The 43,163-nt window shown below is 71.8% G+C and carries 38 protein-coding genes, 1 tRNA gene, 1 other RNA gene and 1 pseudogene; 7 read left to right on the top strand and 34 right to left on the bottom strand.

Going from position 1 to position 43,163, the window contains the following annotated elements; all coding sequences use genetic code 11:
* Positions 1-136: 136 nt before the first annotated feature.
* Positions 137-1,282, bottom strand: a complete 1,146-nt coding sequence (gene hppD, locus ACWD5Q_RS29740; protein ID WP_451430154.1) for a 4-hydroxyphenylpyruvate dioxygenase — start codon at positions 1,280-1,282, stop codon at positions 137-139.
* Between the two features lie 122 nt (positions 1,283-1,404).
* On the opposite strand from hppD, the gene ACWD5Q_RS29735 reads away from it, so the two are divergent.
* On the top strand, positions 1,405-1,884 hold the full coding sequence (locus ACWD5Q_RS29735) for an Lrp/AsnC family transcriptional regulator (RefSeq protein ID WP_451430153.1): 480 nt from the start codon (positions 1,405-1,407) through the stop codon (positions 1,882-1,884).
* 55 nt (positions 1,885-1,939) lie between these two features.
* Here the strand turns inward: ACWD5Q_RS29735 and ACWD5Q_RS29730 are convergent, their stop codons facing one another.
* The 6 genes from ACWD5Q_RS29730 to ACWD5Q_RS29705 form a co-directional block, all read right to left on the bottom strand.
* Positions 1,940-3,220: an MFS transporter gene (locus ACWD5Q_RS29730; protein WP_451430152.1), complete on the bottom strand. Its 1,281-nt coding sequence runs from the start codon at positions 3,218-3,220 to the stop codon at positions 1,940-1,942.
* A 249-nt stretch (positions 3,221-3,469) separates the two neighbouring features.
* A complete protein-coding gene (locus tag ACWD5Q_RS29725; protein WP_451430151.1) occupies positions 3,470-4,258 on the bottom strand; it encodes a S16 family serine protease in 789 nt (262 codons plus the stop codon).
* 90 nt (positions 4,259-4,348) lie between these two features.
* Positions 4,349-4,606, bottom strand: a complete 258-nt coding sequence (locus ACWD5Q_RS29720) for a hypothetical protein (RefSeq protein WP_451430150.1) — start codon at positions 4,604-4,606, stop codon at positions 4,349-4,351.
* A 93-nt stretch (positions 4,607-4,699) separates the two neighbouring features.
* Positions 4,700-5,341 (bottom strand): IclR family transcriptional regulator, encoded by a 642-nt coding sequence (locus ACWD5Q_RS29715; RefSeq protein ID WP_451430149.1) that lies wholly within the window; start codon positions 5,339-5,341, stop codon positions 4,700-4,702.
* Positions 5,342-5,830: 489 nt separating this feature from the next.
* The gene (locus ACWD5Q_RS29710) at positions 5,831-7,678 is read right to left on the bottom strand and encodes a DEAD/DEAH box helicase (RefSeq protein ID WP_451430148.1); all 1,848 of its coding nucleotides are present in this window, start codon (positions 7,676-7,678) and stop codon (positions 5,831-5,833) included.
* A 152-nt stretch (positions 7,679-7,830) separates the two neighbouring features.
* Positions 7,831-9,267 (bottom strand): MFS transporter, encoded by a 1,437-nt coding sequence (locus tag ACWD5Q_RS29705; protein ID WP_451430147.1) that lies wholly within the window; start codon positions 9,265-9,267, stop codon positions 7,831-7,833.
* Between the two features lie 220 nt (positions 9,268-9,487).
* Here ACWD5Q_RS29705 and ACWD5Q_RS29700 point away from each other — a divergent pair.
* Positions 9,488-9,559, top strand: a tRNA-Cys gene (locus tag ACWD5Q_RS29700).
* Between the two features lie 145 nt (positions 9,560-9,704).
* Here ACWD5Q_RS29700 and ACWD5Q_RS29695 read toward each other — a convergent pair.
* The 7 genes from ACWD5Q_RS29695 to ACWD5Q_RS29665 all read right to left on the bottom strand — a co-directional run bounded on the left by ACWD5Q_RS29695 (position 9,705) and on the right by ACWD5Q_RS29665 (position 18,779).
* Positions 9,705-10,871 carry an SUKH-4 family immunity protein gene (locus ACWD5Q_RS29695; protein ID WP_451430146.1) on the bottom strand — a complete coding sequence of 389 codons (1,167 nt, stop codon included), beginning with the start codon at positions 10,869-10,871 and terminating at the stop codon, positions 9,705-9,707.
* A gap of 196 nt (positions 10,872-11,067) precedes the next feature.
* A complete protein-coding gene (locus ACWD5Q_RS29690; RefSeq protein WP_451430145.1) occupies positions 11,068-13,377 on the bottom strand; it encodes a xanthine dehydrogenase family protein molybdopterin-binding subunit in 2,310 nt (769 codons plus the stop codon).
* Positions 13,374-14,837, bottom strand: a complete 1,464-nt coding sequence (locus tag ACWD5Q_RS29685; RefSeq protein ID WP_451430144.1) for a 2Fe-2S iron-sulfur cluster-binding protein — start codon at positions 14,835-14,837, stop codon at positions 13,374-13,376. The genes ACWD5Q_RS29690 and ACWD5Q_RS29685 overlap by 4 nt, the downstream gene beginning before the upstream one ends.
* Positions 14,834-15,727: an FAD binding domain-containing protein gene (locus ACWD5Q_RS29680; protein ID WP_451430143.1), complete on the bottom strand. Its 894-nt coding sequence runs from the start codon at positions 15,725-15,727 to the stop codon at positions 14,834-14,836. Before ACWD5Q_RS29680 ends, ACWD5Q_RS29685 begins: the two co-directional genes overlap by 4 nt.
* Before the next feature lie 278 nt (positions 15,728-16,005).
* Positions 16,006-17,631, bottom strand: coding sequence for a beta-N-acetylhexosaminidase (locus ACWD5Q_RS29675; protein WP_451430157.1), 1,626 nt, complete (start codon positions 17,629-17,631; stop codon positions 16,006-16,008).
* Positions 17,632-17,896: 265 nt separating this feature from the next.
* Positions 17,897-18,178 (bottom strand): DUF3039 domain-containing protein, encoded by a 282-nt coding sequence (locus ACWD5Q_RS29670; protein ID WP_451430142.1) that lies wholly within the window; start codon positions 18,176-18,178, stop codon positions 17,897-17,899.
* Between the two features lie 28 nt (positions 18,179-18,206).
* Positions 18,207-18,779, bottom strand: a complete 573-nt coding sequence (locus ACWD5Q_RS29665) for a YqgE/AlgH family protein (RefSeq protein ID WP_451430156.1) — start codon at positions 18,777-18,779, stop codon at positions 18,207-18,209.
* Positions 18,780-19,031: 252 nt separating this feature from the next.
* Here ACWD5Q_RS29665 and murA point away from each other — a divergent pair, with 252 nt between their 5' ends.
* Positions 19,032-20,372, top strand: coding sequence for a UDP-N-acetylglucosamine 1-carboxyvinyltransferase (murA, locus tag ACWD5Q_RS29660; protein WP_451430141.1), 1,341 nt, complete (start codon positions 19,032-19,034; stop codon positions 20,370-20,372).
* Positions 20,373-20,664: 292 nt separating this feature from the next.
* Here the strand turns inward: murA and ACWD5Q_RS29655 are convergent, their stop codons facing one another.
* From ACWD5Q_RS29655 to ACWD5Q_RS29610, 10 genes and pseudogenes are all read right to left on the bottom strand, one after another.
* Positions 20,665-20,946, bottom strand: coding sequence for an HU family DNA-binding protein (locus tag ACWD5Q_RS29655; RefSeq protein WP_007498188.1), 282 nt, complete (start codon positions 20,944-20,946; stop codon positions 20,665-20,667).
* A gap of 309 nt (positions 20,947-21,255) precedes the next feature.
* Positions 21,256-21,429: a hypothetical protein gene (locus tag ACWD5Q_RS29650; RefSeq protein WP_451430140.1), complete on the bottom strand. Its 174-nt coding sequence runs from the start codon at positions 21,427-21,429 to the stop codon at positions 21,256-21,258.
* Entirely contained in the window at positions 21,426-22,850 is a 1,425-nt protein-coding gene (locus ACWD5Q_RS29645; RefSeq protein WP_451430139.1) for a malic enzyme-like NAD(P)-binding protein, read from the bottom strand. The genes ACWD5Q_RS29650 and ACWD5Q_RS29645 overlap by 4 nt, the downstream gene beginning before the upstream one ends.
* Positions 22,851-23,234: 384 nt before the next feature.
* Entirely contained in the window at positions 23,235-25,544 is a 2,310-nt protein-coding gene (locus tag ACWD5Q_RS29640) for a HelD family protein (RefSeq protein ID WP_451430138.1), read from the bottom strand.
* 152 nt (positions 25,545-25,696) lie between these two features.
* Positions 25,697-26,518 (bottom strand): zf-HC2 domain-containing protein, encoded by an 822-nt coding sequence (locus ACWD5Q_RS29635; RefSeq protein WP_451430137.1) that lies wholly within the window; start codon positions 26,516-26,518, stop codon positions 25,697-25,699.
* On the bottom strand, positions 26,515-27,051 hold the full coding sequence (locus ACWD5Q_RS29630; protein ID WP_451430136.1) for a sigma-70 family RNA polymerase sigma factor: 537 nt from the start codon (positions 27,049-27,051) through the stop codon (positions 26,515-26,517). The genes ACWD5Q_RS29635 and ACWD5Q_RS29630 overlap by 4 nt, the downstream gene beginning before the upstream one ends.
* Before the next feature lie 443 nt (positions 27,052-27,494).
* The gene (locus ACWD5Q_RS29625; RefSeq protein WP_451430135.1) at positions 27,495-28,088 is read right to left on the bottom strand and encodes a CGNR zinc finger domain-containing protein; all 594 of its coding nucleotides are present in this window, start codon (positions 28,086-28,088) and stop codon (positions 27,495-27,497) included.
* A 226-nt stretch (positions 28,089-28,314) separates the two neighbouring features.
* Positions 28,315-29,466 carry a uroporphyrinogen-III synthase gene (locus ACWD5Q_RS29620; RefSeq protein WP_451430155.1) on the bottom strand — a complete coding sequence of 384 codons (1,152 nt, stop codon included), beginning with the start codon at positions 29,464-29,466 and terminating at the stop codon, positions 28,315-28,317.
* Positions 29,467-29,586: 120 nt separating this feature from the next.
* Positions 29,587-29,878: pseudogene (locus ACWD5Q_RS29615) on the bottom strand (MFS transporter); the annotation flags it as partial.
* Positions 29,869-30,861 (bottom strand): LysR family transcriptional regulator, encoded by a 993-nt coding sequence (locus ACWD5Q_RS29610; protein ID WP_451430134.1) that lies wholly within the window; start codon positions 30,859-30,861, stop codon positions 29,869-29,871. The pseudogene ACWD5Q_RS29615 and the gene ACWD5Q_RS29610, both read right to left, overlap by 10 nt.
* 83 nt (positions 30,862-30,944) lie before the next feature.
* Between ACWD5Q_RS29610 and ACWD5Q_RS29605 the strand changes: the two genes are divergently transcribed.
* Positions 30,945-32,222 (top strand): MFS transporter, encoded by a 1,278-nt coding sequence (locus tag ACWD5Q_RS29605; RefSeq protein WP_451430133.1) that lies wholly within the window; start codon positions 30,945-30,947, stop codon positions 32,220-32,222.
* Positions 32,223-32,361: 139 nt separating this feature from the next.
* Entirely contained in the window at positions 32,362-32,610 is a 249-nt protein-coding gene (locus ACWD5Q_RS29600; RefSeq protein ID WP_451430132.1) for a hypothetical protein, read from the top strand.
* A gap of 121 nt (positions 32,611-32,731) precedes the next feature.
* Here the strand turns inward: ACWD5Q_RS29600 and ACWD5Q_RS29595 are convergent, their stop codons facing one another.
* A complete protein-coding gene (locus ACWD5Q_RS29595; protein ID WP_451430131.1) occupies positions 32,732-32,944 on the bottom strand; it encodes a DUF397 domain-containing protein in 213 nt (70 codons plus the stop codon).
* Positions 32,941-33,759, bottom strand: coding sequence for a helix-turn-helix domain-containing protein (locus tag ACWD5Q_RS29590; protein ID WP_451430130.1), 819 nt, complete (start codon positions 33,757-33,759; stop codon positions 32,941-32,943). The genes ACWD5Q_RS29595 and ACWD5Q_RS29590 overlap by 4 nt, the downstream gene beginning before the upstream one ends.
* 131 nt (positions 33,760-33,890) lie before the next feature.
* Between ACWD5Q_RS29590 and ACWD5Q_RS29585 the strand changes: the two genes are divergently transcribed.
* The gene (locus tag ACWD5Q_RS29585) at positions 33,891-34,328 is read left to right on the top strand and encodes an ATP-binding protein (RefSeq protein WP_451430129.1); all 438 of its coding nucleotides are present in this window, start codon (positions 33,891-33,893) and stop codon (positions 34,326-34,328) included.
* Between the two features lie 179 nt (positions 34,329-34,507).
* On the opposite strand, the gene ssrA is transcribed toward ACWD5Q_RS29585, so the two are convergent.
* The 5 genes from ssrA to ftsE all read right to left on the bottom strand — a co-directional run bounded on the left by ssrA (position 34,508) and on the right by ftsE (position 38,503).
* Positions 34,508-34,876, bottom strand: a transfer-messenger RNA (tmRNA) gene (gene ssrA, locus ACWD5Q_RS29580).
* A 152-nt stretch (positions 34,877-35,028) separates the two neighbouring features.
* On the bottom strand, positions 35,029-35,508 hold the full coding sequence (smpB, locus tag ACWD5Q_RS29575; RefSeq protein ID WP_451430128.1) for an SsrA-binding protein SmpB: 480 nt from the start codon (positions 35,506-35,508) through the stop codon (positions 35,029-35,031).
* A gap of 116 nt (positions 35,509-35,624) precedes the next feature.
* Positions 35,625-36,797 carry a S41 family peptidase gene (locus ACWD5Q_RS29570; RefSeq protein WP_451430127.1) on the bottom strand — a complete coding sequence of 391 codons (1,173 nt, stop codon included), beginning with the start codon at positions 36,795-36,797 and terminating at the stop codon, positions 35,625-35,627.
* 67 nt (positions 36,798-36,864) lie between these two features.
* Positions 36,865-37,785 carry a permease-like cell division protein FtsX gene (gene ftsX / locus ACWD5Q_RS29565; protein ID WP_451430126.1) on the bottom strand — a complete coding sequence of 307 codons (921 nt, stop codon included), beginning with the start codon at positions 37,783-37,785 and terminating at the stop codon, positions 36,865-36,867.
* Positions 37,786-37,813: 28 nt separating this feature from the next.
* Positions 37,814-38,503: a cell division ATP-binding protein FtsE gene (gene ftsE, locus ACWD5Q_RS29560; protein WP_365164448.1), complete on the bottom strand. Its 690-nt coding sequence runs from the start codon at positions 38,501-38,503 to the stop codon at positions 37,814-37,816.
* Between the two features lie 275 nt (positions 38,504-38,778).
* Here ftsE and ACWD5Q_RS29555 point away from each other — a divergent pair, with 275 nt between their 5' ends.
* Positions 38,779-38,970: a hypothetical protein gene (locus ACWD5Q_RS29555; RefSeq protein ID WP_402420152.1), complete on the top strand. Its 192-nt coding sequence runs from the start codon at positions 38,779-38,781 to the stop codon at positions 38,968-38,970.
* A gap of 345 nt (positions 38,971-39,315) precedes the next feature.
* Here ACWD5Q_RS29555 and ACWD5Q_RS29550 read toward each other — a convergent pair whose 3' ends face one another.
* The 3 genes from ACWD5Q_RS29550 to ACWD5Q_RS29540 all read right to left on the bottom strand — a co-directional run bounded on the left by ACWD5Q_RS29550 (position 39,316) and on the right by ACWD5Q_RS29540 (position 42,840).
* Positions 39,316-39,981 carry a hypothetical protein gene (locus ACWD5Q_RS29550; protein WP_451430125.1) on the bottom strand — a complete coding sequence of 222 codons (666 nt, stop codon included), beginning with the start codon at positions 39,979-39,981 and terminating at the stop codon, positions 39,316-39,318.
* Between the two features lie 325 nt (positions 39,982-40,306).
* Positions 40,307-41,413 carry a peptide chain release factor 2 gene (gene prfB / locus ACWD5Q_RS29545; protein WP_451430124.1) on the bottom strand — a complete coding sequence of 369 codons (1,107 nt, stop codon included), beginning with the start codon at positions 41,411-41,413 and terminating at the stop codon, positions 40,307-40,309.
* Between the two features lie 191 nt (positions 41,414-41,604).
* Positions 41,605-42,840, bottom strand: coding sequence for a serine/threonine-protein kinase (locus tag ACWD5Q_RS29540; protein WP_451430123.1), 1,236 nt, complete (start codon positions 42,838-42,840; stop codon positions 41,605-41,607).
* Positions 42,841-43,163: the final 323 nt, after the last annotated feature.

The following is a 43,163-nucleotide window of genomic DNA, read 5'->3' as shown; positions in this document are numbered from 1 at the left end:
GACGGACCTCATCCATCTCCTCGGGTGTCATACCCGATACAAGATCACACGCTACCGATCAGACGGCAGTTGGGCTACCTAACGAAGCCCTACTAAGGCCCTGTCGCGGTGCGCCGCCGCGCGCCGCGGGGGCGGGTCACAGGTTTCCGCGCTTGGCCTGCTCGCGCTCGATCGCCTCGAACAGCGCCTTGAAGTTGCCCTTGCCGAAGCCCATGGAGCCGTGCCGCTCGATGATCTCGAAGAAGACCGTCGGACGGTCCTGGACCGGCTTGGTGAAGATCTGCAGCAGATAGCCGTCCTCGTCGCGGTCGGCGAGGATCTTCAGCTCGCGCAGGGTCTCGACGGGGACGCGGGTGTCGCCGACCCACTCGCCGAGGGTGTCGTAGTACGAGTCCGGGGCGTCGAGGAACTGCACGCCCGCCGCGCGCATCGTGCGGATCGTGCGCACGATGTCGTTCGTGTTGAGCGCGATGTGCTGGACGCCGGGGCCGCCGTAGAACTCCAGGTACTCGTCGATCTGGGACTTCTTCTTGCCGATCGCGGGCTCGTTGATCGGGAACTTGACCTTGAGCGTCCCGTCGGCCACGACCTTCGACATCAGCGCGCTGTACTCGGTCGCGATGTCGTCGCCCACGAACTCCTTCATGTTCGTGAAGCCCATGACCTTGTTGTAGAACTCGACCCATTCGTTCATGCGGCCGAGTTCGACGTTGCCGACGCAGTGGTCGATCGCCTGGAAGGTGCGCTGCGCGGGCGGCTCGACGATCGGGTCGGCGGCGGCGTAACCGGGGAGGTAGGGGCCGTCGTAGCCGGTGCGCTCGACCAGGGTGTGGCGGGTCTCGCCGTAGGTGGCGATCGCGGCCAGGACGACGGTGCCGTGCTCGTCCTTCACCTCGTGCGGCTCGGCGAGGGAGCGGGCGCCGTGCTCGATCGCGTACGCGTACGCCGCGCGGGCGTCCGGGACCTCGATGGCGAGGTCGATCACACCGTCGCCGTGCTCGGCGACGTGCCGGGTGAGGAAGCGGCCCCAGTCGGTGACGGTCTTGACGACCGAGGTGAAGACGAAACGGGCGGAGCCGTTCTCCAGGACGTACGAGGCGGTCTCGCGGCTGCCGGTCTCCGGGCCGGCGTAGGCCACGAGCCGCATCCCGAAGGCGGTGGAGTAGTAGTGCGCGGCCTGCTTGGCGTTGCCCACGGCGAAGACGACCGCGTCCATTCCCTTGACCGGGAAGGGGTCTGCCTCGCGCGCGGTGTCCGGGGTGTGGTGTGTGGTCTGCGTCATGTCGGCAGCCTCACCCGTCTCCGCAAGGTGCGCAATAGTTTGCGTATCGGCTGGGCATTCTGCCCAGCAAGACGCCCGAATCACCGGGCGTTCTGTACAGGATGACTATCGGAAGGAGCGGTGTGGTGATCGATCATCTGGACGCCGGGCTCATCGTGCTGCTGGCGCGCGAGCCGCGCGTCGGGGTGCTGGAGATGTCCCGGCGGCTCGGGGTAGCCCGGGGCACGGTCCAGGCGCGCCTGGACCGCCTCCAGTCCCATGGGGTGATCCGCGGCTTCGGGCCGCAGGTGGATCCGGCCGCGCTCGGCTACCCCGTCACGGCGTTCGCGACGCTCCAGATCCGCCAGGGCCAGGGCCCGGACGTACGGGCCCATCTGGCGACCGTGCCCGAGGTCCTGGAACTGCATACGACCACCGGCAGCGGTGACATGCTGTGCCGGCTGGTGGCCCGCTCGAACGCCGACCTCCAGCGGGTGATCGACCGGGTGGTCGGCTTCGAGGGCATCGACCGCGCCTCGACGGCGATCGTCATGGAGAACCCGGTTCCGCTGCGGATCATCCCGCTGGTGGAACAGGCGGCACAGGACCGGGAGAGGGCCTGACCCGGCCGCCGACGGCTCCCGCCGGGCGGCCGGGTCGGGCTCGCGGCCTCCCAGGTCAGGCCTCGCGTCCTCCCGGGCCCGCCGTGGCGCGCATCACGGGGTCGTGCCGTAGCCGTAAGAAGGTGACGAACAGGATCAGGGCCTGCACCACGGCGCACACGCCGATCACGTCGGTCAGATACGACGGCGGGGTGAGGGCGAGCACGACGCCCGCCACGGGGAAGGGCAGCAGCAGGAGCAGGATGGTCAGGGAGAGGGTCGTCCCGAAGGCGGCGGGCGGGATGATCTGCGAGCGCAGGGTGCGCAGGACGATGGTGAGCCCTCCGTCGGCGGCCATGAAGAGGGCCACGAGCGCCGTGTAGCCGGCGTAGGAGGGAGCCCAGGGCACGGCGAGGCAGGCGGTGGCCGCGACCGTCGCGCTGACGACGCCGACCCCCCACAGGCCCGTCCGGTTGAGCGCGAACCGGCAGCAGGTGACCACGACCAGGGTGGCGGCGGCGGCCACCGACCAGAGCGTGCCGACGGCGGCCGGGGACCGGCCGAAGCGGCCCTCCACGAGGACGGGGCTCGCCGACTGCAGCAGACCGAGCACCAGATTGGAGCAGGCCAGCCCGGCCACGAGCCGGCGCAGGGTCGGCAGTGAGCGCAGGGTCTCCCATCCTTCCCGCATGCCTCCGCCCTTCCCCTGCCCGCTGCCGCGCCCGGCGCGCAGGGGCGTGGGCGGGGTCTGCAGGGCGAGCCCGGCCGACAGGAAGGACAGCACGCTCAGGCAGGCGAGCATGCGGGTCGGTCCGGTCAGCAGCAGGACACCGCCCAGGACCGGGCCGATGAGGGTGGCCATCTGGTCGATGCCGATCAGCACCGACTGCACCTTGTGGGACTCCTTTTCGGTCCGGCGGCTGACGATGGCGCCGATGGCCTCGTTGGCGATGAAGCTGAACTGGGTGAGGGCACCGGTCACGGCGGCCAGCGCCATGACGGCGACGGTCTCGGCCGTGCCCTGGGGCAGCAGGACCAGGAGGACACCGGCGCCCGCCACCAGCAGGGCCCGCGCGAGCGAGGCGAGGAAGCACACGATGGCCGCGCCGCTCCGGTCCACCAGGTCACCGGCGAAGCTGAACGCGGCCACCCGGGGGATCCACTCCAGCGCGAACGCCAGGCCCGTCAGGGATGCGGAGCCGGTGGTCGCCAGCACCACGAGCGGCATGGCGTAGGTCGCCATGGAGTAGGCGAGCGCGTCACAGGCACGGGGCGCGTAGACCCGCCGGAACAGACTGCCCGTGGGCGCTGCCGCATGGCGACCGGCCGGTTGGACCTCGTACAAGGAGACGGTCACGGAGTGAGGGGCTTTCGGTGAGCGAGAGTGCGAAAGGGACGCGAAGCGGCTTCCCGGGCCAATTCGGGCATGCGCATGCCACAAGTAGGGCCGTACACCTGGTTGAGGCGTGAACTACGGAGTGGTAACAACATAGCGGAACGATGAACCGTCTGAAGAGCCCCCGGGAGGCGCCACTCGACCTGCCGTCCGGGTTGCCGTCCGGTGTGCCGGGCGTCGCGACGGGACGAACCGCCGCCTATGGGGGCGCTAACAGCTCGGTACCGAGCCCTTGCCCTTCTCCAGGGCCACCAGCGCCTCGACCGCCCCGTTCAGGGTGGTCACCGGGACCAGACGCAGGCCCTTCGGCAGTTCCGCCCGCGCGTCGAGGCACTCCTCCTTCGGGACCAGGAAGACCGTCGCGCCGTCACGGCGGGCGGCCTGCACCTTGAGGGCGACCCCGCCGACCGCGCCCACGTCGCCGGCCGTGTCGATCGTGCCCGTACCGGCGATGGTCCGGCCGCCCGTGAGGTCGCCACCGCTGCCGTCGCCCTCCAGCTTGTCGATGATCCCGAGGGTGAACAGCAGGCCCGCGCTGGGGCCGCCGACGTCCGCGAGCTTCAGCGTGACCTTGACGTCCTTGTCGCTGACGTGCAGATACCTCAGTGCCGCCCGGCTGGCCGCGTCCTGGGACTGCTGCATCTGCTCGGCGTTGTGCCGCTCGATCTCCTTGATGCTGCCGTTCGGGTAGACCGCGTCGCGCGGCAACACCGCGCGGTCCGTGCGGAACCAGCCGTCGATCACGTCGCCGAGCGAGACGTCCGCGTCGGGGCCGGTCGCCTCGATCGTCGTCATCCGGAGCTGGCCCGCCGTCGTGCGCAGGGGCGCCCCGCTGATCGTGATCACGGGGGCGCCCTTGTTCTCGCCGAGGACGTTCGCCGTCATGCCGGGCTGCGCCACGGAGAACGGCAGCGGCGCGAACACCGCCGTGGCGAGCAGGGCCACGACGGGCAGGGCACAGAGGGCGACGGCCTTGGGGCGGGGGAGGCGAGAGAGCACGGGATCAATCTAACGCGAGGAAGCGTTCCGGCCGCGTGCCGGTCGGACCGGGCGCGGGTCATGCCTGACGGGGGGCGGTACGGGTGCGGGTCATCCCTGACGGGGGCCGGTACGGGCGCGGGTCATGCCGCTCATGGTCGTGCGGGCCGAGTGCCCGGCCCGCGGCAGACGCAGGGCGCGGACGCCGCGCCCCAGCGGCCAGGCGCGCTGCGTCTGCTTCACGACGTGGCCGAGGCCCGGGCCGGCCGCCGCCGGCAGGGCGTACGAGGCCGCCTCGGCGGGCGGCCCGGGGACCGCGGCGCAGGTCCCGGCGAGCCGGGCCCCGTCGGCGGTGTACGCGGCGTGCACGATCCGGACGAACGGCTGGTGCTGTGGCTCCGGACGAACGGCTGGTGCTGTGGCTCCGGTCGAGGGTGCTGGGCGGCTGATCCGGGGCCGCCGTCAGCGCAGTGCCTCCGCCACCTCCCGCGCCGCGTCCACGACCCGCGGTCCCACTCGCTCCGGCACCGCGTCCGACAGCATGACGACCCCCACGCTGCCCTCGACCCCGTTCACCCCGAGCAGCGGTGCGGCCGCCCCGCACGCGCCCGTCTCCAACTCCCCGTGGGTGAGCGTGTAGCCGGGCTCGGAGACCGGCTGCCGGCGGGCGTCGAGTATGGCCCGGCCGGCGGCTCCCCGGTCGAGCGGATGCCGGAACCCGGCCCGGTAGGCCACGTGGTAGTCGGTCCACGACGGCTCGACCACGGCCACGGCGAGTGCCTCCGCGCCGTCGACCAGGGTGAGGTGCGCGGTCGCGCCGATGTCCTCGGCCAGCGCGCGCAGCGCGGGCAGCGCGGCCTCCCGCACGAGCGGGTGCACCTGGCGGCCGAGGCGCAGCACCCCGAGCCCGACCCGGGCGCGGCCCCCCAGATCGCGGCGGACCAGGGAGTGCTGTTCCAGCGTGGCCAGCAACCGGTACACCACGGTCCGGTTGACGCCCAGCTTGGTGGACAGCTCGGTGACCGTCAGCCCGTGGTCCGTGTCGGCGAGCAGTTTGAGGACCTTGAGGCCCCGGTCCAGCGTCTGAGAGGTCTCCGCGGTCACGACGCCCACTCCTTCGTGGTGAGGACGGCGGCCCCTTCGCGGCGGATGCGTCGCCGAGTCCCGTCGGCGACGCGTTTCAGAGGCCGCCGATCGGCCTGCGGCCCGGGCGGCCCCCGGGCTCGGTCGCTTCACGGCTGCGCTCCGCGGCGGCGCTGCCACGGGGCGTGTGCGTAGCGGGACAGTAGCGACACGGTTCGCTGAGCGGAAGGCTCCGTCCAGAATCCGGTCCGCAACCGGTAGGCATCGGTTCCTTTTACGGTGATATATGCGCGGCGTACGGCGGAATGCGCACCTCATGGCGGGATGCGCGCGCCTCACGACGGAATGCGCACCGCTTACGGCGGAATGCGCACGGCTTACGGCGGAATGCGCACGGCTGACAGCGGGATACGCGCGAAGGACAGCACGAGCCCCGCACTCGGCACCCCGCACCCCCCACACCCGGCCACCCGGCCACCCGGCCACCCGGCCACCCGGCGCAGTGTCAGCTCAGTGCATCCGTGTAGCCCACTCCTGGACCTTGGCGATCCGCTGCCGTAGCTGGCCTGCGGTGCACTCGGCGCTCGGCGGGCCGCCGCACACCCGGCGCAGCTCGGTGTGGATCACGCCGTGCGGCTTGCCGCTCTGGTGGACGTACGCCCCGACCATCGTGTTGAGCTGCTTGCGCAGTTCCAGCAGCTCCTTGTGGGTGACCACCGGACGCCGTTCGGCGGGCAGTTCGAGCAGATCGGCGTCCGCGTCCGGCTTCTTGCGGCTGTGCGCGATCTGCCGGGCCTGCCGCTTCTGCAGCAGCAACTGCACCTGCTCCGGCTCCAGGAGACCCGGGATGCCGAGGTAGTCCTGCTCCTCCTCGCTGCCCGGGTGGGCCTGCATGCCGAACTCGGCGCCGTTGTACATGACCCGGTCGAAGACAGCGTCGGACTCCAGCGCCTCGAAGGGCAGCATGTCCTGCTCGCCGGTGTCCTCGTCCTGCTCCCGGTTGGCCTCCTCCATCTCCTTCTCGGATTCGGCGTACGGGTCCTCCTCGCCGTCCTTCTTCGGCTTGTCCAGGACGTGGTCGCGCTCCCGCTCCATCTCATTGGCGAAGGTGAGGAGGTCGGGGACCGTCGGGAGGAAGACGGAGGCGGTCTCGCCGCGGCGCCGGGACCGTACGAAACGGCCGACGGCCTGGGCGAAGAACAGGGGGGTGGAGATGGTGGTCGCGTACACCCCGACGGCGAGCCGCGGCACGTCGACACCCTCGGACACCATACGGACCGCGACCATCCAGCGGTCGTCGTTGCCGCTGAACTCGTCGATGCGGTCGGAGGCGCCGGCGTCATCGGACAGGACGAGGGTCGCCTTGTGCCCGGTGATGTCCCGGATGAGCTTGGCGTAGGCGCGGGCCGACTCCTGGTCGGTGGCGATGACGAGGGCTCCCGCGTCCGGGATGGCCTTGCGGACCTCGGTGAGCCGCTGGTCGGCGGCGCGCAGCACGCTCTGCATCCAGTCGCCGCGCGGATCGAGGGCGGTGCGCCAGGCCTGGCTGACGGCGTCCTTGGTCATGGGCTCGCCGAGCCGGGCGGCGATCTCGTCGCCCGCCTTGGTGCGCCAGCGCATCTGGCCGCTGTAGGAGAGGAAGATGACCGGCCGCACGACCCCGTCGCCGAGCGCGGACCCGTATCCGTAGGTGTAGTCGGCGGCGGACCGCCGGATCCCGTCGTTCCCCTCCTCGTACGTCACGAACGGGATGGGGTTGGTGTCGGACCGGAACGGCGTACCGGTGAGGGCGAGCCGGCGGGTCGCGGGCTCGAACGCCTCCAGGCACGCCTCGCCCCAGGACTTGGAATCGCCCGCGTGGTGGATCTCGTCGAGGATGACGAGCGTCTTGCGCTGCTCGACACGGTTGCGGTGCAGCATGGGCCGTACGCCGACGCCCGCGTAGGTGACGGCGACGCCGTGGTACTCCCGGCCGAGCGGTCCCGCGCTGTACTCGGGGTCGAGCTTGATCCCGATGCGCGCGGCCGCCTCCGCCCACTGCTTCTTCAGGTGCTCGGTCGGCGCGACCACGGTCACCTGCTGCACGACGTGGTGGTGCAGCAGCCAGGACGCGAGCGTCAGCGCGAAGGTCGTCTTGCCGGCGCCGGGCGTGGCGACGGCGAGGAAGTCACGCGGCTGCTCCTGGACATACTTCTCCATCGCCCCCTGCTGCCAGGCACGCAGCTTGCCGGCGGTGCCCCAGGGGGCGCGGCCGGGGAAGGCGGGAGAGAGGTGGTGCGAGGAGCTGCCGGCGGGGGCCGTGGCGGGCCTTTGGGACTCGCCGTTGAGGGTGGCGGCTGGCGGGCGGGAGGTAGTCACGGTCTCCGGTTCGGTGGGGGTCTGGGGCGGCTCGGCTACGTATGACAACCGGGCCACCCTACCGGTGTGCTGACCCGCCTCCCGGGCTGACGGTGCCGCATCCGGCCCCGGTGCGACCGGGGTCACAGATCACGGAGTACGGCGCTCGCGGGTCACCGCTCGTGCAACCGGGTCGTCACCCACGCCCCCACCAGGGCGACCGCCGCCATCGGCAGGAACACCGCGGCGAAGGCGGCCGGATGGGAGCCGCCGACAGCCGTCCCGGCCGCGGGGGCGACCGTGCCGCCGCCGAGCGCGGCGAACGCGGCACCGCCCGCGGCCAGCAGGACGGCGTTGGACAGACCGTCGGAGATCTGCAGGGCGGCCGAGTTGGCGCCCGCCTCCTCGGGGGGCGACAGCTTCAGCAGCAGCACGCTGGTCGAGGCGATCACGAGGCCCATGCCGAAACAGCCGAAGCCCCAGGCGACGGCGACGATCCACACCGGCACGGTGTGCACCAGCACACTCGGCGCCGTCGCGATCGCCGCCGCGACCACGATCATGCCGAGGGTCATCAGCCGGTCCCGATACGGTTCCAGGCGCGGCCTGGACTGGAGGTACGACCCGAGCGCCCAGCTTCCGCCGCCCGCCGCGAGGGAGAGTCCGGCCAGCGTCGGCGACAGCCCCCGCTGGGTGACGAGCATGAGCGGGACGAAGCTCTCCGCCGAGACGAAGGAACCCGCCGCCGCTCCCCGCAGCAGCACCACGGACGGCAGTCCGCGCGCCGCCCGGTAGGTGCCGCGCGGGAGCAGCCGGAGAACCGCCGGGACGAGCAGCGCGGCACCCACGACGCCGGGGACGAGCGAGACCCAGCGCACGTCCTGGGCGGCGTACTGCAGAAGCCCGACGCCGAGCGAGATGCCGAGTGCGAGACGGATACGACGGACGTCGAAGGGGGCGGCGACGGCCTCCTCGGCGGGGCCGCCCGCCCGGCGCCGTATCTGCGGCAGCGCGAGGGCCAGCGGGAACACCACCAGCACCGGGATACCGATGAACACCCAGCGCCAGCCGAGCTGTTCGGTGACCGTGCCCGCGGCCAGCGGGCCGACCACCGACGGGACCACCCAGCCCGCCGCGAACGCGGCCATGATCGCCGGTCGCAGGCGCTCCGGGTAGGCGCGGCCGACGACGACGTACAGGGCGACGATGACCAGGCCGCCACCGAGCCCCTGAACCGCCCGCCCCACGATGAACAGCCACATCGCCCCGGCCGTGCCGGACAGCAGCAACCCGGTGGCGAACGCGGCGATGCCGCAGGTCAGCGAGGCGAGGGGGCCGCTGCGGTCCGACCACTGGCCCGCGAGCACCATGCCGAACAGGCTGGTGGTGAAGTACCCGGAGAACGCGAAGGCGTACAGGGACAGCCCGTCCAGCTCCCGTGCCGCGACCGGCATCGCGGTACCGACGGCCGTCGCCTCGAAGGCGATGAGCACGATGACCGAGACGATGCCGATGCTGAGCGCCCGGTACGGCCGGCTCAGCACGCCGCCGCGGTCGACCGGCGGGAGGGAGGGGACGACGTCCGTGTCGCGGGGTTCCAGGGCTGCCATGCGGTCAGAGTAAGGGGCTCAGAGCGGATTGGCTCCTGTCTGAAGCCGGTGATCGCCTGGGACCTTGGACCTAGGGCCCGAGCCCGTTTCATGAACGGCGCATGACGGCGTATGGCAGTACCGTTGCAGCACCCGCGCTCCCCTTGAACCCGCCGGCCCCGAAACCCTACGGTCCCTGTGTCGGTCCGGAACACGCGCAAGCCGCTCCGCGCCCGACCCCGGCCGTGTGCCCGAGTGGTTCAGGGACTCGCCTGCAAAGCGAGTTACGCGGGTTCGATTCCCGCCACGGCCTCTTGCGCTGGTCTGGCCTGCTCGGCGCGGGCAGGTCTTCCTTGACGTTGCTGCGAACCGGTCAAGGAGCCAGTGCGACAGAAACGCCGGCCAGGCGATACGGCCCGGCACTTCACCCGCCCCGATGGCCATGCCACCGGAGCCGGCTACGCGTGCAGGCCGCCACCCGCCTGGTCCTCGAAGGCCTTCGGCCAGTGGCGCCAGCCGTCGTTCTGGGGAGTGCGCGGGGGCGGGGTGCAGGCGGCCGGGGCGACGGCGGCGAGCGTTTGGGTCATCGTGGCGGCCAGTTGCTCGTAGGCGTCGGGCAGGTCGTGCTCCTCGTCGAGCGACTTCTCGCGGTGCACCAGCCAGACCGTGAACGCCAGCGTAGAGACGTCCGCGTTCAGCGGGCGCAGGGTCGCGTCGGGCTCACCCCAGCTCAGCACCTCCCCGGTGGCGCCGTCGACGACCAGGCTCGTGTCCTCCACGAGACAGCCGAGGCGGATCAGGCGGTCCGCGCCGTCGGGGAGTCGGTCCGCGGGGATGCCGCCCTCCTCCGCGGCGTACTCGGCCAGGGTCGGCAGGGGCACGTCCGTGTCCAGCTCGTACCAGTAGCCGTGTTCCGGCAGGCCCACCTCGCTCAGGAAGCGGCGGGTCGGCTCGTGCGTGAGCACGCCGGGGAAGTCGACGTCCTCGAAGCGCACGAGCGCGGCGGTGCCGAACTCCTCGTCGAGAAGACGCGGCGGAAGGTCCAGCCGCAGCCCCGCGCCGCGGCGCGCGATCCGGGCCAGGGGACGGATCAGCGCGGCCATCCGCCGGTAGGGGACGGGCTCCTCCCCGGCGCCCTCGGCGAACGTCGACGTCAGCCGCCCGGCCGCGTCCGCGACCGCGTTCGGGCCGTGTCCCCGCGGTGCGAACCGGCCGCGGGACGCGACGAGTTCGTCCGTCGCCGCCGCGAACCGCAGCAGCGCCTTCAGGGAGGGGGCGAGCGGCGCGAGGTCCACCAGGCCGAGGTGGCGCGGGAAGACACGCGTCGTGGAGGACCTGCCCGTGGTGCCGTCCAGCAGCAGGCACTCCAGGTCGCGGTCGAAGGTGCGCAGCGCCCCTATGACGAGCTGGTCGTGCAGCTCCGCGGCCAGCTTGCCCGCGTCGTCGACCAGTTCGGCGACCCGGCGCAGCACGGGCTGCCCGCGCAGTGCCCCGAACGCGAGCCGGGCGCTGTCGCACGGCAGTCCGGCTTCCGCCGGTAGGTGCCGCGTCCCCGTGTGCGTCACATACGGATCCAGGTCCGTCTCGGTCAGCGTGATCACGCCACCGGTGTCGGTCGTGCCCATTGCTTTCCCCCGCGTGCGTCGTCCCCAGGGCGTCCGCGGGCAGGGCACATGCTCCTGCCGGGCGGCTCTCCCCCAACGCCAAGAACCATACGCCGCCCCACTGACAACGCCCGAAACGCTGGAGGACGTCACGTGAAGGAGCCGGGGCCCACCCGGCGGCACCGTCGCGGGCGGTCGCCCGCGACGGTGCCGCCGTTCACTGGGTCGTCGTCACCACGGCCGCCTGCGGCCGGATCGGCAGGCGGTTGACCGGACGGCCCGTCGCCGCGCGCACCGCGGCGGCGATCGCCGCCGGGGACGTCACCACGGGCACCGCGCTGACCGCCTTGGCGCCGAACGGCGCGACCACGTCGCGTTCCTCGACCAGCTTGACGATCCGGATGTCCGGGGCGTCCAGGGCCGTGGGGAGGGAGTAGCCCGTCAGGTCGGGGTGGCGGATCAGGCCGCGGGCCGTACGCAGGTTCTCGGTGAGCGCGATGCCCACGCCCTGGGTGACGCCGGCCTCCACGCGCGCGGCGAGCTGAGCCGGGTTCAGGACCCGGCCCACGTCCTGGGCGACCGCCAGTTCCACCACCCGTACCGAACCGATCTCGATGTCCACGTCCACCACGGCGCGGATCGCGCAGAACGCCATCCCCACGAAGGCGTCGCCCTGGCCCGTCTCGTCCAGCGGCTCCGTCGGGTGCGGCCGGCACTGCGCCGTGGCCCACAGTTCCTTGCCGTCCATCGCCTCGGTGACCGTGGTCGACAGCACGCCGTCGTACGAGGTGATCTTGCCGTCGGTGATCTGGAGCAGCTCGGTGGACATGCCGAACTGGTGCGCGAGGGGTTGCAGCAGCTGGGTGCGGACCATCTTGGCGGCACGTTCCACCGCGCCGCCCGACACCCAGGTGTGGCGGCCGCGGCAGCCCGCGCCGGCCGGCGGCTGGTCCGTGTCGACGGGGGCCACGTGGACCTCGTCGATGCCCAGGGTGTCCTGGACGATCTGCCGGGCCAGCGTGGTGAAGCCCTGACCGGTCTCGACGGCCGAGCACAGCACCGTCGCGACGCCGTCGTGGACCTTCACCGTGGCCGTGGACACCTCGTCGGCGCCCTCCGCGCGGAGCATGTGCACCATGCCGAGGCCGTAGCCGACACCGCGGCGCACCGCGCCGGGTTCGCCCGCGCCCTCGGGGCCGCCCGGCAGCAGCCACTCCTCCTCGGGGGTGTCCTTGGGGAGCGAGGGCAGCGGGTGGTCCCGTACCGCCTGAAGGAGTTCGGCCACCGGCGCCGGACAGGTCACGGTCTGGCCCGTCGGCAGGAGGTCGCCCGTCGCCATGACGTTGCGCAGCCGCAGCTCCGCCGGGTCGACGCCGAGCTTCTTGGCGAGCTTGTCCATCTGCGCCTCGTAGGCCGCGCACACCTGCATCGCGCCCTCGCCGCGCACATGGCCCGACGGCGGGTTGTTGGTGCGTACGGCCCAGCCCTCGATGAAGGCGTTCGGGACGACGTACGGGCCGCACGCGAAGGACACGGCGGCGGCCAGCGCGTCCGAGGAGGTGTCCGCGTAGGCGCCCGCGTCCAGCAGGATCTGCGCCTCGACCTTCACCAGCTTGCCTTCGGCGTCCGCGTGGTGGCGGTAGCGCAGAAGGGTGGGATGGCGGTGGGCGTGGCCCAGGAACGACTCCTCGCGGGTCGCGGTCAGCTTCACCGGGCAGCCGGTTCTCAGGGCGAGCAGGCCGAGCGGAAGCTGGAAGCTCTGGTCCTCGCGGTCGGCGGTGGCGCCGGGCACCCCGGTGACGACGATCTTCACCCGCTCGGGTTCCAGGCCGTAGACCGCCGCGGCCCGGTCGCGGTCGGCGTGCGGGTCGGTGGAGGCGAGGTACAGCTCGACCCCGCCGTCGGGCCGGGGCACCGCGAGGCCGGCCTCCGCCCCGATCGGGGCGGGGTCCTGGCGGCCGATGCGGTACAGGCCCTCGACGACGACCTCGCCCACCGTGTCCGGGTCGCCGTGGCTCAGCGGGATGTGCCGGATCAGGTTGCCGTCGGGGTGCAGCGGCTCGGCCTCGAAGGCCTGCTCCGGGTCGGTCACCGGGTCGAGCACCTCGTACTCGACGATGACCGCGGCGGCGGCCATGCGCGCGGTGTCGGGGTGGTCGGCGGCGACGGCCGCGATGGGCTCCCCGTGGTGGCGTACGACCTCGGAGGCGAACACGGGGCGGTCGGCCGTGCCCCGGCCGTGGGCGCCGGCGGGCACGTCCTCGTGGGTGACGACGGCCCGCACACCGGGCATCTCGCGCGCGTGGCTGGTGTCGATCGACACGATGCGCGCGTGCGGGTGCGGCGAGCGCAGCACGGCGGCCCACAGCAGGCCCTCGGCCCACAGGTCGGCCGCGTAGGGGAAGGTGCCCTCGGTCTTGGCGCGGGCGTCGGCCGACGGCAGGGAGGCGCCCAGGCCGTGCGGCGGCTCGGGAGCGGTTGCGGGTGCGGCCGCCGCGGTGGTCGCGGTGGCGGCTTCGTTGCTCACGCCTGGCCTCCGTCCTGGCCGTACGGGTGCTCGTGCGGGCCCGCGCCGTCGAGCGCGGAGGGGTGGACGCCGCCCGCCCCGGGGCCTGCCTGGTGCGGGATGCGCAGCTCGTCCGTGTCCGGTGCCGGCTCGGCCTCGGTGTGCGCCTGGCGTTCGGCGACGACCTCCTGGACGGCCTCCAGGACGCCCCGGTAACCGGAGCAGCGGCACAGGTTGCCGCACAGAGCCTGGCGGGCCTCCAGTTCGGTCGGCGCGGGGTTGCCCTCCAGCAGGTCGTGCACCGTCATCGCCATGCCGGGGATGCAGAAGCCGCACTGCACGGCCCCGCACCGGGCGAGCGCCCGCTGCACGTCCGAGGCCTGTCCGTCGGCGGCGAGGCCCTCGACCGTACGGACCTCGCTGCCCGCGGCGGTGACGGCGGGCACGAGGCAGGAGGCCACGAGCCGTCCGTCGACCTGGACGTTGCAGGCGCCGCACTCGCCCTGCGAGCAGCCGTCCTTGGCGCCGGCGAGGCCGAGCCGCTCGCGCAGCACGTACAGCAGCGACTCGCCGATCCACGCGTCGGTGACGGGCCGGTCGGAGCCGTTCACCCGCAGGACGTACGAGGCGAGGGGGTGTTCGTCGTGCGGGGGCGGCGGGGGTTCCTGGTCCTGTTCCGCGGCGTCGGCCGAGGGGGCCGGTGCGGGACCGGCCGCGACGGGGTCTGCCGCCGGTACGGCGTCCGAGGGGCGGGCCTCCTCGACGGCGGGCACGGCGGCGGGCTCTGACGGCTCCTGGGCGGCCTCGGGCACCTCCGGGACACCCTCGGCCCCCGTGTCCTCGTACGGCCCGCCGGACGGCTCTCCAGGGGCCTCGCCGGGCGTCTGCGCGGCCGGGCCGGCCGGCTCGTCGGCGCCCTGGCGCGTCCCGTCGGTCCCGTCGGTCCAGGCGTGCCCGGCCGAGTCCGTCGCCCAGGGCGCGGGCGCGCCGCCCGGCAGCGTCGCGGGCGGGGTGCCGCCCCACTGCTCGACGAGGGTCGACGTGCTGAACTCGCCCGATTCGTCCGGCAGATCACCGCCCGCCACCGGGATCGACCACTCACCGGTGACGTCGTGCCCGGGCGCGGGGTGCTCCTGCGCGGCCGCGGTCTCGTCGTAGGTCCACTGCCCGGTGGCTCCCGGGTGGTGCGTGAACCGGTCTCCCGCGCCTTCCGCGGGGGCCTGGTCCGGGCCGGGCCAGTGGGCGCCCTCCGCGGGCGCGGCCCAGGCGCCCTCGCCGGCGGTGGGGTCGAACGTCGGCGGCACATAGCCGTGGCCCGGCGCGGCCAGCGGGCTGTGAGCGGCGAGAAGGGCGTCGATTCCTCCCTCGGGGAGCTGGACGAAGGCGGTGGCGCCGTCGTCGTAGTCCCCCTGTGGCAGTCGCTCCCAGGAACCGTGGGTGGCCCCCTGCGGGGTCTCCTCAGGGTGCCGGTCGTCGGTCACGACAGTGCCCTCCCCAGTGCTCGTCGGGCCAACGCGGCGACGGTGCGCCGCAGATGCAGTACGGCAGGCGGAAGCTGCTCCATGGTGCCGTCCCCGGCCGGTGCGGGGTCGGGGATGCAGGCCGCGGCGACGTACTCCCCGAAGGCGGCGAGCGCCTCCGGGACGATCGCGCGGTTGTTGTCCCAGTCGATGAGCTGAGCGACCCAGTGCTCGGCCTCCAGGGGGCGCAGCGGCACGGGCGCTATGGCGCCGACGGCGCAGCGCACACCGCGCCGGGCCGGGTCGAGGACGAGCGCCACGGACGCGACGGACCGCCCGGGACCGGTGCGCCCGGTCGCCTTCAGGAAGACCTGGGGGGCGTGCAGCAGCGGTACGCGCACGTAGCCGATGAGTTCGCCGGCGCGCAGCGGCTCCATGCCGGCGAGCAGGTGCGAGACCGGGATCTCGCGGCGGGCCCCGCCCGGGCCCGCGATGATCAGGGTGGCCTCCAGGGCTGCCAGCACCGGGAGCGCGTCCCCCGTGGGGGCGGCCGAGGCGATGTTGCCGCCCAGGGTGCCCGCGTTGCGGACGTGCGGCGGTCCGGCGGCGCGCGAGGCCGCCGCGAGGGCGGGGATGAGGGCCGCGAAGTCGGGGCGGCCCATGCGCGCGTGGGTGAGGCCGGCGCCGAGCAGCGCGTGGCCGTCCTGGTACTGCCAGCCGCGGATCTCGCTGATACGGCCGAGACCGACCAGCGCGGCGGGCCGCAACTGGCCGGAGTTCACCGCGGTCATCAGATCGGTGCCGCCCGCCACGGGGACTGCGGCCGGCAGGGCGGCAAGGGCCGCCACGGCCTCGTCCAGCGAGGCGGGCAGCGTCACGGCCTGCGCCGCCTGCGGTGCGTGCGTGGTCAAACCGGCTGCCCCTTCCCGCTGCCCCACCTGGTCCCACCTGTGTTGCCGTACGGTACGTGCTGACAGGCCGGACGTGGCAACTCTGGCACATCTTTCCCGGCCCCCGACGCGGGGGTCCGCTAGGAGGCATTCGCCCCCTCACCAGGGAGATGTTCCGTTTTGCCATGACATCCCCCATGAGTGCCGAACGCCGGTCCCCGGCGGCCCTGGTGCGACTTTTCCCACGCGGGGTCACGTTTCCAGGCGCCCGGCTCGTCGGCTGCCCCTCCGCTACGGCCTCACACGTTCGGGGGCGCACCCTCGATCGGACGTCCGAGTACCCCGGGCCGCCGCTGCCACGGCCGGGGCCCCGTGGGCGGCCGGTAGGCGACCCCCAGGGCGTCAAGCCGGCGGTAGTGGACGGCCATCCGCCGCTCGAAGTCCCCGAAGTCGCGCTCCACGGGCGCGGGCAGATCGCTCCAGGCGACCTCGGCGAAGGCCGCGAGCCGCGGGAACGTCTGGTAGTCCACCCGTGCCTGATCCTCCGTCACCTCGGTCCAGACGTTGGCCTGGGTGCCCAGCACATGGCGCGCCTGCTCCCCGGTGAGCTGCGGCGGAACCGGCTCGAAGCGGTAGACGTCCTCCAGGGTGCGCACGTACCCGATGGGCACCGGCTCGTCCGCGCCGCCATCCTGACGGTGGTCCAGGTACACCTGCTGCTCCGGGCACATCACGACGTCGTGGCCGGCCCGCGCGGCGGTGACGCCGCCGGCGTATCCGCGCCAGGAGGACACGGCGGCGCCTTCCGCCAAGCCGCCCTCCAGGATCTCGTCCCAGCCGATGAGCCGCCGGCCCCGGGCGGTCAGCCAGGTGTCGAAGTGCCGGATGAACCACGCCTGCAGTCCGTCCTCGTCGGCGAGCCCGAGTTCCTTGATGCGCGCCTGGGCGGCCGGGGAGGAACGCCACTGCTCCTTGGGGCACTCGTCGCCGCCGATGTGAACGAACGTCGAAGGGAACATCTCCAGAACCTCCTCGAACACCCCTTCGTAGAAGCGCAGGGTGGAGTCGGTGGGGGCGAGTACGTTGGCCGAGATACCCCAGTCGTCCCAGACCGAGAGGGAGGCCGTGTCGACGACGTCCGTGTTGCCGAGCCCGGGATACGCGGCGATGGCCGCCTGGCTGTGCCCGGGGACATCGATCTCGGGGACGACGGTGATATGCCGCGCGGCGGCGTACGCGACGATCTCGCGGATGTCGTCCTGCGTGTAGAAACCGCCGTGCGGCTTCTCCTCCCACAGCGGCGAGGCACGGTGACCGAACCGGCTGCGGGACCGCCAGGAGCCCACCTCCGTGAGCAGCGGGTGGCGCTTGATCTCCAGCCGCCAGCCCTGGTCGTCGGTGAGATGCAGATGCAGGACGTTCAGCTTGTGAGCGGCCATCAGGTCCAGACAGCGCAGGACGCCGTCCTTGGGTGTGAAGTGCCGGGCCACGTCGAGCAGGAGACCGCGCCAGGGGAAGCGGGGCGCGTCCTCGACGACCACGCCGGGCACGTCCCACTCACGGCGGGCCGGGTCGACCGGCGCCCGCCGGAAGACCTGCGGCCCCAGCAACTGGCGGAAAGTCTGCGCTCCCCAGAAGACGCCGGCCGCGCTGCCGCCGTCGAGACGGACGGCGTGCCCGTCGACGACGAGGCGGTACGCCTCGGGCGCCATCCCCGGGTCGATGCGCAGCGCGATGCCGTTGTCCGCGCTCCCCTCCCGGAACGGCAGCCCGGTGGCCGCGCCCAGGACGTCGCGCATCCAGTGTGCGACGCGCTCGGTGCCGGGCTCCGCGCGCAGCACCGTCTCCTCGTCGAGCACGAACAGCCCCCGCGGGGGCACCCACCAGCCCTTGCGGGGTGCCGGGATCAGATCCTCGAAGCCCATCGCGTCCAGCCCCTCCCGTCCTTCGGCCTTCACGAAATCCCCGGGCATCCACACCGTCCGGGTGAGGGAAGCCTGATCGACGAGGCGCCGTGAACGGAAACGGGACAACAGAAGCGGCATCGCGGGAACGGAGTGGCGGAGACGGGGTGGCGGAAACGGGGTGATGAAAGCGGAGCGGCGAAGGACACGGACACGAAGATCCCCGGGACGCGCCGTCACGCGCCCCGGGGGCCCTGCGGTCGTCGTCGGACGGGGAGCCGGCCGGCTACTTGTCGCCGCCCTTGCCCTCGTCGCCGCCGCTGCTCATGGACTCGTAGATCTCCTTGCACATGGGGCAGACCGGGTACTTCTTGGGGTCGCGGCCAGGTACCCACACCTTGCCGCACAGCGCCACGACGGGCGTGCCGTCGAGGGCGCTCGCCATGATCTTGTCCTTCTGGACGTAGTGGGCGAAGCGCTCGTGGTCACCGTCGCCGTGCGACACCTGCGGCGTCGGCTCTACGAGGGTCCCCGTACCGGTGCCGCGCTCGGGCTCGAGAGTGCTCATACGGCAAGGGTACTGAAGCCCGCGCGCATCAGTTGAGCGTAGGGTCGTCCGGATAGGTGGCCACCATCGCCAGCTCGCTGCGCTGCCGCCGCAGCACCTCCCGCCACAGTCTCTCCGGCGCCGGGGACGACACATCGCCGGGCTCCGACTCGACGACGTACCACGCCCCTTCGACCAGTTCGTCCTCGAGCTGACCCGGCCCCCAGCCCGCGTACCCGGCGAAGATCCGCAGCGAGCCGAGTGCCTGGGCGAGCAGTTCGGGCGGGGCCTCCAGGTCGACCAGGCCGATCGCGCCGTGCACCCGCCGCCAGCCGAGCGGGCCCCGCTCCCCGGAGGCGTCCCCGGGGATCACCGCGACACCGAGCGCCGAGTCCAGCGACACCGGTCCGCCCTGGAAGACGACACCGGGCTCCCCCGCCAGCTCCGCCCAGCCCTCCAGGATGTCACCCACGTCCACGGGCGTGGGACGGTTCAGGACCACACCGAGCGAGCCCTCCTCGTCGTGGTCGAGGAGCAGCACCACAGCGCGGTCGAAGTTCGGGTCCGCCAGGGCGGGCGTGGCCACGAGCAGCCGCCCTGTGAGCGAGGACACCTCGGTCATGGCAGACATGATCCCGCATCTTGCCCCGGGATGGGGAGGCAATCCGGGTACGCGGGTGAATGCGGTGCGGGGCTCACGGATGCGACACCGGCGCACGCCCGGCGGTCACCGGGTGCGTCCGCTCACGCACGGCTCGTGTTCGTGGCGAAGCCATGACGTCGCCCGGAGGCCCTCGGGCTTACTGAAGGGGGGTGAACGGCGATTACGCTTACGTCTTCGGCCCCTGCCCCACTCGACGGAAACGCGAGACCCATGACCGTCAACGACGATGTCCTCCTGGTCCACGGCGGAACCCCGCTGGAGGGCGAAATCCGTGTCCGCGGTGCGAAGAACCTCGTACCGAAGGCCATGGTCGCCGCTCTGCTGGGCAGTGCGCCGAGCAGGCTGCGCAATGTCCCCGACATCCGCGACGTGCGCGTGGTGCGGGGGCTGCTGCAACTGCACGGCGTGACGGTCCGTCCGGGCGAGGAACCCGGTGAGCTGGTGCTCGACCCGACCCGCGTCGAGAGCGCGAACGTCGCCGACATCGATGCCCACGCGGGCTCGTCGCGCATCCCGATCCTCTTCTGCGGCCCGCTGCTGCACCGCCTGGGGCACGCGTTCATCCCGGGCCTCGGCGGCTGCGACATCGGCGGCCGTCCCATCGACTTCCACTTCGACGTGCTGCGGCAGTTCGGCGCGGTCATCGAGAAGCGCGCGGACGGCCAGTACCTGGAGGCCCCCAAGGGGCTGCGCGGCACCAAGATCCGGCTGCCGTACCCGTCCGTCGGCGCGACCGAGCAGGTGCTGCTGACGGCGGTGCTCGCCGAGGGCGTCACCGAGCTGTCCAACGCGGCCGTCGAGCCGGAGATCGAGGACCTCATCTGCGTGCTGCAGAAGATGGGCGCGATCATCGCGATGGACACCGACCGCACGATCCGCATCACCGGTGTGGAGAAGCTCGGCGGCTACACCCACCGCGCGCTCTCGGACCGCCTGGAGGCCGCGTCCTGGGCGTCGGCGGCGCTGGCGACCGAGGGCGACATCTACGTCCGCGGTGCGCAGCAGCGGTCCATGATGACGTTCCTGAACACCTACCGGAAGGTGGGCGGCGCCTTCGAGATCGACGACGACGGCATCCGCTTCTGGCACCCCGGCGGCCAGCTGAAGTCGATCGCGCTGGAGACGGATGTGCACCCGGGCTTCCAGACGGACTGGCAGCAGCCGCTGGTGGTCGCGCTGACGCAGGCCACCGGCCTGTCGATCATCCACGAGACGGTCTACGAGTCCCGCCTCGGCTTCACGTCCGCGCTCAACCAGATGGGCGCGCACATCCAGCTCTACCGCGAGTGCCTCGGCGGCTCCAACTGCCGCTTCGGACAGCGCAACTTCCTGCACTCCGCGGTGGTTTCGGGCCCGACGAAGCTCCAGGGCGCCGACCTGGTCATCCCCGACCTGCGCGGCGGCTTCTCGTATCTGATCGCGGCCCTGGCGGCCCAGGGCACGTCCCGGGTCCACGGCATCGACCTGATCAACCGCGGCTACGAGAACTTCATGGAGAAGCTGACCGAGCTGGGCGCGAAGGTCGAGCTCCCGGGCAAGGCCCTCGTCTGAGGGCCTTCCGTGCGGGCTTCCGGGAGACCGGAAGGCCCGCGCGGAAGGCGGCCACCCGGCCGCGGGTACGCGGCCCGCACGGCCGCACCCGTACGCGTGTGACCCGCGTGTGACCCGCACACGTCGCATCTGCGCATCCGCAGACGCGCGAGGGGCGGTCACCCCCATCGGGTGACCGCCCCTTAGGCCTTTCCGGGCCCGTACGCCGTCCCAAGCGGCGTCACCGGGCCCCGTGATGCCGTCCCGTCCGGGTACGGCCTCGTACGCCGTCCCGTGGCGTACGACGGCAAGATCACTTGCCCTTCGCGGCTTCCTTGAGCTTGGAGCCCGCCGAGACCTTCACGCTGTAGCCGGCCGGGATCTGGATGGGGTCGCCGGTCTGCGGGTTGCGCGCGGTGCGAGCGGCACGGTGGGTGCGCTCGAAGGTCAGGAAGCCAGGGATGGTGACCTTCTCGTCGCCCTTGGCAACGACCTCGCCGACGGTCTCGGCGAACGCGGCCAGCACGGCGTCGGCGTCCTTGCGGGTCACCTCGGCGCGGTCGGCCAGCGCGGCCACCAGCTCACTGCGGTTCATGTTGTTACTCCCGTGTTCTTCTTGCCGTTGAGGCGTGCCACGCGGCGGAGCCGCATGATGGGCACGTCGAAGCCGATGCTGCCAGGGTCCTCGGTGAGTCCCCGGACCCGGGTCCGTCGTCAGACCCTCGCGCCCGAAGACGCATCCTGCCCCCACCTGCGGCGGGAAAGCCAATCCGGCACCCGTAGGAGTCGTGAGAACACCCTTGGGAGTCACACGAAAAGCGCCACCGGCTCGGCGACGGTGACGTTCGGTCCACTCCCGGCAACGCTTCGCAGAGCCTTGGGGGGCCTGAGCCTGGCCGCCACCCTAGAGGGCGGCCACGACCAGCACCTTCAACGACGCGCCGTACGCGGGCACCGTGGCAAGGGTCACAGCGGCCGCACACTCGAACACGGTCGGACAGCCGGACGTCACCACGGCCGACCGGTCCGTCGGGCCTGACGGACCGACCGGCCGGTCGTCGACGTCCGCACCGCTCACGCGCCCGTCGCGGACTCCCCCGCCGCCTTGACGGCCTCCCGCACCGCTCCGGCGACGGCACGCGTGACCTTTTCGTTGAACACGCTCGGCATGATGTAGCTCGGGTTCAGCTCGTCCTCCGTGACCACGTCCGCGAGCGCGGTCGCGGCGGCCAGCATCATGTCCGTGTTGATGGTGTGGGAGTGTGCGTCCAGCAGGCCGCGGAAGACGCCGGGGAACACCAGGACGTTGTTGATCTGGTTCGGGAAGTCGGAGCGGCCCGTGGCCACAACTGCCGCCGTCTGCTGGGCGATTGCGGGGTCGACCTCGGGGTCGGGGTTCGCGAGCGCGAACACGATCGCCCGCTCGGCCATGGCCGCCACGTCCTCGCCGTCGAGGACGTTCGGCGCGGAGACGCCGATGAAGACGTCGGCGCCGCGGACGGCTTCCTTGAGGGTGCCGGTCAGGCCCTCCTGGTTGGTGTTGTCGGCGATCCAGCGCAGCGGCGAGTCCGCGGCGGCGTCCACCAGGTCCTCGCGGGCGGCGTGCACGACACCGTGGATGTCGGCGACGACGGCGTTCTTCACACCCGCGGCGAGCAGCAGCTTGAGGATGGCCGTGCCGGCCGCTCCGGCGCCCGACATCACGACGCGCACCTCCTCGATCGCCTTGCCCACCACGCGAAGCGCGTTGGTCAGCGCGGCGAGCACGACGATCGCGGTGCCGTGCTGGTCGTCGTGGAAGACGGGGATGTCGAGGGCCTCGCGCAGCCGGGCCTCGATCTCGAAGCAGCGGGGCGCGGAGATGTCCTCCAGGTTGATGCCGGCGAAGCCGGGGGCGATCGCCTTGACGATCTCCACGATCGCGTCGGTGTCCTGGGTGTCGAGGCAGAGCGGCCAGGCGTCGATGCCGGCGAACCGCTTGAAGAGGGCCGCCTTGCCCTCCATGACGGGCAGCGCGGCCATGGGGCCGATGTTGCCGAGGCCCAGCACGGCCGATCCGTCCGTCACGACCGCGACGGAGTTGCGCTTGATGGTGAGACGGCGGGCGTCCTCGGGGTTCTCCGCGATCGCCATGGACACGCGGGCCACGCCCGGCGTGTAGATCATGGAGAGGTCGTCACGGTTGCGGATGGGGTGCTTCGACGACATCTCGATCTTGCCGCCGAGGTGCATGAGGAACGTACGGTCGGAGACCTTGCCCAGGGTCACGCCCTCGATGTCGCGCAGCTTCTCGACGATCTCCTCGGCATGGGAGGTCGAGGTGGCGGCGATGGTCACGTCGATGCGGAGCTTCTCGTGGCCGGACGCGGTGACGTCGAGGCCGGTGACCGAGCCTCCGGAGGACTCCACGGCGGTGGTGAGCTGCGAGACGGCGTTTCCGCTCGCGGGCACCTCCAGCCGGATCGTCATCGAGTAGGAGACGCTGGGCGCCGTTGCCATGGCCGACTTCCTCTGCTTTCACCGTGTCGCGGAGTTGTGCCGTCCGATCGTCGCACCTACCCCTGGGTACGCGGTAGTCGCCATGGGTTGCGAACCTTTTGTTCCCACAGACGACGCAAATTCGGAAGGCTACTTCCACGATACGAGAAGTTGGAGGGCAAGGAAAGAGGCCCACGCCACGATGTGACGAGGGCCTCCCCTGCGTTCAGTGACACCGACCCGCCATGCTCGCCTCGCGGCAAGTGGTCGCTCGAAGCGACTAAGGTTGGGCCCGGGGGCTTGGATCGGGCCGGTGTCACACCCAGGCTAACAAACAGATCCCGTAAGGCCATTCCCGCACCGAGAGTTCATCTTCCCTACGGGCGGAACGCGATCCCGGACGGGTCAGTCGCGGAGCAGATCCGGCACCCCGGCCGCGTCCGGCTCGTCCCGTTCGCCCGAGACCACCGTCAGCTGCTGGGTCGCCCGGGTCAGCGCCACGTACAGCACCCGCAGGCCCGCGGGGCTCTCGTCGGCGATCTCCGCGGGCGAGACGACGACCGTCGCGTCGTACTCCAGTCCCTTGGCCTCCAGGCTGCCGAGCGCCACCACCCGGTCGCCGAGCCCGTCCAGCCAGCGGGCCGCCTCCTCGCGCCGGTTCATGGCGACGACCACGCCGACCGTGCCGTCGACGAGGCCGAGCAGGCGGGCCGCCTCCGCGCGGACGGTCCGCGCCAGGGAGTCGCGGACGACCGCGAAGCGCGGTTCGACGCCCGTGGAGCGGACCGCCGACGGCGCCGTCGAGCCCGGCATCGCCAGCGCGAGCACCTTGGACGCCAGCTCGGCGATCTCCGCCGGGTTGCGGTAGTTGACCGTGAGCGTGAACCGGCGGCGGGGCCGGGTGCCCAGGGCCTCGTCCCGGGCCTCGGCCGCCTCGTCCGGGTCGGACCAGGACGACTGGGCCGGGTCGCCGACCACGGTCCAGGTGGCGTGCCGGCCGCGCCGCCCGACCATCCGCCACTGCATCGGCGTGAGGTCCTGCGCCTCGTCGACGATCACATGCGCGTACTCGGTCCGCTCCTGGGCGAGCCGCTCGGCGCGCTCACGCTGCGACTCCTCGCGTACGGGCATCAGCTCCTCGAGCCCGGTGAGCTGGTCGAGCGGGTCCAGCTCGCGCTTCTTCCTCGGGCGGGCCGGCAGACCGAGGACGGCCTGCAGTTCGTCCAGCATCGCCACATCGTGCACGGACAGCCCGTCCCGCTTCAGGGAGCGCGCGACCCTGCGCACCTCGCCGGGGTTGAGGATGCGCCGGGCCCAGCGCCCCAGCCACTTCTCGTCGGCCATCGCGTCCAGCACGGCCTTGGGGGTCAGCTCGGGCCACCAGGCGTCCAGGAACAGGAGGAAGGAGTCCTCGCAGGAGACGTCCTCGTCGAAGGAGGAGCGCAGTTCGGCGGCCAGCTCGGGGTCGGCGTGCCGGGTCGCGGCGCCGGACCGCGCCCACAGGGCGTCCAGCAGCAGCTTGCGGGCGCGCGGCCGGAGCAGGTTCACCGGGGCGGTGCCGCCGAGGGCGGTACGCCGGATCCGCTCCAGTTCCTCGGCCTCCAGTTCGAGGCGGCGCCCGAAGGCGACGACCCGCAGCCGGGTCGGCGCGCCGCTCAGGTCCAGGGCCCCGCGGGCCGCCTTCCTCAGCACCTTGAGCATGCGGTACGAGCCCTTGGCGCGGGCCACGGACGGGGAGTCGTAGAGCGTGGCCTGCGCGCCCTCGACGAGGGAGCCGATGGCGCGGATGGCGACCTGGCCCTCCTCGCCGAGCGAGGGCAGCACGCCCTCGGTGTACGCGACCAGCAGCGGGGTGGGCGAGACGATCAGAATGCCGCCCGCGTACCGGCGCCGGTCCTGGTAGAGCAGGTACGCGGCCCGGTGCAGGGCGACGGCCGTCTTGCCGGTGCCGGGGCCGCCCTCGACGTAGGCCACGGAGGCGGCGGGGGCCCGGATGACCAGGTCCTGCTCGGCCTGGATGGACGCCACGATGTCCCGCATGGTGTGGGTGCGGGCCTGGCCGAGGGCCGCCATCAGGGCACCGTCGCCGATCACCGGCAGCTCGCAGCCGTCGAGGGCCGCCTTCAGCTCGGGGCGCATCAGGTCGTCCTCGACGCCGAGCACACGGCGGCCCTTGGAGCGGATGACCCGCCGGCGGACGACCCGCCCGGGGTCGGCCGGGGTGGACCGGTAGAACGGGGCGGCGGCCGGGGCGCGCCAGTCGATGACCAGGGGCGCGTACTCCTCGTCGAGGACGCCGAGGCGGCCGATGTGCAGGGTCTCGGCGATGTCGGCGGTGTTGTCGGGGCGCACCGCGCCCTCGGCGGGCTCGACGGCCGTGTACGCGCCGTCCGGTCCCTTCTTGCCGTCCTTGCCGAGCAGCAGGTCGATCCGGCCGAAGAGGAAGTCCTCGAACTCGTTGTTGAGCCGGTTGAGGTGGATGCCCGCCCGGAAGACCTGCGCGTCCCGCTCGGCCAGCGCCCCGGGCGTGCCGACCTGGCCGCGCTGGGCGGCGTCGTTCATCAGGAACTCCGCCTCGTGGATCTTCTCCTCGAGGCGCCGGTACACCCGGTCCAGGTGTTCCTGTTCGGCGTGGATCTCTCGGTCGCGGAGCGAGTCGTGCGCGGACTTGCCGACCGGACCGAGCGCCGTTTCCTGTTGAACCTGAGCGGCCACCGGGCCCCCTTCTGACGTGCTGGGCAGCCGTCTACCGTACGCGAAAAGGGCCCGAAGAGGCTACGGACCTGCTACGGACCCCTTGGCGCACGTCGGCCCGCGGCGCGCTCGTCCATGCGCCACGGGAGATGCTCAGGCCGGAGCTCGGACGCCTACGCGTTCACCTCCACCAGCCGTTTGCCGTCGAACGTCATGACCTCGAAGTGGTCGATCTGGTTCGGCGTGAAGGCGGCGCCACCGTGCACGTACAGCGGTTTCATCGCGTTCTCGCTCTTGGCGTTCGCGATGCCGTAGCCCCACGCGGGGACGGACCAGGAGGTGACCGTCTCGCGCTCTCCGTTCTTGCCGACGGCGATCAGGGAGCACTTGAGCGGACCCTTGACGTTCTTGAGCTGGAGCACGGCGTGAGTGCCCCAGTCCCTGGGCTCCATCGCGACCACGGCGTTGACCTTGGTGGTCGGGTCGGTCGCGCCGTGCTTGTCCTTCATGACCTCGAAGGCCTGCTGGGCGGGGCCCATGGCCATCGGGTCCTGGGCGGTGCCGCTGTCGCCGCCGTTCACCGCCAGCACGGTGAGCGGGCCGCCGATGATCAGCGCGGCGGCGGCCGCCACCAGGTAGAAGCCGCGGCGGCGCTTCCGGGCGCGCCGCTCGGTCACCTCGTCGACCAGCCGTTCCACCAGCCGTGGACCGGGCTTCGCGGACAGGGACTCGGCGATGGCCGGGCTGCCCTGGCTGCCGGGCAGGTCCGCGAGTGCGGCCAGCATCGGTTCCATACCCGCGAGGTCGTCCAGTTGCCGGGCGCACCAGTCGCAGGTGGCGAGATGGGCCTCGAAGGCCGTCGCCTCGGCGTCGTCCAGGACGCCGAGGGCATAGGCGCCGACGGCTTCGTGGATGTCGCCCTCTTCCTGTGGTCCCTGTGGACCTCTTACGGCCCCGGGGCCTCCGGTACCGAACCCGCCGTACGGAATGCTCATGCCGTCACCCCCCGCTCCTCCAGTGCCAGCTTCATGGACCGCAGGGCGTAGAACACCCTGGAGCGCACCGTTCCGCTGGGGATGCCGAGCGTTGCGGCCGCCTCGTTGACCGTACGTCCTTTGAAGTACGTCTCGACCAGGACCTCCCTGTGCGCCGGGGTCAGGTCGTCCAGCGCGTCCGACAGTGTCATCAGCCACAACGCCTTGTCGATCTCGTCCTCCGCGGGGATGACCTCCAGCGGCGACGAGTCGACCTCCTGCGGCCGGGCCTGCCGGCTGCGGTGGCCGTCGATGACGATGCGCCGGGCGACCGTCACCAGCCAGGGGCGTACCGAACCGGTCGCTCGATTGAGCTGGCCGGCGTTCTTCCAGGCACGGATGAGTGTCTCCTGCACGACGTCCTCGGCGCGCTGCCGGTCGCCCGCGACCAGGCGCAGCACATAGGCGAGCAGGGGTCCCGCGTGTTCCCGGTACAGGGCACGCATCAACTCCTCGTCCGGCTCGGTCGAAGAAGACGCGGCGGACGGGGTCATGCGATGCCGGGCTCTTGGCCTTCCTTCATCAGCCACGGCGGAATCCTTGCGCACGCCTACCTCCGGTGTCCGGGGGTTCCCCCAGTCGGTCGCTCACATCCGGGTACGCAGACGGAGGCGCCGGTGTTCAAAGGGACCGCACACTTTTCCTGGACGAGGTGTGCGGAGCCCCGCTCGCGGGCACCTATTTCCGCCCTAACGGGATATACGGCCGCCCTCCGCGAGAGGCCCCGGTCACGGCGGGCGGAGGCTTCACTCCCGGGCCGCGCCGGCTCGCCGTGTGAAAATTCGGATGGACTTCGACGGGGAATGGTCCGGGACGGCCGATTCACCGGTCGCTTTCAGCCGCTTATCGTGGTGAGTCGCCCGTTTTCCGTGAATTCCACGGATGCCCTTTTTCGCCTCCGCGGGCGCGCTTCCCCCCGCAGAGCCTGTGACGCCCGCTATGCCCGCGCGAGCGCGGCCCGGCGGCGATGGCGGGCCACCCGCTCCCGGTTGCCGCAGATCTCGCTGGAGCACCAGCGGCGGCGCCGGCCGCGGGAGGTGTCCAGGTAGACGACGGGGCAGTTGTCGCCCGCGCACTGCCGCAGGCCGGCCCGGGCCCCGGGGTCCGTCAGCAGCTCGATCGCCTCCCGGGCCACCACGGCCAGCAGTTCCTCGCAGCCCGGCAGCGCGCGCAGCCGCCGTACCAGCGCGCCGCCCTCCGCGCGGACCGCGCACGGCACGGGCGGCGCCTGCCGCGCCACCGCGTTCACTCGTGCCAGCGCCCCCTGAGCGGGCCGCCCCTCCAGTTCCCCGCGCACCAGCGTCCCGAGGTGGAGGCGCAGTTCCCAAAAGGCCCTCAGCCACCCCGCGTCCACCCCCGCGAGCGGGGTACCCCGGGGTACCAGCCCGGCACCGGCGATCCAGGCCCGCAACCGCTCCACCGAGTCGAGCCGTTCCTCGGGATGCGTCGTCGTCAGCAGATCCAGACAGATCCGCCCGGAGTCGAACCGCAGCTCGTACGAGGCCGCGGCCGTGTCCGTTCCCGATGCCATGTGCCTGTCACCGCCTTGGAGTTGCCGCCGCGGGCGACGGCCGGTGAGGTCCGCCGGGGGCGCGTCCGCGTTGGGGCGCGCGGGGTTCGCACCCTCGTTCGTACCCCCTAGGGTGCCTTCCCGCACCTGCCCCGGGAAAGCTTGCGGCATCGATACGGCTCAGGTCCGGGCGGGCGGCCTGGACCGGACCGGTGACGCGGAGACGGGGCCGGCACTCCGGGTGGGCTCAGGTGTCGGCGTACGGGGAGTCGGCCGGCGGGTCGAGTGCCAGGCGGTAGCCGCGTTTGACCACCGTCCGGATCAGTCGGGGGGAGCCCAGGGCCGTCCGCAGACGGGCCACCGCCGTTTCCACCGCGTGCTCGTCGCGCCCGGCGCCCGGCAGCGCCCGGAGCAGCTCGGCCCGGGCGACCACCCAGCCGGGCCGCCGGGCCAGCGCGCGCAGCAGGGACATCCCGGCGGGGGGTACGGGCCGCAGCGCTCCGTCCACCAGCACGGCATGGCCGCGGATCTCCACCTGGTGGCCGGCGAGGGGCAACGTACGGGCCCGGGCGGGCAGTTCCCGGCACAGCAGTTGCGCGAGCGGGCCGAGCCGGAAACGTTCGGGCTGGACCGTGGCGATGCCGCGGGCCTGGAGCGGCAGCGCGGTGACGGGTCCGACGCAGGCGGGCAGCACGTCGTGGTGGAGCGCGGCCAGCAGCCCGGACAGCAGCCCGCGTTCCTCGGCGCGGGAGAGCACGGACGCGGCGGCGGGCGCGCTGGTGAAGGTGAGCGCGTCCAGGCCGTGGGCGACGGTCGCGTCCAGCAGCCGGTCCAGGGGCGCGATGTCCTGCGGCGGCATCCACCGGTACACGGGCACCCCGACGGTCTCGGCGCCCGCGGCGCGCAGCGCCTCCACGAAGCCGGGCAACGGCTCGCCGTGCAGTTGGACGACCACCCGGCGGCCGTCGACGCCCTCCTCCAGGAGCCGGTCCAGCACCTCGGCCATGGACTCGGAGGGGGGCGACCACTCCTCGGTCAGCCCGGCGGCCCTGATCGCGCCCTTCACCTTGGGCCCGCGCGCGAGCAGCCGCACCCCGCGCAGCCGGGTGACCAGATCCTCGCCGAGACCCCAGCCGTCGGCGGCCTCGATCCAGCCGCGGAAGCCGATCGCGGTGGTGGCGACCACGACGTCCGGCGGCTGGTCGATCAACTCCTTGGTGGCGGCGAGCAGATCACCGTCGTCGGCGAGCGGCACGATGCGCAGGGCGGGCCCGTGCAGCACGGTCGCGCCGCGGCGCCGCAGCAGGGCGCCCAGCTCGTCGGCCCGCCGCGCGGCCGTCACACCCACGGTGAAACCCGCGAGCGGGCCGTGTTCTGGTCGCTGCTGTCCGTCGTCCATCACTCTCCTCCCGCACTGGAGTCGGCATACCGGTCGTACACGCCGTACCTGTGTGCCGACCGAGCCTGTCAACAGCGCATGACAGGCTCGGTTCCGCTTCATGTCGCCGGTGTTACGTCGGACTTCGGCCCAGCCGAGCCGCGGCTTCGCCTCCGACGCGGCGGCTGTGGCCTGGGCTTCGCCGGCCGGGCGGCGAAGGTATACGGCCCAGGTGGCCACGAAGGGCCGTGCCGCAGAAGGCGAGGAACGCGACGAAGGCGCCCGTGCCGGAGCCGCAGGGGAGGAAGAGCTGCCGGAAGGCGAGGTTGATGCCGACGCCGCCGAGCGCGCCCGCCGCGCCGATGCGCCCCATGGCGGCCCCGGACAGCCGCCGCCCCGTCCCCGCGGCCTCCTCACGCCCCCTCAGCCCACGGCCCGCCCCGGACGGATCTCCATGACCTCCGCGTCGACGGCAGGAAGCCATGCCCCGGGAGGCCGCCGCAGCCACCCCTCGGCGGCACCGGTCTCGGCCGCCGCCCGTCGCAGCGCGTCGATCCCGGGGTGGGCCGCGCCCTTGCGCCACACCAGCGACACGGGGGACAGCGGCACCGGGTCGACCAGCGGTCGCAGGACCGTGCGCGGCATGGGCGGGAAGTCCGTCACCGCCAGGATCGGGTGCCCCTTCTTCGCCATGATCCGCTGGAACTCCTCCGTCCCGACGGCCAGCGGCGCGGGCGGTGCGACGGCGATACCCCGGCTCTCGAACAGGCGGCGCGCGAGGTCGGTCCACTCCGGTGTGCGGGGGTTCCCCGCGCCCGCGTACACCGTCTCGCCGGCCAGTGCGGACAGCGGCACCTCGGCCAGGGGCGCCAGACGGTGGTTCTCGGGCAGGATGATCGCCATCCGCTCGTACCGCACGGGCTGCTGTTCGAGCCGGGTCCGCACCGCCGGATCCAGCCCGGCGAACCGCCCGAACGACGCGTCGAGCCGCCCGGCGAGGATCTCCGTGGCGGCCCCGGTCAGGCCGCTCTCGTAACGCGTCATCAGTTCGGCGTCCGGGACCAGTTCACGAGCGCGGTCGAGAACGCGGCTGCCGATCAGTCCCGGGCTGTTGACGTCCACCAGCAGCGGCCGGTCCGGCTCGCCGTCCCGCCCGAACGCGGCGAGCAGCGCGCTCTGCGCCTGAAGCACCCGGCGCGCGTACGGCAGCAGGCGCACACCGTCCGGGGTCAGGGACACCTGGCGGGTGGTGCGGTTGAACAGCTCGGCGCCCAGCTCCCGTTCGAGCCGGCGGATGTCGCGGCTGAGCGCCTGCTGGGCGACGTACAGCCGGGTCGCGGCACGGGTGAAGTGGAGTTCCTCGGCGACGGCGAGGAAGGCGCGGAGCAGACGGGGGTCGACGGTGGCTGCGGGCATCCGCAGAACCTACAACCCGGATGCGTCAATCACCACGGAATAGATGTTGGACCGCAGGTCAGGAGGCGGGCGACGGTTGCTCCATGCCGCAACCGCCCGCCCTCGCCCCCGCCCTCCGGTCCCGCAATCCCTATCTCCGCCTCTTCACCCTGCCCGGCACCCGTGCCTTCACGACCGGGAACCTCATCGCCCGTCTTCCCATCGGCATGTTCAGCGTGAGCGCGGTCATCATGATCGCGGGCGCCCGCGGCTCGTACGCCCTCGCCGGCGCCGTCACCGCCACCGGCCTCGCGGCGACGGCCGTGGCCGGCCCCTGGGTCGCGCGGCTCATCGACCGCCACGGCCAGGCCCGGATCGCCGTCCCGGCCACGGCGTTCGCCCTGCTCGGCGGTCTGGCCCTGCTGCTCTGCGTGCACTACGACGCCCCCGACTGGACCCTGTTCGCCGCCTACGCCGCCACCGCCACGACCCCCAACATCGGCGGCCTGTCCCGCGCCCGCTGGGCCCATCTCCTCCGCGACGACCCGGCCGCCCTGCACACCGCGAACTCCTTCGAACAGGCGATGGACGAGCTGTGCTTCATGCTGGGCCCGGTGCTCGCCGCCCTCCTCTGCACCCGGCTCTTCCCGGAGGCCGGGACCCTGATCGGCGGGATCCTGCTGCTCACGGGCATGCTGGTGTTCACGGCACAGCGCGCCACGGAACCGCCGCCGAGCCGGGGGGCCCGTGCGACGGCCCCGTTCCGCGCGCCCGGCATGCCCGCGCTGCTGCTCGGTCTCCTCGCCACGGGAGCGGTGTTCGGCTCGATGGAGGTGGTGACCATCGCGTTCGCGGACGCGCACGGCCACAAGGCCCTCGCCGGTCCGGTCCTCGCGCTCCAGGCCGCCGGATCGTGCGCGGCCGGTCTGCTCTACGGCACCCTGCGGCCCTCAGGGCCTGCCGAGCGCCGCTACCTGTGGTGCCTGGCGGTCATGGCCGCCCTCATGTCACTGCCCCTGCTCGCGGCCCGCACCACCGGCTCCCTCGCCGCCCTCGCCCCCGCCCTGCTCCTCGCGGGCATGGCCACCGCGCCCACGATGGTCACGGCGATGTCCCTGGTCCAGCGGCGCACCCCCGAGGGCCGCCTCAACGAGGGCATGACCCTCGCGGTGACGGCCCTGCTGGGCGGCGTGGCCGGCGGCTCCGCCACGGGCGGCTGGGCGGCGGACCACCTGTCGCCGACGACGGGCTTCACGGTGCCGAGCGCGGCGGCGCTCCTCGCCTTGCTGATCGCGGTGGGGCAGAGGCGTGCGGTACGGATGTCCACCGAGGACAGCAGTGCCGGAACGGGCCGGTCATTGCGGGGCGGCCCACTATCGTAGGCAGCAGGGAGCACCCACCGCAGGAGCCTCGCGTGACCACCCAGCCTGATCACGGGCATGAGCTGATCGCCCGACCGGAGCGAACCCCGAGGCCGTCCGTGTCGCACTCGCCCGCGTCGCTCCCCACAGACTCGGCGACATGGAGAGGCACAAGGAACAGGCCCTTGCCGCCGCGATCTCGGACGGAAGGATCGGGCACCTCCAGCACTGGCTCACGTACTGGCACGCACAGGTCGAGATCGAACGCCGTCCGGATTTGTCCGCCCGCCACCGCGCCGCACTCGCCACGGTGCAGGAGACGAACAGCAAGGAAGACCCCGCCTTCCGATCCGGCATGAACGACCTGGCCGCCATCGAGGCGGAGGCACTGCGGGCAGTGTCCGCATGACGTGGCAGTGGGAGTACGACCCGGACGAGCAGCATGTCGCGGGCGGAGCGCCTCCGGCGTTCCTTGCCGAGGTCGAGAAGAAGGCCGACGAACTGGTTCGTGCTGCGGTGGGCCGTGCGACTCAGGTCTCGCGCGAGGCGTACGCGAGGAACGCGGTCCAGGCGTACGCGGGGACAGCGAAGCGGGGGCTTCGAGCGCCGAGCTTCGAGTCACGGACGTGGACGGTGCGGGCGCTGCGGTGCCTGGATTCACTTACGTTGTAGGCGACTTCGAGGCATTCGCCGCCACCGCTGTTGCTGTAGCTGGACTTGAACCAGGTCAACTCGGTTCTCACAGCTCCTCCATCAACTTGGTGATGAATCGCGCCGACTCGTCAGGGCTGAGAGCCTGCCGGAGGATCATGGCATGCCTCTGAACAATGGCGCTGACCTTATCGGCGTCTGCGTACAGCCTTCCCGTCTCGTGCCCCTCTTCGTAGACCAGCAACTCGTGCTCGGCCGTTTCCATCAGCACGAACGGACCATCCACACCGGGACCCGCGCCTACGAACAGCAGCACCTGAATGGTCACGTTACGCGCCTCGCCCGCCTCCAACAGCCTGAGCAACTGCCGCTGGTGCACTTCGGTACCGCCGACCGGGTTCCTCAGCGCCGCCTCACCGATGACATAACTGAACGCCCTGGTCCGCTTGTTCAGCAACATCTGCCGCTCCAGCCGCCCTGCGACCCGCTCATCGATCGTCTCGTCGTCGAGCGGGGGAAGGTACGCGTTGAGCAGCGCCCGGATGGTCTCCTCGGTCTGCAGAAGACCCGGAATATGGAGGGGCTGATAGGAGCCCAAGGAGATCGCCTCGGCTTCGTAGCGCACGTAATCCTCTGCGTACGAGCGGAACCTTTCCGGCTTCAGGTACTCATGAGCCGCGACCAGCTTGCCCCGCGCCCCGCACATCTGATCCGCGACCTGTAGCAGCCTGAGCGTCGGGCGTCGCCTTCCGCACTCCATGGACTTGACGTACTCGTAGTCGTAGCCGGCCTCGTCGGCCAGTGCCCGGCGGCTGACTCCCGCCTCCTCCCGCCACAGCTTGACCTGCCCACCGCAGTACCGCCAGTTCTGCTGCGCCTGCTGGGACTCCCCCGACACCACGCGCACCCACCGCCTCCCGCCGCCACACCGGGTACAGCCACGCCGCGTACCCGTCCCGCCACTCCCGAGGCTAGGCAGCAGCACCCAGTCTGATCACGGCAAACGACGGAGAATCACACGCAAGGAACCCAGCACGCATGCCGACGCCTCCCGCGGGCCCCGCCTCCCGCCCCTCCCCCTCCGCACTCCCGAAGGACATCGAGTGGCGCCTCCCCCGCCATGCCCGCAGCGTGGGCCGGGCCCGCACCCTCCTGCGCGAACAGGCCGCGTCCTGGAAACTCCCCGACGAGGTGACGGACACGGCGGTCCTCCTGCTCAGCGAGCTGATGACGAACGCCTACCGCCACGCCAAGGTCCCGCCGGGCCGTGAGATGCGGGCCCGTTGCGTCCTGGAGGCCGACCGCCTCCGCGTCTCGGTGACGGACGCGGACGGCACACTGCCCACCCCCCCCCCCGCCAGGCCGCGTCGGACGACGAGTCCGGCCGGGGCCTGGCCCTGGTGGCGGCGCTGGCGGAGGAGTGGGGCGCCGAACCCCGCCCCGGCGGCATCGGCAAGACCGTCTGGTTCGAGTTGAGGGCTGCCGCGCCGTAGCCCTTGGTGCTGCATCCTGACGCGTATGGCTTGCCGTGCACAGGCGTCGGCGGTGTACCCCCGCCCCGGCGGTCTTCGGATACGACAATGGCCCCGCTGCCCGAAAGCAGCGAGGCCTTGCCCACATGGGGTGTGGGTCCGGGGGCATGCCCCCGGACCCGATCGTGGAGATGGCGGGAATCGAACCCGCGTCCAACGGTGCGGAATCAGGGCTTCTCCGTGTGCAGTCCGCTTCGCTTTTCTCGGCCCCGGAGATCACGCGGACAAGTCTCCGACGGGCTCAGTCACTGTGTGGTTTCCCTCTTCACCCCGTGACCGGGATCAAGGTTTAGTCCCCTAGCTGATGCCAGGATCCGGGTCGGGAACAGCCCCGGGCTGACACTTCGCAAGTCGCTACTTAGGCAGCGAGGGCGAAGGAATCGCGCTTGGTGTTGGCGATTATATTTTTCGGCCTGTGGTTTACGAGATCATGGCCGCTTCCTCGACACGCTTCCCCTGCTTCGACAGCCGCTGTCGAAACCGATCATCCCCATGTTGATTTTTCAATGCTCACACCGGCATGCGGTGCAGACAGCATCGTACGTGACCATCGCACCTCGATGCCACCGTATTCCCGGCGGTCATCCCGCCGCGACACCCGGTTCAACCGTGCCGGGCGCCGGATCATTCCCCGCCTGGGCGGCTCAGGCCCGCTGCCGGCGCCGTGCCGCCGACATCGCCCGGTCGGCCTCGCGGCGGTCCTGCTTCTCGCGGAGCGTCTGCCGCTTGTCGTACTCCTTCTTGCCCCTCGCCAGCGCGATCTCGATCTTGGCCCGGCCGTCCTTGAAGTACAGGGCGAGGGGCACGATCGTGTGACCCGTCTCCTGGGACTTCGACTCCAGCTTGTCGATCTCGACGCGGTGCAGCAGCAGCTTCCGCTTGCGGCGCGCGCTGTGGTTCGTCCAGGTGCCCTGGCTGTACTCCGGCACGTGCACGTTGTGCAGCCACGCCTCGTGCGCGTCCAGCTGTACGAAGCCGTCGACCAGCGAGGCCCGTCCCTGGCGCAGCGACTTGACCTCGGTCCCGGTCAGCACGAGACCGGCCTCGTACGTGTCGAGGATGTGGTAGTCGTGCCGCGCCTTCTTGTTCTGCGCGATCAGCTTGCGCCCTTTTTCCTTTGCCATAGTGCCGTCCATTTTCGCACTACAGGGGGGTGCCGGGGGAACCCGATTACGGAGAGTGCGGCGCGTCGAGCACTGGGAGGTGTGCAGCACCTCGCTCACGCGGGTGCGACACCTCGCTACGAAGCGTCGCCCAGGCCGCTGAGGACCGTCTCGGCCCGCTCCAGGGCCTCCTCCCCGGCCTCCAGGTCGGGGGTGATGCCCCGACGTTCGACACTGTGGCCCGCGGGGGTGCGGTAGTGCCCGACGGTCAGCTCCGCCACGGACCCGTCGGGCAGGCGGCTCGGCATCTGGATCGAGCCCTTGCCGAAGGTGCGGGTGCCCACGACGACCGCCCGGCCGCGGTCCTGGAGGGCACCGGTGAGCAGTTCGGCCGCGCTCATCGTGCCGCCGTCGACGAGCGCGACCAGGGGTCTGGTGGTGTCGCCGCCCGGGTCGGCGTGCAGGACGCGCTGGTCGCCGTCGACGTCGTACGTCGCCACGAGCCCCCCGTCGAGGAAGGCGGAGGCGGTGGTGACGGCCTCGGTGACCAGGCCGCCGGAGTTGCCGCGCAGGTCGAGGACGATCCCGGCGCCCTCGGGGGCGTGGTCGACGGCGTCGCGTACGAGGTCGCCGGAGCCCTTGGTGAAGGCCGCGACCCGGATCAGGGTGACGCCGCCGGCCAGCCTGCGCACGGTCACCGAGTCCGTGGACAGCCGGGCCCGGCGCAGTTCCTCGCTCCAGCGTTGCGTGCCGCGCTGCAGGCCGAGCCTGACCCGGGTGCCGGCGGCAGCGTCGTCGGCGCCGTCGAAGTCGCCGCGGAGCAAGGAGACGACCTCGGTGACGGGCCTGCCGCCGACGTCCCTGCCGTCGACGCTGCGCAGCCGGTCGCCGCAGCGGATCCCGGCGGCGGCCGCGGGCGAGCCGGGCTGCACCTGGGTCACCTCGATCCGGCCGTCGCGCTCGCGCCGCGCCGACAGTCCGACGCCGGTGTACTGCCCGTCGAGGGCTTCCTGGAACTCCTCGTACTCGCCCTGGGAGTAGACGGCGCTCCAGCGGTCGCCGCTGCGGCTGACGGCACGCTCGGCCGCCTCCATGGGCGACTTGCCGTCGGCCATCGCCCGCGCGGCCGCCTCGGCGACGGCGTCGGCGTGTCCCGCCGGGGCCGCGGCCCCGGCGTCGGGGGTCTTCCGGACGGCCTCGCCGAACGAGCCCGTCGCCGCTCCGGCGACGAGGACGCTCGCAAAGACCAACGTCAGAGCCGCCCCGTGGCGAACGCGGCGGGGCTGACAGAACAGGTCACGGCCGGACATGCGGGTGAGTCTAGGACAACGCACAGGGCCGCACGGGCGGTTGCCCGTACGGCCCTGTTGGCATGCGTCACACCTTCAGGTACTTGCGCAACGCGAAGAACGCGGCCAGCGCCGGCATCAGAAGGCTTGTGGCGAGTATCAGCGGGAGCTTCGTCAGGACGGCGTCCCAGCCGATGAAGTTGATGAGATTCAGCTTGTGGGACAGGTCCAGGCCGTGGTCGATGATGAAGTACCGCGCGATCAGGAGGAATCCGCACGCCACCGTGCCGCCGATGAGCCCGGCGACCGCGGCCTCCATGATGAACGGCGCCTGGATGTAGAAGCCGGAGGCACCGACCAGGCGCATGATGCCGGTCTCACGACGACGGCTGAACGCGGAGACGCGCACCGTGTTGACGATCAGCATCAGCGCGACGACCAGCATCATCGCCATCACCGCGCGAGCGGCCCAGTTCATGCCGTTCAGCAGGCCGAAGAGGTTGTCGAGGATGCCCTTCTGGTCCTGCACCGACTGCACGCCGTCGCGGCCGTTGAAGGCGCTCGCGATGACCTGGTACTGCTCCGGGTTCTTCAGCTTGATGCGGTACGACTCCTGCATCTGGTCCGGGGTCAGCGAACTGGCCAGCGGGGAGTCGCCGAACTGCTCCTTGTAGTGCTTGTAGGCATCGTCCTGGGACTCGTAGGTCACCTTCTGGACGACGGACGTCATCTTGTCGAGATCGCCGAGGATCTGCTTCTTCTGCTCCTCGGTGACCGCGCCCTTGGAGCAGTTGGGGTCGGACGCCGCGTCGCTCTTGTTGCACAGGAAGATCGAGACGTTGACCTTGTCGTACCAGTAGCCCTTCATCTGGTTGACCTGGTCGCTCATCAGCAGCGAACCGCCGAACAGGGCGAGGGAGAGGGCGACCGAGACGATCACCGCGAAGGTCATCGTCAGATTGCGGCGGAGACCGACACCGATCTCCGACAGAACGAACTGCGCGCGCATGGCGTCTGCTCAAGCCTTTCCGTGGAACTCAGTGCTGGTAGCCGTAGACGCCGCGTGCCTGGTCGCGGACGAGGCGGCCCTTCTCCAGCTCGATGACGCGCTTGCGCATCTGGTCCACGATGTTCTGGTCGTGGGTCGCCATCACCACGGTCGTGCCCGTCCGGTTGATCCGGTCGAGCAGCTTCATGATGCCGACGGAGGTCTGCGGGTCGAGGTTGCCGGTGGGCTCGTCGGCGATCAGCAGCTTGGGCCGGTTGACGAAGGCCCGCGCGATGGCGACGCGCTGCTGCTCACCACCGGACAGTTCGCCGGGCATCCGGTCCTCCTTGCCGCCGAGCCCGACGAGGTCGAGCACCTGGGGCACGGACTTGCGGATCTCGCCGCGCGACTTGCCGATGACCTCCTGCGCGAAGGCCACGTTCTCGGCGACCGTCTTGTTCGGCAGAAGGCGGAAGTCCTGGAACACCGTCCCGAGCTGGCGGCGCATCTGCGGCACCTTCCAGTTGGAGAGACGGGCGAGGTCCTTGCCCAGAACGTGCACCTGTCCGGTGCTGCACCGCTCCTCGCGGAGGATCAGCCGCAGGAAGGTGGATTTTCCGGAGCCGGAGGACCCTACGAGGAAGACGAACTCGCCTTTCTCCACCTCCAGGGAGACATCCCGGAGCGCAGGGTGGTTCTGCTTGGGGTAGACCTTGGAGACGTTGTCAAATCGGATCACGGATGCACCACGGGCCGTTGGGGTAGGTGAGCGTGACCATACGCGAACCGGGTGCGCAAGCGCAGGCGCCGGGTGGGGTTGCACAAGAGTTGCGCGTTTTGTCCCTGCCGCCGTGCCCTTGACCGTCCTTCCACCGAGCCCTTGGCCGGTCTGCCGCCGAGCGCTTGGCCGACCGAGCCCGCGCAGCGACTCGCGGAACCTGGCACAGTGGAGTGGGGAACGGTTGCGTTCCCGGAAGCGTTGTGTGTGGAAGCGGCACAAGGAGGGTGAGGCGCATGACGTACGACCGATTGGTGTGCGCGAACTGCGCGGCGCCCGTGAGTGAGGGCCGCTGCCCCGTCTGCCGTGCGAGCCGTGAGCGACTCCAGCAGGAAAGCCCCTGGTCAGGGCTGAATCCGGCGGCGCTGATCGCGCTCCTGGCCGTGCTGATCGCGGCCGTGGCGCTGCTGGCGCACCAGACGGCGTAGGACACGGCGGCCCGGGGCGGCCGCACAGCGGGGCGGGATGGCGTACGGAGCGGCTCTGCGGCGCGTCTGCCGCACGCGCCCGCCGGACGGGCGTCACGGCGCCCGGAAGACGACGGACACACGGGAAGGGCCCGGGGCTGATGATGGCCCCGGGCCCTTCTCACGTGTTTCTTGCCGTTCTCACCGTGCGCCTGCCCCCTCGGGGGCGGGCCGGGCGCTCAGGAACCGAGCGCCCGTGGACCGGACCCTCACGGAGGGATATCCGTGGACGGGCATCCGTGGATCGGGTGCCCGTCGATCAGGTGCCGGCCGCCCCGTTCCGGCATCACGGCGTCATGGTGTGCGTCAGGCGGAGGCCTGGCCGCGGCCCTCCATGAGGCGCGGCAGCACACGGAAGCCAACGCCTCCGGCAATCATCGTGGCGGCGCCGACCAGCAGGAACGTGGTCTGTCCCGCACCCGTCTCGGCCAGTTGCTTGCCGCCGCCCTGGGCGGAGGCCTGGGAATTCGCGGCGTCCGAACCGGTGTCGGTCAGGCCCGAGGAACCCTTGCCCTGCTGCACCGGGCTGTTCCCGCCGTCCGGGTTGGTGTCGTTGCCGCCGCCGTTGTCGTGGCCGCCACCGCCGTTCCCGTTCCCGTTGCCGTTGCCGTTCCCATTGCCGTTGCCGTCGGTCGGGTCGTCCGTCGGCTCGGTCGGGTTGTCGGTGGGCTGGGTCGGGTCGTCCGTCGGCTCGGTCGTGACCGGCGGGGTCGACGGCGGGTCTGTCGGGTCCGTCGGGGTCGGGTCGGTCGGGGCCGGGTCGGTCGGGGTCGGGTCCGTCGGGATCCCGGTGGGCGGGGTGGTCGGGATCTCGGTCTCGTCACCGATGCTGATACCGATACTGACGGCCGCGCCGTCACTCTCGGACTTGTCGGATGCCGAAGCAACACCGACGACGGTCAGTGACGCACCTGCGGCGATCACCGCACCGGCGGCCACCCGCGCCAGGCGGATCCGCGTCTTCTTGGTCATCTCGCTGCTACCCCCAGTAGCTGATCGTCAATGGAGCAGCGCCCGGGGCCACGGCATCGGGGACGACTGTGCTGAGCCCCCCGGTTCACATGCACCCCGTAGATACGCATGCCGCGCTTTACCCTTCCGATTTTTCAAAGCAACGTCAAGGTCGTTGCGCACGCGATGTCCAGTACGACGCCATTTGCGGGAGAGGTCGAGCTGTAAGTGTGATGTAAGACCCAGACATCGGGCGACAGAAAAGGCAACTGCCCCAGGAGCTGGGGCAGTTGCCTTGTCGACAAAGCGCTGCTTTTGGCGACGATGTCGCCGTGCGCCGCCGGTGTTACTTCTCCTGCTGCTTGCGCCAGCGAATACCGGCCTCGATGAACCCGTCGATCTCACCGTTGAACACGGCCTCGGGGTTGCCCATTTCGTAGCCGGTGCGCAGGTCCTTGACCATCTGGTACGGGTGCAGGACGTACGAACGCATCTGGTTGCCCCAGGAGTTGCCGCCGTCGCCCTTGAGGGCGTCCATCCTGGCCTGCTCCTCCTGACGACGCCGTTCGAGGAGCTTGGCCTGCAGGACGTTCATCGCGGAGGCCCGGTTCTGGATCTGGGACCGCTCGTTCTGGCAGGTGACCACGAGGCCGGTGGGCAGGTGCGTGATCCGCACGGCGGAGTCGGTCGTGTTGACGCCCTGGCCGCCGGGGCCGGAGGAGCGGAACACATCGACCCGGAGGTCGGAGTCGTCGATCTCGACGTGGTCGGACTGCTCCACGACCGGAAGGACCTCGACACCGGCGAAGGAGGTCTGCCGACGCCCCTGGTTGTCGAAGGGGGAGATACGGACCAGCCGGTGGGTGCCCTGCTCGACGGAGAGGGTGCCGTAGGCGTACGGCACCAGGACGGCGATGGTCGTGGACTTGATCCCCGCCTCTTCCGCGTACGACGTCTCGTAGATCTCCGTCTTGTACCCGTGCCGCTCCGCCCAGCGCAGGTACATGCGCTGGAGCCGCTCGGCGAAGTCGGCCGCGTCGACGCCGCCGGCCTCGGCGCGGATGTTGACGAGCGCCTCCCGGGAGTCGTACTCGCCGCTCAGGAGCGTCCGGACCTCCATCTCGTCCAGCGCCTTCCTGACCTCGGCGAGCTCGCCCTGGGCCTCGGTCCGGGCGTCCGGGTCGTCCTCCGCCTCGGCGAGCTCGAAGAGCACACCGAGGTCGTCGATCCGGCCGCGCAGGTTCTCGGCCTTCCTCACCTCGGCCTGGAGGTGGGAGAGCTTGCTGGTGATCTTCTGCGCCTCGTCCGGGTTGTCCCACAGGGACGGCTCGGCCGCCTGCTCCTCGAGCACGGCGATGTCTGCCCTCAGCTTTTCGAGGTCCAGAACGGCCTCGATCGACTCCATGGTCGAGGAGAGGGACTTGAGCTCTTCGGATACATCGACGACTGCCACGCATCCAGCGTAACGGCTCCGCCGGGAAGCCAGCGCCGGGTGACCGCACGGCTCGCGGGGAAGCCGTGCGGTGCGGCGGGCGCCCCCGGGCGGCCGGCTCCCGGAACCCTGGCACCGCAGGCCCCGAGGCCCTGGCCCCGTAGGTCCCGGAACCCCGGCCGCCGCAGGGGGGCACCGGCACCCGGCCGGGCTCAGGGGGATGCCGGGGCCGAGTTCTTCGTGTCCCCCGAGGGGCCCGCGCTGTCGCCTCCGGAGGTGGCCAGCCACGTGCCGACTCCGACCGCCGCCAGCAGCACCGCCGTCGCCGCGCCCAGCGCGATCCGGCGGCGGCGGGCCCGTACGCGGTGGCGGGCCGAGCCCGGGCGGGGGGCTCCTGTGGCCCGGGGCGCACGGGCCGTGCCGCGGGCGCCGCCCGCCAGCTCGTCCGGACCCGGCACTCGCATCGACGTGTGGGTGTCCCGGTTGGAGTCGGGCTTCGCGCCCGGGACCAGCGGCACCGCCCCGCGCCGCACCCGTGCCGCCGTGGGCTCTCCGGGCCCCGCCGCCTCGACCGGCTCCTGCGCCGGCTCCGCCTCCGGCTCGTCGACCTCCAGCGGCGGCAGCCCCGCCAGCATCGGCAGCTGCTCCCGCAGCCGCGACGCCAGCTCCGAGGCGCGCAGCCGGGACGCGGGGGCCTTGGCCAGACACTGGATGATCAGCTGCCACAGCTCTTCGGGGACGCCCGGGAGCGGGACCACGGTCTCGGTGACATGGCGACGGAGCACCGCCCCGGGATGGCCGCCGCCGAACGGCGTGAAGCCCGCCAGCAGCTCGTACAGGACCGTCGCCAGCGCGTAGATGTCGACCGCCGCGCGCGGCGGCAGCCCTTCCACGATCTCCGGTGCCAGGTAGTCCGGGGTTCCGACGATCTTGGTCGCCTTGGTCCGGCGGGGCGAGTCGATCAGCTTGGCCACGCCGAAGTCGGTCAGCAGCGCCGGGTGCGCGCCTCCCGGGCCCAGCGGTCCCTGCATGTCCAGCAGCACGTTCTCCGGCTTGACGTCCCGGTGCACGATGCCCGCCGCGTGCGCCGCCGCCAGCCCGTCCGCCACGTCCGCCGCGATCGCCACCGCCGCCTCGGGCGCGAGGCGGCGCTCCCGCTCCAGACGGGTGCGCAGGTCGGTGCCCCGGACCAGGTCCATGACCAGCGCCAGATCGGTGCCGTCGACCACCATGTCCCGAACGGACACCACGTGCGGATCGTCCAGCCCCAGCAGCGCCGTGCGCTCCTGGACGAAGCGGCCCACGAGCTCCTCGTCGGACGCGAGGTCCTCCCGCAGAAGCTTGATCGCGACGGGACCGTCCGGCCCCTCGCCGAGCCACACCGTGCCGGCGCTCCCCCGTCCCAGGATCTGGTTCGCGGTGTACCGGCTGCCGATCTTCCGTGCCAAGACTGCTCCTACTGGGGACGCCTGTTGCCGACGCTGCGCCTTGCGGGGCCGTGGCACGGCACGAGCGGCCGACGCCGCGGCCTGCCCCGGCCCCGATCGACAAAACTACGCGTCCGGAGGGGCGGCCTTCACCGCAGAGGCGGAAATTACCCCTCAGATGTCGACAAATCCCCAAGGCCGCGGCCTGCGTGGGCCGGTGGGCCCGCCAAGGGAGTGCTCACGTCCCTACGTAAACATTCACCGGGTAATCGGGGAGCGCTGGTCTGCTGACGCCCTGTGAGCGTCCTGGTGGTGGTCTGTGGTTGGATCATGGTGTGTCTGAT

This window comes from Streptomyces sp. NPDC002513, from assembly GCF_053595355.1.
The sequence above is the reverse complement of the archived record's forward strand: the minus strand, read 5'-3'. Positions and strand labels throughout refer to the sequence as shown.

What these genes read in the sequence shown, in the direction of transcription:
- ACWD5Q_RS29555 (WP_402420152.1), top strand. Translation starts at nt 38,779, where the DNA reads ATGACGTACGACCGATTGGTGTGCGCGAACTGCGCGGCGCCCGTGAGT.
- ACWD5Q_RS29665 (WP_451430156.1), bottom strand. Translation starts at nt 18,779, where the DNA reads ATGACCGAGGTGTCCTCGCTCACAGGGCGGCTGCTCGTGGCCACGCCC.
- ACWD5Q_RS29620 (WP_451430155.1), bottom strand. Translation starts at nt 29,466, where the DNA reads ATGGACGACGGACAGCAGCGACCAGAACACGGCCCGCTCGCGGGTTTC.
- ACWD5Q_RS29610 (WP_451430134.1), bottom strand. Translation starts at nt 30,861, where the DNA reads ATGCCCGCAGCCACCGTCGACCCCCGTCTGCTCCGCGCCTTCCTCGCC.
- ftsX (WP_451430126.1), bottom strand. Translation starts at nt 37,785, where the DNA reads ATGCGCGCGCAGTTCGTTCTGTCGGAGATCGGTGTCGGTCTCCGCCGC.
- ACWD5Q_RS29705 (WP_451430147.1), bottom strand. Translation starts at nt 9,267, where the DNA reads ATGGCAGCCCTGGAACCCCGCGACACGGACGTCGTCCCCTCCCTCCCG.
- ACWD5Q_RS29655 (WP_007498188.1), bottom strand. Translation starts at nt 20,946, where the DNA reads ATGAACCGCAGTGAGCTGGTGGCCGCGCTGGCCGACCGCGCCGAGGTG.
- ACWD5Q_RS29645 (WP_451430139.1), bottom strand. Translation starts at nt 22,850, where the DNA reads ATGGCAACGGCGCCCAGCGTCTCCTACTCGATGACGATCCGGCTGGAG.
- ACWD5Q_RS29585 (WP_451430129.1), top strand. Translation starts at nt 33,891, where the DNA reads ATGCCGACGCCTCCCGCGGGCCCCGCCTCCCGCCCCTCCCCCTCCGCA.
- hppD (WP_451430154.1), bottom strand. Translation starts at nt 1,282, where the DNA reads ATGACGCAGACCACACACCACACCCCGGACACCGCGCGCGAGGCAGAC.
- murA (WP_451430141.1), top strand. Translation starts at nt 19,032, where the DNA reads ATGACCGTCAACGACGATGTCCTCCTGGTCCACGGCGGAACCCCGCTG.
- ACWD5Q_RS29675 (WP_451430157.1), bottom strand. Translation starts at nt 17,631, where the DNA reads ATGGGCTTCGAGGATCTGATCCCGGCACCCCGCAAGGGCTGGTGGGTG.
- ACWD5Q_RS29605 (WP_451430133.1), top strand. Translation starts at nt 30,945, where the DNA reads ATGCCGCAACCGCCCGCCCTCGCCCCCGCCCTCCGGTCCCGCAATCCC.
- ACWD5Q_RS29635 (WP_451430137.1), bottom strand. Translation starts at nt 26,518, where the DNA reads ATGAGCATTCCGTACGGCGGGTTCGGTACCGGAGGCCCCGGGGCCGTA.
- ACWD5Q_RS29670 (WP_451430142.1), bottom strand. Translation starts at nt 18,178, where the DNA reads ATGAGCACTCTCGAGCCCGAGCGCGGCACCGGTACGGGGACCCTCGTA.
- smpB (WP_451430128.1), bottom strand. Translation starts at nt 35,508, where the DNA reads ATGGCAAAGGAAAAAGGGCGCAAGCTGATCGCGCAGAACAAGAAGGCG.
- ACWD5Q_RS29600 (WP_451430132.1), top strand. Translation starts at nt 32,362, where the DNA reads ATGGAGAGGCACAAGGAACAGGCCCTTGCCGCCGCGATCTCGGACGGA.
- ACWD5Q_RS29550 (WP_451430125.1), bottom strand. Translation starts at nt 39,981, where the DNA reads ATGACCAAGAAGACGCGGATCCGCCTGGCGCGGGTGGCCGCCGGTGCG.
- ACWD5Q_RS29630 (WP_451430136.1), bottom strand. Translation starts at nt 27,051, where the DNA reads ATGACCCCGTCCGCCGCGTCTTCTTCGACCGAGCCGGACGAGGAGTTG.
- ACWD5Q_RS29570 (WP_451430127.1), bottom strand. Translation starts at nt 36,797, where the DNA reads ATGTCCGGCCGTGACCTGTTCTGTCAGCCCCGCCGCGTTCGCCACGGG.
- ACWD5Q_RS29625 (WP_451430135.1), bottom strand. Translation starts at nt 28,088, where the DNA reads ATGGCATCGGGAACGGACACGGCCGCGGCCTCGTACGAGCTGCGGTTC.
- ACWD5Q_RS29695 (WP_451430146.1), bottom strand. Translation starts at nt 10,871, where the DNA reads ATGGGCACGACCGACACCGGTGGCGTGATCACGCTGACCGAGACGGAC.